This is a genomic window from Kitasatospora sp. NPDC088548 (assembly GCF_044753005.1).
In the GTDB taxonomy this organism is placed as follows: Bacteria; Actinomycetota; Actinomycetes; order Streptomycetales; family Streptomycetaceae; genus Kitasatospora.
In genome coordinates, this window is record NZ_JBIVMI010000009.1 from 33,480 (window position 1) to 89,233 (window position 55,754).

49 protein-coding genes and 2 tRNA genes (1 of these 51 only partly in view) are annotated in these 55,754 nt (G+C 73.8%); 14 read left to right on the plus strand and 37 right to left on the minus strand.

All coding sequences use genetic code 11. The annotated features are described in order from the left end of the window. Positions 1-24 precede the first annotated feature (24 nt). Both ACIP82_RS13930 and ACIP82_RS13935 read left to right on the plus strand, forming a co-directional pair. Positions 25-96, plus strand: a tRNA-Val gene (locus ACIP82_RS13930). Positions 97-137: 41 nt separating this feature from the next. After that, a tRNA-Val gene (locus tag ACIP82_RS13935) sits at positions 138-209 on the plus strand. A 314-nt stretch (positions 210-523) separates the two neighbouring features. On the opposite strand, the gene ACIP82_RS13940 is transcribed toward ACIP82_RS13935, so the two are convergent. Next, on the minus strand, positions 524-718 hold the full coding sequence (locus ACIP82_RS13940; RefSeq protein WP_363611334.1) for a hypothetical protein: 195 nt from the start codon (positions 716-718) through the stop codon (positions 524-526). A gap of 425 nt (positions 719-1,143) precedes the next feature. Here ACIP82_RS13940 and ACIP82_RS13945 point away from each other — a divergent pair, with 425 nt between their 5' ends. Continuing rightward, entirely contained in the window at positions 1,144-3,189 is a 2,046-nt protein-coding gene (locus ACIP82_RS13945) for a serine/threonine-protein kinase (RefSeq protein ID WP_400653575.1), read from the plus strand. A gap of 26 nt (positions 3,190-3,215) precedes the next feature. Here ACIP82_RS13945 and ACIP82_RS13950 read toward each other — a convergent pair whose 3' ends face one another. Continuing rightward, positions 3,216-4,025 carry an RNA methyltransferase gene (locus ACIP82_RS13950; protein WP_363611332.1) on the minus strand — a complete coding sequence of 270 codons (810 nt, stop codon included), beginning with the start codon at positions 4,023-4,025 and terminating at the stop codon, positions 3,216-3,218. Positions 4,026-4,123: 98 nt separating this feature from the next. On the opposite strand from ACIP82_RS13950, the gene ACIP82_RS13955 reads away from it, so the two are divergent. Then, positions 4,124-6,886 (plus strand): SpoIIE family protein phosphatase, encoded by a 2,763-nt coding sequence (locus ACIP82_RS13955; protein WP_400653576.1) that lies wholly within the window; start codon positions 4,124-4,126, stop codon positions 6,884-6,886. Between the two features lie 48 nt (positions 6,887-6,934). Here ACIP82_RS13955 and cobA read toward each other — a convergent pair whose 3' ends face one another. From cobA to ACIP82_RS14040, 17 genes are all read right to left on the minus strand, one after another. Next, on the minus strand, positions 6,935-8,212 hold the full coding sequence (gene cobA, locus ACIP82_RS13960; RefSeq protein ID WP_363611328.1) for a uroporphyrinogen-III C-methyltransferase: 1,278 nt from the start codon (positions 8,210-8,212) through the stop codon (positions 6,935-6,937). Between the two features lie 102 nt (positions 8,213-8,314). After that, positions 8,315-12,061 carry a nicotinate-nucleotide--dimethylbenzimidazole phosphoribosyltransferase gene (gene cobT / locus ACIP82_RS13965; protein WP_400653577.1) on the minus strand — a complete coding sequence of 1,249 codons (3,747 nt, stop codon included), beginning with the start codon at positions 12,059-12,061 and terminating at the stop codon, positions 8,315-8,317. A 485-nt stretch (positions 12,062-12,546) separates the two neighbouring features. Continuing rightward, positions 12,547-13,812 carry a precorrin-6y C5,15-methyltransferase (decarboxylating) subunit CbiE gene (gene cbiE / locus ACIP82_RS13970; RefSeq protein ID WP_363611324.1) on the minus strand — a complete coding sequence of 422 codons (1,266 nt, stop codon included), beginning with the start codon at positions 13,810-13,812 and terminating at the stop codon, positions 12,547-12,549. A 143-nt stretch (positions 13,813-13,955) separates the two neighbouring features. Next, complete coding sequence (locus ACIP82_RS13975; protein WP_400653578.1) at positions 13,956-14,591, minus strand: GNAT family N-acetyltransferase; 636 nt, start codon at positions 14,589-14,591, stop codon at positions 13,956-13,958. Between the two features lie 183 nt (positions 14,592-14,774). Next, entirely contained in the window at positions 14,775-15,605 is an 831-nt protein-coding gene (locus tag ACIP82_RS13980; protein WP_363611320.1) for a MetQ/NlpA family ABC transporter substrate-binding protein, read from the minus strand. 57 nt (positions 15,606-15,662) lie between these two features. Further along, positions 15,663-16,400: a methionine ABC transporter permease gene (locus ACIP82_RS13985; RefSeq protein ID WP_363611318.1), complete on the minus strand. Its 738-nt coding sequence runs from the start codon at positions 16,398-16,400 to the stop codon at positions 15,663-15,665. Continuing rightward, positions 16,397-17,419, minus strand: coding sequence for a methionine ABC transporter ATP-binding protein (locus tag ACIP82_RS13990; protein ID WP_400653579.1), 1,023 nt, complete (start codon positions 17,417-17,419; stop codon positions 16,397-16,399). The genes ACIP82_RS13985 and ACIP82_RS13990 overlap by 4 nt, the downstream gene beginning before the upstream one ends. Before the next feature lie 557 nt (positions 17,420-17,976). Next, positions 17,977-18,480, minus strand: a complete 504-nt coding sequence (locus ACIP82_RS13995; RefSeq protein WP_400653580.1) for a GNAT family N-acetyltransferase — start codon at positions 18,478-18,480, stop codon at positions 17,977-17,979. Positions 18,481-18,975: 495 nt separating this feature from the next. Next, a complete protein-coding gene (locus tag ACIP82_RS14000; RefSeq protein ID WP_363611312.1) occupies positions 18,976-19,233 on the minus strand; it encodes a hypothetical protein in 258 nt (85 codons plus the stop codon). 108 nt (positions 19,234-19,341) lie between these two features. Continuing rightward, the gene (gene argH, locus ACIP82_RS14005; protein ID WP_400653581.1) at positions 19,342-20,781 is read right to left on the minus strand and encodes an argininosuccinate lyase; all 1,440 of its coding nucleotides are present in this window, start codon (positions 20,779-20,781) and stop codon (positions 19,342-19,344) included. Positions 20,782-20,865: 84 nt separating this feature from the next. Continuing rightward, a complete protein-coding gene (locus ACIP82_RS14010; RefSeq protein WP_363611308.1) occupies positions 20,866-22,059 on the minus strand; it encodes an argininosuccinate synthase in 1,194 nt (397 codons plus the stop codon). A gap of 106 nt (positions 22,060-22,165) precedes the next feature. After that, positions 22,166-22,714 carry an arginine repressor gene (locus tag ACIP82_RS14015; RefSeq protein WP_363611306.1) on the minus strand — a complete coding sequence of 183 codons (549 nt, stop codon included), beginning with the start codon at positions 22,712-22,714 and terminating at the stop codon, positions 22,166-22,168. Between the two features lie 17 nt (positions 22,715-22,731). Continuing rightward, positions 22,732-23,940 carry an acetylornithine transaminase gene (locus ACIP82_RS14020; RefSeq protein ID WP_363611304.1) on the minus strand — a complete coding sequence of 403 codons (1,209 nt, stop codon included), beginning with the start codon at positions 23,938-23,940 and terminating at the stop codon, positions 22,732-22,734. Next, a complete protein-coding gene (argB, locus tag ACIP82_RS14025) occupies positions 23,937-24,872 on the minus strand; it encodes an acetylglutamate kinase (protein WP_363611302.1) in 936 nt (311 codons plus the stop codon). Before argB ends, ACIP82_RS14020 begins: the two co-directional genes overlap by 4 nt. 60 nt (positions 24,873-24,932) lie before the next feature. Further along, positions 24,933-26,084 carry a bifunctional glutamate N-acetyltransferase/amino-acid acetyltransferase ArgJ gene (gene argJ, locus ACIP82_RS14030; RefSeq protein ID WP_363611362.1) on the minus strand — a complete coding sequence of 384 codons (1,152 nt, stop codon included), beginning with the start codon at positions 26,082-26,084 and terminating at the stop codon, positions 24,933-24,935. A gap of 14 nt (positions 26,085-26,098) precedes the next feature. Then, the gene (gene argC, locus ACIP82_RS14035) at positions 26,099-27,127 is read right to left on the minus strand and encodes an N-acetyl-gamma-glutamyl-phosphate reductase (protein WP_363611300.1); all 1,029 of its coding nucleotides are present in this window, start codon (positions 27,125-27,127) and stop codon (positions 26,099-26,101) included. A 108-nt stretch (positions 27,128-27,235) separates the two neighbouring features. After that, positions 27,236-28,435: a methyltransferase gene (locus ACIP82_RS14040; RefSeq protein ID WP_363611298.1), complete on the minus strand. Its 1,200-nt coding sequence runs from the start codon at positions 28,433-28,435 to the stop codon at positions 27,236-27,238. An 84-nt stretch (positions 28,436-28,519) separates the two neighbouring features. Here ACIP82_RS14040 and ACIP82_RS14045 point away from each other — a divergent pair, with 84 nt between their 5' ends. Beyond that, positions 28,520-28,921, plus strand: a complete 402-nt coding sequence (locus ACIP82_RS14045; RefSeq protein WP_363611296.1) for a VOC family protein — start codon at positions 28,520-28,522, stop codon at positions 28,919-28,921. A gap of 55 nt (positions 28,922-28,976) precedes the next feature. Next, on the plus strand, positions 28,977-29,351 hold the full coding sequence (locus ACIP82_RS14050) for a S4 domain-containing protein (RefSeq protein WP_363611293.1): 375 nt from the start codon (positions 28,977-28,979) through the stop codon (positions 29,349-29,351). Between the two features lie 60 nt (positions 29,352-29,411). Here the strand turns inward: ACIP82_RS14050 and ACIP82_RS14055 are convergent, their stop codons facing one another. Beyond that, positions 29,412-29,918 carry an FBP domain-containing protein gene (locus ACIP82_RS14055; protein WP_363611291.1) on the minus strand — a complete coding sequence of 169 codons (507 nt, stop codon included), beginning with the start codon at positions 29,916-29,918 and terminating at the stop codon, positions 29,412-29,414. A gap of 320 nt (positions 29,919-30,238) precedes the next feature. Then, positions 30,239-31,123 (minus strand): SAM-dependent methyltransferase, encoded by an 885-nt coding sequence (locus ACIP82_RS14060; protein ID WP_363611289.1) that lies wholly within the window; start codon positions 31,121-31,123, stop codon positions 30,239-30,241. A 266-nt stretch (positions 31,124-31,389) separates the two neighbouring features. On the opposite strand from ACIP82_RS14060, the gene ACIP82_RS14065 reads away from it, so the two are divergent. Then, a complete protein-coding gene (locus ACIP82_RS14065) occupies positions 31,390-32,304 on the plus strand; it encodes a polysaccharide deacetylase family protein (protein ID WP_363611287.1) in 915 nt (304 codons plus the stop codon). Positions 32,305-32,329: 25 nt separating this feature from the next. Here ACIP82_RS14065 and ACIP82_RS14070 read toward each other — a convergent pair whose 3' ends face one another. Further along, the gene (locus tag ACIP82_RS14070) at positions 32,330-33,148 is read right to left on the minus strand and encodes an SDR family oxidoreductase (protein WP_363611285.1); all 819 of its coding nucleotides are present in this window, start codon (positions 33,146-33,148) and stop codon (positions 32,330-32,332) included. A 284-nt stretch (positions 33,149-33,432) separates the two neighbouring features. Here ACIP82_RS14070 and ACIP82_RS14075 point away from each other — a divergent pair, with 284 nt between their 5' ends. The 3 genes from ACIP82_RS14075 (at position 33,433) to ACIP82_RS14085 (ending at position 35,921) form a co-directional block, all read left to right on the plus strand. Further along, a complete protein-coding gene (locus tag ACIP82_RS14075) occupies positions 33,433-34,302 on the plus strand; it encodes a 3-hydroxybutyryl-CoA dehydrogenase (RefSeq protein ID WP_363611283.1) in 870 nt (289 codons plus the stop codon). A gap of 213 nt (positions 34,303-34,515) precedes the next feature. Then, on the plus strand, positions 34,516-35,682 hold the full coding sequence (locus ACIP82_RS14080; protein WP_400653582.1) for a peptidoglycan-binding protein: 1,167 nt from the start codon (positions 34,516-34,518) through the stop codon (positions 35,680-35,682). Positions 35,683-35,696: 14 nt separating this feature from the next. After that, a complete protein-coding gene (locus ACIP82_RS14085; RefSeq protein ID WP_363611279.1) occupies positions 35,697-35,921 on the plus strand; it encodes a holin in 225 nt (74 codons plus the stop codon). A 9-nt stretch (positions 35,922-35,930) separates the two neighbouring features. Here ACIP82_RS14085 and ACIP82_RS14090 read toward each other — a convergent pair whose 3' ends face one another. From ACIP82_RS14090 to infC, 10 genes are all read right to left on the minus strand, one after another. After that, positions 35,931-36,482: an NUDIX hydrolase gene (locus tag ACIP82_RS14090; protein ID WP_363611277.1), complete on the minus strand. Its 552-nt coding sequence runs from the start codon at positions 36,480-36,482 to the stop codon at positions 35,931-35,933. Positions 36,483-36,563: 81 nt separating this feature from the next. Continuing rightward, positions 36,564-36,926: an SET domain-containing protein-lysine N-methyltransferase gene (locus ACIP82_RS14095; RefSeq protein WP_363611275.1), complete on the minus strand. Its 363-nt coding sequence runs from the start codon at positions 36,924-36,926 to the stop codon at positions 36,564-36,566. A gap of 467 nt (positions 36,927-37,393) precedes the next feature. Then, a complete protein-coding gene (locus ACIP82_RS14100; RefSeq protein WP_363611273.1) occupies positions 37,394-38,236 on the minus strand; it encodes a chitosanase in 843 nt (280 codons plus the stop codon). A gap of 505 nt (positions 38,237-38,741) precedes the next feature. Beyond that, positions 38,742-41,243, minus strand: a complete 2,502-nt coding sequence (gene pheT / locus ACIP82_RS14105) for a phenylalanine--tRNA ligase subunit beta (protein ID WP_400653583.1) — start codon at positions 41,241-41,243, stop codon at positions 38,742-38,744. After that, a complete protein-coding gene (gene pheS / locus ACIP82_RS14110; RefSeq protein ID WP_363611269.1) occupies positions 41,243-42,364 on the minus strand; it encodes a phenylalanine--tRNA ligase subunit alpha in 1,122 nt (373 codons plus the stop codon). Before pheS ends, pheT begins: the two co-directional genes overlap by 1 nt. A gap of 292 nt (positions 42,365-42,656) precedes the next feature. Next, positions 42,657-43,760 carry an ATP-binding protein gene (locus ACIP82_RS14115; RefSeq protein ID WP_400653584.1) on the minus strand — a complete coding sequence of 368 codons (1,104 nt, stop codon included), beginning with the start codon at positions 43,758-43,760 and terminating at the stop codon, positions 42,657-42,659. 126 nt (positions 43,761-43,886) lie between these two features. Beyond that, positions 43,887-44,753, minus strand: a complete 867-nt coding sequence (locus tag ACIP82_RS14120) for an RNA methyltransferase (protein WP_363611265.1) — start codon at positions 44,751-44,753, stop codon at positions 43,887-43,889. An 85-nt stretch (positions 44,754-44,838) separates the two neighbouring features. Beyond that, the gene (gene rplT / locus ACIP82_RS14125) at positions 44,839-45,234 is read right to left on the minus strand and encodes a 50S ribosomal protein L20 (protein ID WP_030055649.1); all 396 of its coding nucleotides are present in this window, start codon (positions 45,232-45,234) and stop codon (positions 44,839-44,841) included. A 107-nt stretch (positions 45,235-45,341) separates the two neighbouring features. After that, the gene (gene rpmI, locus ACIP82_RS14130) at positions 45,342-45,536 is read right to left on the minus strand and encodes a 50S ribosomal protein L35 (RefSeq protein ID WP_030055648.1); all 195 of its coding nucleotides are present in this window, start codon (positions 45,534-45,536) and stop codon (positions 45,342-45,344) included. 142 nt (positions 45,537-45,678) lie between these two features. Next, on the minus strand, positions 45,679-46,404 hold the full coding sequence (gene infC / locus ACIP82_RS14135) for a translation initiation factor IF-3 (protein WP_363611360.1): 726 nt from the start codon (positions 46,402-46,404) through the stop codon (positions 45,679-45,681). Positions 46,405-46,880: 476 nt separating this feature from the next. Between infC and ACIP82_RS14140 the strand changes: the two genes are divergently transcribed. Further along, on the plus strand, positions 46,881-47,258 hold the full coding sequence (locus ACIP82_RS14140) for a DUF1844 domain-containing protein (protein WP_363611263.1): 378 nt from the start codon (positions 46,881-46,883) through the stop codon (positions 47,256-47,258). 83 nt (positions 47,259-47,341) lie between these two features. Here ACIP82_RS14140 and ACIP82_RS14145 read toward each other — a convergent pair whose 3' ends face one another. Continuing rightward, positions 47,342-48,085 (minus strand): SseB family protein, encoded by a 744-nt coding sequence (locus ACIP82_RS14145; protein WP_363611261.1) that lies wholly within the window; start codon positions 48,083-48,085, stop codon positions 47,342-47,344. 100 nt (positions 48,086-48,185) lie between these two features. On the opposite strand from ACIP82_RS14145, the gene ACIP82_RS14150 reads away from it, so the two are divergent. The 3 genes from ACIP82_RS14150 (at position 48,186) to ACIP82_RS14160 (ending at position 51,177) form a co-directional block, all read left to right on the plus strand. Further along, entirely contained in the window at positions 48,186-49,433 is a 1,248-nt protein-coding gene (locus ACIP82_RS14150; RefSeq protein ID WP_400653585.1) for an alanine racemase, read from the plus strand. A gap of 81 nt (positions 49,434-49,514) precedes the next feature. Beyond that, positions 49,515-49,958: a hypothetical protein gene (locus ACIP82_RS14155; RefSeq protein WP_400653586.1), complete on the plus strand. Its 444-nt coding sequence runs from the start codon at positions 49,515-49,517 to the stop codon at positions 49,956-49,958. 298 nt (positions 49,959-50,256) lie between these two features. Further along, the gene (locus tag ACIP82_RS14160) at positions 50,257-51,177 is read left to right on the plus strand and encodes a lytic polysaccharide monooxygenase (RefSeq protein WP_400653587.1); all 921 of its coding nucleotides are present in this window, start codon (positions 50,257-50,259) and stop codon (positions 51,175-51,177) included. A 136-nt stretch (positions 51,178-51,313) separates the two neighbouring features. On the opposite strand, the gene ACIP82_RS14165 is transcribed toward ACIP82_RS14160, so the two are convergent. The 4 genes from ACIP82_RS14165 to ACIP82_RS14180 all read right to left on the minus strand — a co-directional run. After that, positions 51,314-52,414 (minus strand): DUF2510 domain-containing protein, encoded by a 1,101-nt coding sequence (locus ACIP82_RS14165; protein ID WP_400653588.1) that lies wholly within the window; start codon positions 52,412-52,414, stop codon positions 51,314-51,316. Positions 52,415-52,525: 111 nt separating this feature from the next. Beyond that, complete coding sequence (locus tag ACIP82_RS14170; RefSeq protein ID WP_400653589.1) at positions 52,526-53,332, minus strand: 3-oxoacyl-ACP reductase; 807 nt, start codon at positions 53,330-53,332, stop codon at positions 52,526-52,528. Between the two features lie 10 nt (positions 53,333-53,342). After that, positions 53,343-54,710, minus strand: coding sequence for an aldehyde dehydrogenase family protein (locus tag ACIP82_RS14175; protein WP_400653590.1), 1,368 nt, complete (start codon positions 54,708-54,710; stop codon positions 53,343-53,345). A gap of 5 nt (positions 54,711-54,715) precedes the next feature. Continuing rightward, positions 54,716-55,754 carry the 3' portion of a glutamine synthetase family protein gene (locus tag ACIP82_RS14180; RefSeq protein ID WP_400653591.1) on the minus strand. It continues 347 nt past the right edge of the window, so the window shows 1,039 of its 1,386 coding nt (coding positions 348-1,386); the start codon falls outside the window, past its right edge; it ends in the stop codon at positions 54,716-54,718.

Below are 55,754 nucleotides of genomic sequence, written 5' to 3' on the forward strand. Positions count from 1 at the left end.
TCTGCTGCAGGACCGCCACACCAGGCGCGATTAGCTCAGCGGGAGAGCACTACCTTGACACGGTAGGGGTCACTGGTTCAATCCCAGTATCGCGCACGTCGGATCCTTCGGGGTCTGCTGCAGGACCGCCACACCAGGCGCGATTAGCTCAGCGGGAGAGCACTACCTTGACACGGTAGGGGTCACTGGTTCAATCCCAGTATCGCGCACAGTAACGGCCGGGGCCGTGATCCGTGAGGATCACGGCCCCGGCCTTTTGTCGTTCCCTTCAGGGCCCGGGGCCTCGGCTCAGGCGCCCCAGGGCATCCGGGGGTTCCGGGCATGCAGAAGAGCCGCGTACGGTCGACCTCACCGACGTCCGTACGCGGCATCTCCGCCTGCCGGGGTGCTCTACGCACCGCTATCGCCCGTCCGCGGTCATCGCGGGCACGGCCTCCCCGGCGGCACCGCTCCCCGTCCCCAGGGGATCGGTGCCCGTTCAGTGGCCGGCTGTGGCAGCCGGCCGGTCTCAGTGACCGATCGGTCAGTGACCGATCAGCTCGGCGACGGCCTGGGCCTGGTTCGCCATCTGCTCCCAGCCGCCGAAGAGCGCGACCAGCAGGACGGCGCAGGGCAGGGCCATGGCCAGGGCGACCGCCGGGTGCCTGGTCTGGTCGGCGGAGCGCTGGGTGAAGGCCGGTCGCCGGCGGCGGGGGGATCCCGTGAGCTGCGCTGCCATGCCCTCACTCCTGATTCGTGCTCTGCTGTACCGGTCGGTCGATGTTGGCGCGGTGGACGGCTTACCTCGGGGGACGAGTGCCCCGTCCACCGCTGAGGACAACGCTATGGCGCGAGGGGGTGGTAGGTCGTCATGCCGTCGTACTGTTCGCCGGGCATCCCGGAGGATGACGCGCGTCCTCCGGGACTACTACCGCAGGGGGAGACGGGCTCGACCGCACCCCCGGGGGAACCCTGAGAGGCGACCCCGAGAAGCGCTCCGCAGGTCTGGTGACCTTGATGTCAGTGCTAGATCGGACAATCGCACCGAGGGTTGAGGTGTTGCGTATCAGCACACCGCAACGGGCAGTCCGTAAGCTGTGCCAGACAGGAACTGACGATGCCCCAACCGACGGGGCCTCATCCACGGGCTGACGGGGAACGAAGATGGCGATGATGCGGCTGAGGCGTGAGGACCCCCGCATCGTCGGGCCGTACCGCCTGCACCGACGGCTGGGAGCCGGCGGGATGGGCGTGGTCTACCTCGGCTCCGACCGCCGCGGCCAGCGGGTCGCCCTCAAGCTCATCCGGGCCGAGCTGGCCGAGGACCTGGAGTTCCGGACCCGCTTCGCCCGCGAGATCTCCGCCGCCTCCAAGATCCGGGGCGGCTGTACGGCGCGGGTGGTGGGCTCGGACATCGAGGCGGACCGCCCCTGGCTGGCCACCGCCTACGTCCCCGGCCCCTCGCTGTACAAGCGGGTCGGCGACGAGGGGCCGCTGAGCTGGCCGGAGGCGGCCAGGATCGGGGCCGCCCTGGCCGACGGGCTGGTCAAGGTGCACGAGGCCGGGGTGGTGCACCGGGATCTCAAACCGTCCAACATCCTGCTCTCGCCCCGGGGGCCGCGGATCATCGACTTCGGCATCGCCTGGTCGCGCGGCGCCAGCACGCTCACCCACGTCGGCACGGCGGTCGGCTCCCCCGGCTTCCTCGCGCCCGAGCAGGTCCGCGGCGCCGCCGTGACACCCGCCACGGACGTCTTCGCGTTCGGGGCGACGCTGGCGTACGCGCTCACCGGGGACACCCCGTTCGGCTCGGGGGCCTCCTCCGAGGTGATGCTGTACCGGGTCGTGCACGAGGAGCCGGACCTGTCGGCCGTACCGCCGCCGCTGGCGCCCCTGATCGGGGCGTGTCTGGCGAAGGAGCCCGCCGAGCGGCCGGGCGCGGCGGCCCTGCACGAGCGGCTGAGCGAACTGGCGGCGCGCGGCACGACCGTGGGTGGCACGGCCTCGGGAGGTCCCGCGCGCCCCGCCGGGCGGCCCGGGGCCCGGCCGGGGCCCGCGGCTCCCGCCGGGGCCACCGTACCGGCGCCCCCCGCCGCCCCACCGCGCGGTGTGCCCGCGCCCGGGCGCTCGCCGGACCCTGCCGCCGCGCGGGCCCGGGCAGGGGCCGTCGGCCGCCCGGTCGGCCAGCCCGCGGCCCATCCGGCCGGGCCGCAGCGGCACCCGCAGGGGCAGCAGGCCACCGCGCCGCTGCCCCGGCCCGAATCGCTCCAGACCACCCGGCCGATGCGCGAACGCCAGCAGACCCCGCCGCCCGTCCGCCCCGCAGGGCCCGGCGGCCCCGGCCCCGCGGCCGCCCGGGAACGCGAGCGGGAGCAGCGGCCCGACCGGCCACGCGGGCGGTCCGGGGACCGGCAGCACACGCCCGTGCCCGGCGGACGGCCCGCCACGTCGCGGCAGCGGCTGCTGCGCCAGCGGCTGGTGGTGTTCGTCACCGTGACGGTGGGGGTGGCGCTGGCCATCGCGGCGGCGCAGGGCTGCGAGAACCGGAGCAACCGGGGCCTCGGCCCGGCGGGCGGCCGGACGGTGAGCACCGCGCCGGTCCAGCCGCCGGGCGCTCCGGTGACGCCTTCGGCGGCCGGGCTGTCGGCGGACGGCGCGACGCCGTTCGCGGCGGCGGCGCACGGCGGCGCGACGGGTGAGGGTGCGCTGGGGCCCGCGCAGGGCGCGGGACCGGTGGTGGACTGGCCGAACCGCGGCTACCCCGATCCGGCGGGCGGCCCCGGGATCGCGCTGCGTGACGGCCGCTCGGTGGGGACGACGGGGCCGCAGGTCGTGCTGAGCGCCGTACTGCCGGCCCGGTACAAGGGCGCGCCGGCGACGCTGGTGGTGCTGCGCCGGGCGGAGGGCTCGGTGCCGGTGGACCTGGTCCAGCTGTTCTCCTTCAACGGGGACACGCCCGTCCCGCTTGCCTCCCGTTCCTCGGCCGCGGATCCGCAGTCGACGGCGACCTGGCGGCTCGACAACGGTGCGCTGGTCCGCGAGGAGCGGGTCACCCAGACCGGTGCGGTCACGTCCACCCGGTACACCGTCCGGGGCGACGGCACCATCGAGGAGTCCTGGCCCGGCGCGGGCGCTTCCGGCGGCACCGGCCTCAGCTCGGTCGCGCCGCCCGCCGCGGCCCCCGCGCCGCCGACCTCTCCGACGGGCTGACGGCACGGACGGGGGCGCCGCCCGGTTCAGGAGGCGGCGGTGACGGCGTAGAAGGCCACGGCCGCGGCGGCGCCCACATTGAGCGAGTCGATGCCGTGGGACATCGGGATGCGGACCGGACGGTCGGCCGCGGCGAGGGCCTGCGGGGTGAGTCCGTCCCCTTCGGCACCGAGCAGCAGGGCGGCCTTGGCGAGGCGGTGCGGGGCCAGGGCGGCGAGGTCGACGGCGGTGTCGGCGGGGGTGAGGGCCAGCAGGTCGAAGCCGGCGGCACGGACCGTCCCCAGGGCGGCCGGCCAGGGCTCCAGCCGGGCGTAGGGGACGGCGAAGACCGCACCCATGGAGACCTTGACCGCGCGCCGGTAGAGCGGGTCGGCGCAGTCGGGCGAGAGCAGGACGGCGTCCATGCCGAGCGCGGCGGCGCTGCGGAAGATCGCGCCCAGGTTGGTGTGGTCGACCAGCCCCTCCAGGACGGCCACCCGGCGGGCACCGGCCAGCAGCGCGGCGGCGTCCGGCAGCGGCTTCCGTTCCATCGAGGCGAGCGCCCCGCGGTGGACGTGGTAACCGGTGACGGCCTCGGCCAGGGCGGGTTCGACGACGTGGACGGGGGCGTCGGCCTCGGCGATGACGTCCGCCATCACGTCCAGCCACTTGGCCGTGAGCAGCATCGACCGCATCCGGTAGCCGGCGGCGAGGGCCCGGCGGATGACCTTCTCGCCCTCGGCGATGAACAGGCCTTCGGCGGGTTCGCGTCGGCGGCGCAGTTCGACGTCGGTCAGGCCGGTGTAGTCGCCGAGGCGCGGGTCGGCAGGGTCGGTGACGGTGCTGGGTTCGGACACCCTGCGATCTTGCCAAGCCCGGGAGGAGAAGACCAAACGGGCGTACGGCCGGACCGGCTGGCCTTGGCCCGACGGCGGCGGGAGTGCGAGGATGGCGTATGGCCCGATTTCCGGGTCGATCATGGGCTCCGTCGGCCTCTGGCACTTCCGGTTCCGCCGTATCCTCCCGTTCCGCCGGTGCCACCGGCTCCGCCGGTGGGGGCCCACACGGTCGGCCAGCACAGCCGTCGGCGGCCCGTTCGCGCTCACCGAAGCGTCGGTCGCTGGCCAGGCAGGTGTTCGCGCTCCAGGTGTTCGTGGTGGTGCTGCTGGTGATCGCCGCGGCGCTGGCGCTGGTCGTGCAGTCGCGCAACAACGCCACGGACGAGGCCCGCAACCGGTCGGTGGCGGTGGCCCAGACCTTCGCCAACTCCCCCGGCGTGGCCGCCGCGCTGGTCGGCCCCGATCCCACGGCCGTCCTGCAACCGTCGGCGGAGGCCGCCCGGACGGCCTCCGACGTGTCCTTCATCGTCGTGCTGAACCTCTCCGGCGTCCGCTACACGCACCCGAACCCGAACCTGATCGGCGGGATGTTCAACGGCACCTTCGAGCCCGCGGTGCACGGGCAGGTGGTCACCGAGAAGGTCAACGACTCGCTCGGACCGCTGATCCAGGCGGTGGTACCGGTCTACGGGCAGAACCACACGGTGGTCGGGCTGGTGTCCGCCGGGATCACGATCGCCAGCGTGAGCAGCGCGAGCGAGCGGCAGCTGCCGCTGGTGCTGGCGGCCGCTGTGGTCACGGTCGGGCTGGCCACCTGCGGGACGGCGCTGATCAGCCGGCGGCTGCGGCGGCAGACGCACGGGCTCGGTCCGGCCGAGATGACCCGGATGTACGAGCACCACGCGGCGGTGCTGCACGCGGTGCGCGAGGGCGTGCTGATCGTCGGCGGTGACGGCCGGCTGCTGCTCTGCAACGACGAGGCGCGCAGGCTGCTGGACCTGCCGCCGGACGCCGAGGGCCGGCCGGTGACCGAGCTGGGGCTGGACCGGGCACCCGAGGAGCTGCTGACCGCGAACCGGCCGGTCAGCGACGAGGTGGTGCTGGCCGGTGAGCGGCTGCTGGCGGTGAACATCCGGCTGACCGACCGCGACGGCGGCCCGCCCGGCTGCGTCGCCACGCTGCGCGACTCGACCGAGCTGCTGGCGCTCTCCGGGCGGGCCGACGTGGCGCAGCAGCGGCTGCGGCTGCTGTACGACGCCGGGGTGGCGGTGGGCAGTTCGCTGGATGTGACGCGGACGGCGGAGGAGCTGGCGCAGGTGGCGGTGCCGCGGTTCGCGGACTTCGTCACGGTGGACCTCGCCGAGCAGGTGCTGGAGGGCGAGGAGCCGCCGCCGGGGCCGGCGCTGGGGCGGATGCGCCGGGCGGCGCTGAGCGGCGTCCGGGACGACGCGCCGTTCTATCCGGTGGGCACGGCGCTGAACGTGGTGCCGTCGGCACCACTGGCGGGAGCGCTGAACAGCGGGCTGCCGGGGGTGGAGCCGCGGCTGGCGGACGCGCACGAGTGGCGGGAGCAGGATCCGGAGCGGTCCGCGCAGGTGCTGGCGTACGGGGTGCACTCGCTGGTCCGGGTGCCGCTGCGGGCGCGCGGGGCTCTGCTGGGGGTGGCGCGGTTCTGGCGGGCGGACCGCACGGAGCCGTTCGAGGAGGACGATCTGGCGCTGGCCGAGGAGCTGGTCGCGCACGCGGCGGTCTGTATCGACAACGCACGCAGGTACACCCGGGAACACGCGATGGCCGTGACCCTGCAGCACAGTCTGCTGCCGCGCACCCTGCCGGACCAGAACGCGCTGGAGATCGCGCACCGGTATCTGCCGGCGCAGGCGGGGGTGGGCGGGGACTGGTTCGACGTGATCCCGCTGCCGGGGGCCCGGGTGGCGCTGGTGGTCGGGGACGTGGTGGGGCACGGGCTGCACGCGGCGGCGACGATGGGCCGGCTGCGGACGGCGATCCACAACTTCTCGACGCTGGACCTGCCGCCGGACGAGCTGCTGGGGCACCTGGACGACCTGGTGAACCGGATCGACCAGGAGGAGTCGGGGACCGGGGCGGCGGTGACCGGCGCGACCTGCCTGTACGCGATCTACGATCCGGTGTCGCGGCGGTGCACGCTGGCCAGCGCGGGGCATCTGCCGCCGGCGCTGGTCGGCCCGGACGGGCGGGTGGACTTCCCCGAGCTGTCGACCGGGCCGCCGCTCGGGCTGGCGTCGATGCCGTTCGAGACCACCCAGCTGGAGGTGGCGGAGGGCAGCCGGCTGGTGCTCTACACCGACGGGCTGGTCGAGGACCGCGAGCGGGACATCGACGTCGGGCTGGAGCTGCTCCGGACGGCGCTGAGCGGGCCGGACCGGACGCCGGAGCAGACCTGCGCGGACGTGCTGCAGACGATGCTGCCGGCGCATCCGCAGGACGACATCGCGCTGCTGGTGGCACGGACCAGGGTGCTGGCGCCCGACCAGGTCGCGGAGTGGGAGGTGCCGTCCGACCCGGCCGCGGTGGGCGAGGTCCGGGCGGCGGTCGCGGAGCGGCTGACCGGGTGGGGGCTGGAGGAGGCGGCGTTCGTCACCGAGCTGATCCTGAGCGAGCTGGTGACCAACGCGATCCGCTACGGGACCGGGCCGATCCGGGTACGCCTGCTCCGCGACCGGGCGCTGATCTGCGAGGTGTCCGACACCAGCAACACCTCGCCGCATCTGAAGTACGCGGCCACCACGGACGAGGGCGGGCGCGGGCTCTTCCTGGTCGCCCAGTTCGCCGACCGCTGGGGCACCCGGTACACGGGGACGGGGAAGGTGATCTGGACGGAGCAGCCGCTGGAGTAGGCGGTGCGCCGGGCGGACGGGGTGTTCGCCCGACGCGCCGTGCCGGTGTCAGAGACGCAGGCCGGGGGCCAGCACGTTGACGACGTCGCCGACGACGATCACGGCGGGGGGCTTGATCCGCTCGGCCTCGACGGTGGCGGCGACGGTGCCGAGGGTCGCGTCCACGCGGCGCTGCGCGGCCGTGGTGCCCTCCTGGACGACGGCGACCGGAGTGTCGGCGGGGCGGCCGCACTCGACCAGCCGGGCGGCGATCTCGCCGATCTTGTCCACCGCCATCAGCAGCACCAGGGTGCCGCTCATCCGCGCGGCGGCCTCCCAGTTGACCAGCGAGCGCGGGTCGGAGGGACCGACGTGGCCCGACATCACCGTGAACTCGTGCGTCATGCCGCGGTGGGTGACCGGCACGCCGACGGCCGCCGGGACACTGATCGAGCTGGAGATCCCCGGGACGACGGTGACCGGCAGCCCGGCCTCGGCGCAGGCGAGCAGCTCCTCGCCGCCGCGCCCGAACACGTACGGGTCGCCGCCCTTGAGCCGGACCACGAACTTGCCCGCCTTGGCGTGCTCGACGAGCGTCCGGTTGATCGCCTCCTGGGCCATGAACCGCCCGTACGGGATCTTGGACGCGTCGATCACCTCGACGTGCTCCGGCAGCTCGGCCAGCAGCTCGCGCGGGGCGAGGCGGTCGGTGACCACCACGTCCGCGGCGGCCAGCAGGCGGCGGCCGCGCACGGTGATCAGATCGGGGTCGCCCGGGCCGCCGCCGACCAGGGCGACGCTCCCCCGGCCTGACGGCCTGGAGGTACCCCCAGCGCCGTGCGAGCGGAACCGGCGGGCGGCCAGCGAGCCGTCCCGCAGGCCGTCCACGATCGAGTCGCGCAGGGCCGCGGAGTGCCGCGGGTCCCCGGTGAGGACGGCGACGGTGACGCCCGCGTCGCGGCCGCTGGCCGGGGTCCAGGCGGTGGCGGCCGACGCGTCGTCGCTGCGGGCGCAGAACACCCGCTCGCGCTCGGCCTCGGCGCTGACCGCGGCGTTGACGGCCGGGTCGGCGGTGGCGACCAGCGCGTACCAGGTGTCGGCGAGATCGCCGTCCTGGTACGGGCGGGCGTGCCAGGTCAGCTCACCGGCGTCGGCCATGGCCTGGACGGCCGGCGTGGTGGTCGGCGACACCAGGTGCAGCTCCGCGCCCGTGGCGATCAGCGCCGGCAACCGCCGCTGAGCGACCTGGCCGCCGCCGACCACGACCACGCGGCGGCCGGCGAGCAGCAGGCCGACCGGGTACGGGGTGCGTCCCTCGGTGCTCGGGTGCGGGTTGGGCGCGGTCATCGGCGGAACTCCTGGATCGGGGACGGACAGGTGGGGGTACGACGGCACCGCCGCGCGTACCGGCCCGGGGGTGCGCCGGTACGCGCGGCGGTGCGGGCGGCGTCAGGCCTTCTCGGTGACCCCGGCGGAGTCGAAGGTGGCTACATCGTGCATCGCCCGGGCCGCGCTCTGCACCAGCGGCAGGGCCAGCAGGGCGCCGGTGCCCTCACCGAGCCGCAGGTCGAGGTCGATCAGCGGGCGCAGACCGAGCTTGGCCAGCGCGGCCTGGTGGCCGGGCTCGGCGGAGCGGTGGCCGGCGATGCAGGCGGCGAGCACCTCGGGGGCGATCGCCTTGGCGACGAGCGCGGCCGAGCCGGCGATGACGCCGTCCAGGACGACCGGGGTGCGCAGCGAGGCGGCGCCGAGCAGGAAGCCCGCGATGGCCGCGTGCTCCAGGCCGCCGACGGCGGCGAGGACACCGATCGGGTCCGCCGGGTCGGGCTCGTGCAGGGCGAGCGCGGCGCGGACGACCTCGACCTTGCGGGCGTGCGTCTCGTCGTCGATGCCGGTGCCGCGGCCGGTGACCTCGGCCGGGTCCAGGCCGGTGAAGACCGAGATCAGGGCGGCGGAGGCGGTGGTGTTGGCGATGCCCATGTCGCCGGTGACCAGCGCCTTGTTCCCGGCGGCGACCAGGTCGCGGGCGGTCTCGATGCCGACCTCGATGGCCTTGAGGGCCTCCTCGCGGCTCATCGCCGGACCCTGGGTCATGTCGTCGGTGCCGGGCCTGACCTTGCGCGGCAGCAGGCCGGTGGTACGGCCCTGCTGGACGGCGTCCGGCAGCTCGGCGGCAACGCCGACGTCCACCACGCAGACCTCGGTGCCGATCTGCTTGGCGAAGGAGTTGATCACCGCTCCCCCGGCCAGGAAGTTGCCGACCATCTGGACGGTGACCTCCTGCGGCCAGGGGCTGACGCCCTGGGCGTGGACGCCGTGGTCACCCGCGAAGATCGCCACGCAGGCGGGCTCGGGGACCGGCGGCGGGCACTTGCGGGAGAGGCCGCTCAGCTGCGCGGAGATGATCTCCAGCATGCCGAGGGAACCGGCCGGCTTGGTCATCCGCTTCTGGCGGTCCCAGGACTCGCCGAGCGCCTTGGCGTCCAGCGGGCGGATGCCCCGCAGGGTCTCGGACAGCAGGCCGTGCGGCTCCTCGCCCGGCAGCGCGCGGTTGCCGTACTGCTCCTCGTGGACGACCCAGGACAGCGGGCGCTTCCTGGCCCAGCCCTGCTGCTGGAGCTCGGGCTCGTCCGGGAAGGCGTCGACGTAGCCGACGCAGAGGTAGGCGACGACCTCCAGGTGCTCGGGCAGGCCGAGCTCCCGGACCATCTCGTCCTCGTCGAAGAAGCTCACCCAGCCGACGCCGAGGCCCTCGGCCCGGGCGGCCAGCCAGAGGTTCTCGACCGCGAGGGCGGCCGAGTACGGCGCCATCTGGGGCTGGGTGTGCCGGCCCAGGGTGTGGCGGCCGCCGCGGGTGCGGTCGGCGGTGACCACGATGTTGACGGGCGTTTCGAGGATGGCCTCGATCTTGATTTCCTTGAACTGCTTGGCCCGGCCCTTGGGGAGCGAGTCCGCGTACGCCTCGCGCTGGCGCTCGGCCAGTTCGTGCATCTTGCGGCGGGTCTTGGCCGAGCGGATCACCACGAAGTCCCACGGCTGGGAGTAGCCGACGCTGGGCGCGGTGTGGGCGGCCTCCAGGACCCGGATCAGCACCTCGTGCGGGATCGGGTCGGGGCGGAAGCCGTTGCGGACGTCGCGGCGCTCGCGGATGACCTGGTGGACGGCCTCGCGGCCGGCCTCGTCGTAGCCGGGGGCGGCCGGGCCGCGGGGCTCGGCGGGCTCCTCGGGAGCGGGCTCCTCGGCGACGGGCTCGGCGGTGACGGGCTCCTCCGCGGCGGGCTCCTCCGCGGCGGGCTCGGCGACCGGGTCGGGTGCGGGGTCCTGCCCGGGGGCGGGGTCCTCGGTGGCGTCCTGCGCGGCGGCGGTGTCCGGTGCGGCGGCGGGCTCGGCCCCAGGGCCGGCCTCGGGCTGGGGCCCGGCCTCGGGGGCCGTCTCGGCGACGGGCTCCTCGGCGGCGTCCTGCGCGACGGCGGGCTCGGCCTCCGCCACGGCCTCGGCCTCGGTTTCGGCGGCGGGCTCGGTCACGGCGGGCTCGGCGGCCGAGGGGACCTCGGCGGTGGCCGGCTCGGCGGGTCCGGCCTCGACCGGGGTGGCCTCCTGCGGCTGCTCGGCCGACGGGGCCACGACGGCCTGCCCGGAGGGCATCTCACCAGTGCCGGCGGCGGTCTCGGCGGCCTGCTGGGTCTCGGCGGCGACCGCCGTCTCCGTGGTCTCGACGGTCTCGCCGGCCTCGACCGCCTCGGGGGCCGGGGCGGCAGGCTGTGCCTCGGTGGCGGTGTCCGCCGGGGCGGCCTGCTCCGGCTCCGTGGCAGCCTGCGCCGACGTGGCGTGTTGTGCCACCTCGGCAGGGTGTGCCACCTCGGCGGCCGGTGCGTCACCCTGCTCGGCGACCGCTATGGGGGCGGGCTGCTGGGCGGCCGTCTCCGCGACCACCGGAGCGGGCTCGACCGCCTCGACCTGCGGGAGGCCGTGCGGGGTGGGGGCGGCGAGGAAGGCGGAGATGCGGCGGGGCTGGCCGGCCGGGGCGGGCTGCTCCTCGGCGGCCACGGCGGGGACGGCCTGCTCGGCGGGCACGGTCGCGGCCCCGGCCTCGGCGGCACCGGGCGCGGGGACCTGCTCGGCGGCGGGGGCCTCGGCGGTGTCCTGCGCGACGGCGGGGGCCTCGGTGACCGGCTCGGTGACCGGTTCGGCGGTCGGCTCGGCGACGGGCTGCGCGGTGGCGTCCGCCACCGGGGCGGCGACGGCGGCCTGCGGGGCCACCGGGGCGGCGGGCTCGGCCTCCGGCACCTGCTGGACGTTCTGAACCGGCACACCCGGCTGCGCCGACCCGGCCGGCGCGGCCTGCGGCGCGAAGCCCTGAGCGGGCACCGCGGCCTGCGGCTCCGGCTGCGGGCCGACCACGACGGGAATGCCGTGCGCGGGCGTCGCCCCCTGCGAGGGGCCGCGGTCGGCGAGCGAGCGGACCGGGACGTGGCCGGTCATCAGCGACGGGTCCGGGATCGGCGGGCCGGCGTGCAGCGGGCGTCGCGGCGCCTGAGCCACCGTCAGCGGCTCCGGTCCCTGCGCCTGGACCGGCGGCTGGCCATGCGGCTGACCCTGTGCCTGGACCGGCTGTCCCTGGGGCTGTCCCTGCGTCTGTGTCTGGGGCTGCGCCTGGACGTACGACTGGGCCTGCGCGTGCAGGGCGGCCGGGTCGGCGGCGCCCAGCAGCGGCGGGTCCAGCGGCGGCCAGGACGGCTCGACCGGAGTGCCGGGCACGGCGGCCCCGGTCTGCTCCTCGGCGCCGTACGCCAGCTGGTCGGCGGGGACGGGCGGCTCGCCCCAGGAGCCCTGCGGACCGGGCATCAGCAGCACATCGTCCTCGTCGTCGAGCGGGTCCGGCTGGTCGGGCTGGTCGAGGAAGTGGAAGGCCGGGCGCGGGGCACCCGGGTCGACGGCCCAGCCCTCGCCGGGCACACCGACGGCCGGAGTGCCGTGGCCGGGCACGCCCTGCGGCAGCCCCTGCCCGTGGACGCCCTGCGGCGGGATCCCGCCCGCCCCCGGCACCGCGGGGTTCGGGACCGCACCGCCGTCCATCGCGACGCCCTGGACGGGTGCGACGGGTACCGCGACGCCCTCCGGGCCGCCGAGCGGGGCGGGCCCGGCGAGCAGGTGCTCCGGCAGTCCCTCGTTCGGGACGTGGCCGCCATCGGTCATGTCAAAGCTCCTTCCAGGCCGCTGCCGCGCCCTTGGCGACGCGATCACCGACCGCAGCGCCCATCCGCACGGGCCGGGCCTGCACCGACCCGCCCCTCAACCACACACGGCCGCCGCGCCGAGGCGCTGCGGCCGAAGTCCTACTTCCGGCGCGCTGCGGCACCCCGGCCCACGCACCACCCACGAGGAGCGGCGCGCCATCTGAAACAACGACAACCCGGGGCAACCGGCACGTCCGCACCGGACCCTACGGCATTCTCCCGGTCCGGCACGCGGCCCGTCGAATTGCCCACACTCCGAGCCACACCGGGTTGCACCACGTCAAAAAGGCGACAAACCGACCGGATCGGGCAGGTCACCGGCCGCCACAGCCGCCCAGGACGCCACACTACCGGCCCGGCGGTGTCACCTCTCGAATCGGTGTCCGGATGCGACCTGGATCACCGCCGGGCGCCTTCGGGACCACGGGCGGCGGCACTTCGCCTTCACACGATCTGCTCACCCCAGAGCAGGAGCACGCCCGGCTCCCCCGCCCCGAACCGCAGCCCGCCACCGCTCCCGTCCGTCCGCAGGGGCGTGGACTGGAGCAGCGCGCCGTCCGCCCGGTAGCCGGCCTCGGCGATGGCCCGGCGGATCTCCTCCGCCTCCGCGAGCGTGCGGGCCACCGCGACGAACCGCTCGGGCCGGCGGGCCAGGACGGCGCGCACCACCTCGGAACCGCCGGATTCGACGACCGCCGCGTCCGGCTCCGGCAGACCGCCGAGCACCTCGGGGCCACGGCCGTGGACGGTCTCCACCTCGACGCCGTAGCGGCGGGCGTTGACGGCCAGCCGGGCGCAGGCCGAACGGTCGGACTCGACCGCGACCACCGCCGCGCCGAAGCGGGCGGCCTCGACGGCGAGGGCTCCGCTGCCCGCGCCCACGGACCAGACCAGGTCGCCGGGGCGCGCGCCCAGCCGGGCCAGCACCAGCGCACGCACCTGCGCGGGGAGCGCCTCCGACGCGCCGGGCTCGTCCTCCGCACGCCCGGCGCCCGCGTAGGCATCGCCGGGGAGTGCCCAGCCGCGGTCCGCGCCGGGGAAGCCGACCGGACGCCCGGCCAGCCAGCCGGCCGCCTCACCGGGCGCGCCCGACTGCGGGCCGCCACTGTGGCCGCCGATGACCAGTACCACGTTCGGGTCGCGCCAGATGTGGTCCGCGACCCGGTCCGAGGTGAGCACCGTGACGTCCTCGTCGGGGGTGCCGAGGGCCTCGCAGACGACGAAGGTCCGGTGCACCCCACGCAGCATCAGCGCGAGTTCGCTGGGCCCGGCGCCCGGGGCGGTGAGGACCGCCACCTTCGGGTTGGCCCGGCAGATGTTGGCGGCGCGGCGCAGTCGTCCGCCGTGGGCGCTGACCACCTGGGCGTCCTCCCAGGGCATGCCGGCCCGGGCGAAGGCGACGGCCACCGAGGAGACGGCGGGCAGCACTTCGAGTTCGAGGCCGTACTCGGGCCGGCGCAGGGTGCGGACGACGCCGAAGAAGCCCGGGTCGCCCTCGGCGACGACGACGGCGGCGCCGCGGTGCTCGGCGATCCTGCGGGCGGCCAGCTGGACGCTGCCGAGGGCCAGCCGTTCGGCGGCGGGTGGCACCGGGAGGGCGTTGAGTTGGTAGGGTGCGCCGGCCACCAGGGTCGCCGCGGCGAGGGCCGCGCCGGCGGCCTCGGTCAGCGGTGTGCCGTCCCACCCGATGACCGTGATCCGGTCAGCCATCTGCGGCTGTTCTCCCTCGCCTTGGTACGCCGACATCCCGCGCCCGTGTACGGCGCCGGAGCAGAGGCTACCGGGTGTGATCCCCTCGGCGCCGACATCTCGTACACATGTCCGCCACCGGTCGCGTCCGGTGGACGGGGCGGTCAGTCGCGGAGCACGTAGTGGTGGTCGCCGGGCCAGACCGTGGCGTCGGCGGGCTCGGTCTCCATGTCCTCGGGGAGCAGGCTCCACAGGATGAGGTCGCTGCGGCTCTCCCCTCCGGCCCGGAGCCCGTCGCCGCGCACTATCCAGGCGCTGCGCAGGACGCCCTCGCTGATGCCGCCGATCTTCTGGGCGACCTGCTGGGCGGCGGTGTTCCCGGCGGCGGTGCGCATCTCCAGGCGCAGGAAACCGCGGTCCTCGAAGAGCCACTGGGCGACGCCGAGGACGGCCTCCGGCGCGTAGCCCTCGCCGCGGCCCCAGGGCGCGGTGACATAGGTGATCTCGGTGGAGCGCAGCCGCCAGTCGGTGTTGCGCAGTTCGACCAGGCCGACCAGGCGCTGGGTGAGGTGCTCGGCGACGGCGAAGACGATGCCGCGGCCGGCGGCCCGGTGCCCGGGCGCGAGGGTACGGGCGAGCGTGGCGGCGTACTCCTCGGTGAAGGGGTGCGGCAGGTCCGTCCAGGCCAGGACGAGTTCGTCGGCCATCATGGCGGCCAGGCCGGGGGCGTCGTCCTCCGCAAGGGGGCGCAGCAGCAGCCGTTCGGTGCTGATGGCGGTCTCGGGGAAGCTCGCTGCCATGCCGTCTCTCCTCGCCGGGTCCTGGACACACCGTACGCCTCGCCGGTACCCGGGTGTCACGCGGTGCACGGCTCGCACGACGGTACGTCAGAACTCGGCCTGTCAGGGTGTCACTCCCGCATACTGCCCGACCGGGCCCCCGCCGAGGTGTGGCGGGGGCCCGGTCGAACGGTGCGCGACGGATCAGAAGGCGGGGATGACCGAGCCGTTGAAGGTGTCGTCGATGTACTTCTTCACCTCGGGCGAGTGGAGCAGCTCGGCGAGCTTCTTGACCCGCGGGTCGTTCTCCTTGCCCTTCTTGACGGCGAGGATGTTGGCGTAGGGGTTGCCCTCGGCCTTCTCCAGGACCACCGCGTCGGTGGCGGGCTTCAGGCCGGCGTCGATCGCGTAGTTGCCGTTGATGACGGCCGCGTCGAGGTCGCCGATGGAGCGGGGCAGCTGGGCGGCCTCCAGCTCCTTCCACTTGAGGTTCTTCGGGTTGCCGGTGACGTCGGCCGGGGTCGCGGCGGTGCCCGCGCCCTCCTTGAGCGTGATCAGCTTGTTGTCGGCGAGCAGTTTGAGCGCGCGGCCCTCGTTGGTGGCGTCGTTGGGCAGGCCGATGGTGGCGCCGTCGGCGATGTCGCCGATGGACTTGACCTTCTTCGAGTACACGCCCAGCGGCTCCAGGTGCACCGGCTCGACGGAGACGATGTCGGTGCCGTGCTTCTTGTTGAAGTCCTCCAGGTACGGCAGGTGCTGGAAGTAGTTGGCATCGGCCGAGCCGTCCTGCACCGCGGTGTTGGGGGTCACGTAGTCGGTGACCTCCTTGATGTTGAGCTTGAGGCCCGCCTTCTCCGCCAGGTTGTCCTTGACGAACTTCAGGATCTGGGAGTGCGGCGTGGGGCTGGCGGCGACGGTGAGGGCCGCGTTCGGGTCGGAGGACCCGGACGACGAGCCGGAGCTGCCGCAGGCGGCGAGCGAGAGGGCGATGCCGGCGGTGGCGAGGACGCTGGTGAACTTCAGGGCGTTGCGCACGAAAAGTGCCTTTCTGCGTGATACGGGGAGCCGCGTCCGGAGTCGGACGGCGGGAAGTCAGGGGGCGACGAGGTCCTCGTCGGGGGTGGCCGCCGGGGTCGCGCCGCCGCGGAGCAGCCGGGTGCGGCCGCCGCCGCGGCCGCGGTTGGCGAGCCGGCGGACGGCGTAGTCGCCGAGCAGCTGGATGGCGGTGACGATGATCGCCAGCTCCGCGACGATGACCCACATGAAGGTGGTCTCGAAGCGCAGGTAGCCATAGGTGATGGCGAGGTTGCCGAGGCCGCCGCCGCCGACGGTGCCGGCCATCGCCGAGTAGCTGATCAGCGTGATGACCGTGGTGGTCAGCGAGGCGGTCAGGCTGGGCAGGGCCTCCGGGATCAGCGTCTTGCGGACGATGGTCCAGGTGCTGCCGCCCATGGCCCGGACGGCCTCGACCAGGCCGCCGTCCACCTCGCGCACCGAGGTCTCGACCAGGCGGGCGAAGAACGGGATGGCGCCGATGGTGAGCGGCACGGTGGCGGCCTGCCAGCCGAGGGAGGTGCCGGCGATCAGCTTGGTGAAGGAGAACAGCGCGACCATCAGTACCAGGAAGGGCAGCGAACGGGCGATGTTGACGACCGTGCCGATCACCCGGTTGAGGAAGACGCTCTCCAGCGCGCCGCCCTTGGCGGTGAGCACCAGCAGGACGCCGAGCGGCAGTCCGAACAGCACGCTGCCGACGGTGGAGACGGCGACCATCTGGAAGGTCTCCCAGGTGGCGGGCCACAGCAGTTCCTGCATCTGGTCCCAGGTCATGCCACCGCTCCGTTCACGTCGAGCACGTCCACCTGAAGGCCCTGCTCGCGCAGGTAGCCGATCGGCACCACGTTGTCCTGGTGGCCGCCGGGGAGTTCGACCCGCATCCGCCCGACCATGCGGCCGGCGATGGTCTCGACGGCGGCGCCGAGGATGTTGACGTCGATCTGGTAGGTGCGGGCGAGCTGCGAGACGAAGGGCTCGGCCGAGGTTTCACCCTGGAAGGTGATCTCCAGGACGGTCCCGCCGGGGTGGCCGGAGCCGAACTCGCTGAGCGGGAAGAGCTCGCGGGCGAGCTCGGAGCCCGGCTTGGCGAGCAGGTCGGTGAGCTCGCCGGACTCGACCACCCGGCCGCCGCGCATCAGGGCGGCGGAGTCGCAGACGGACTTGATGACGTCCATCTCGTGGGTGATCAGCAGGACGGTGAGGCCGAGCTGCTGGTTGAGGTCGCGCAGCAGCTTGAGGATGGAGCGGGTGGTCTCGGGGTCGAGCGCGGAGGTGGCCTCGTCGGAGAGCAGCACCTTGGGGTCGCCGGCGAGGGCGCGGGCGATGCCGACGCGCTGCTTCTGGCCGCCGGAGAGCTGGCCGGGGTAGCTGCGGGCCTTGTCGGCGAGGCCGACCAGGTCGAGCAGTTCGGAGGCCTTGCGGCGGCGCTCGGTGCGGTCCAGTCCGATGATCTCCAGCGGGAGTTCGACGTTCTGCTGGACGGTACGGGAGGCGAGCAGGTTGAAGTGCTGGAAGACCATGCCGATGCGGCGGCGGGCCTCGCGCAGCTCCCGGCCGGCCCGGTTCTCGCCGCCGGACAGCGCGGTGAGCTCGACGCCGTCCACGGTCACCGTGCCGGAGCTGGGGCGCTCCAGCATGTTGACGCAGCGGATGAGGGTGGACTTGCCGGCACCGCTGGTGCCGACGACTCCGTAGACCTCGCCGGGGCGGACGTGCAGGTCGACGCCGGCAAGGGCGGTCACCTCGCGGCCGCGGGAGCGGTAGACCTTGGTGAGGTCCGTGGTGGTGATCACAGCTGCTTCCGTGGGTCGGGGGCGGGCGGCGGACGGCGACCGGACCGGGTTTCGGGTCGGTGGCGTGGCCGGCGCTGCGCCAGGGGGATCCGGACCTGCCACCCCTTGATCGTGGCCGCTGGGCGACCGGGCCGCGCGACGGCGTGGCCCTTACGAGTCATCGGGGACGACCACCGCCCGTGGGTGGGCAGGCGGAGGGAGAGGGTGCGGCAGGCGGGGCGCGCTCACACGGACGGGAGCGGGCGGGGTCTCGCTTCGGGGCGCGAGGAGGGGGGTGCTCCCAGCCGGAGGCTGGGAGGGAACAGTGGCCCTCAGCGGTGACACATTCGACGACACATGGCACGCTCACCTGCCGGCAGAGTGCCGGTGGGGGTCCATTTCGTCGTCGCAGTCATGTGAGCCAGTAAATCAGATGGGCCGGTTTCGTCCCAATTATTTGGATCCGCTGTCCGCAATACGGACAGGAAACGCCGCTACCAGGGACGATACGGCTCGGCGCCGCCACCGAAAGGCTCGAATGGTGGCGGCGCCGACCGGGTGGGGCCGGGTGGCGGGGCTCAGGCGGTGGCGGCGAGCGGCGCCTCGGCGGACTTCTCCAGGTGGACCAGGCTGATCCGGCCGTCGGTCTGCTCGACGGCGGTCTGCCGGTAGCCCTGGCGGGCATAGAGGCGCAGGTTCCCGAGACTGCGGTGGCCGGTCACCAGCCGGTAGGACGTCACCGGGCGGCCGTCCTCGGCGAGGCGGCGCTCCAGCGCCTCCAGCAGGCGCCCGCCGAGGCCGTGCCGCTGCATCCGCGGGTGGACGACCAGGCGCTCTATCCGGCCGACGCCGTCGGGGCCGATCCGGCCGCGCACCGTGCCCACCACCTCGCCGCCGAGCCGGGCGACCAGGAAGTGCTGCTCGGTCAGCTCGTCGCGCAGGCTCTCCAGGGTCTGCGTCAACGGCTCGATGGCCCAGTCGCCGTACAACTCGGCCTCGCTCTGGTAGCCGAGGTACTGGAGCTTGAGGATCTGCTCCGCGTCCTCGGCGTCCGCCGCCGAGATGATCACGCTCATGCCCATGTGCTGGGGCCTCCCCAATGTCGTGCCCGGCGCGCGAACGTGAGGGTGCCGCACCGGATGTCCTGCCGGAGATGGACCGGCCGGGGATCCGCCCTGGCCGGGGGTGGCGCACGAACGTACCAGCCGCACGGCCCGGTGGGGCCCACGTCGCCGACGGCGCGCTCACGCTCAGTATCCAAGTGATCGCGCCGTCGTCAAGAGCTACGTTCGCCAGCGCTCTACCCGCGTGTCAGCTTCCCTCAACCTTCCGGCCGCCCGACGTGGCGAGGGTCACGTCGGGCGGCCGGGCGGGGGCGGCGGGCGAAAGGGGCGGTGAGGGCCGTGCGCCCAAGGGGCCGGCCGGGGCGGAGGACGTCCGGCGTGGTGGGTGCGCCCCGGACGGCGGAGAGGTCGGCGGCCGGCCGGCGCGGGGGCGGGAGGGGTGCCCGACGTGGCGAGGGTCACGTCCGAACGGGGGGCGCGCGGTGACTGGGTGTGTCGGAGCACGGGCCGGCCTCAGCCATGACGCTCGCCGTGCAGGAGCACGCGCAGGCAGGCGAGGCAGCGGGAGCGGGTGGGGCCGATGGAGCCGCGCGGCATGCCGAGGCGGACGGAGAGCTCGTGGTAGGTCGGCGGCGGGTCCTCGGCGAGGGCCGCGACCAGCCGGGGACAGCGGCCGGGCAGGGCGGCCACCGCCTCGCGGACGAGACGGCGCCGGAGCTCGGCGAACACCTCGTCCTCGGCGGAGGGGACGGAGGGAACGTTGGTGCGCATACCGTGCATGACCGGGTCCGGGCGGGGGCGGTCACGGTCGGGCGGGCGTGCTCGCGCGGAAGGGGCGTGACGGTCGGCCCGTCACGCCCCTTCCGCCTGGCTCACCTGTCAGCCCTGGACCCACTCCTGCTGGAGCGCGAGGTCCGCCTTCACCTCGGCCAGCTGGACGGCGACGGCCGAGGGGGCGGTACCGCCGCGCCCGTTCCGCGAGGCGATCGCGCCGTGGACGCTGAGCACCGAGCGCACCTCGGGCGTCAGGTGCCCGGAGATCGCGGCGAACTGCTCGTCCGTCAGGTCGGACAGCTCGATGCCCTGGGACTCGCAGACCTTGACGCAGGCGCCGGCCACCTCGTGCGCGACCCGGAACGGCACGCCCTGCTTGACCAGCCACTCGGCGATGTCGGTGGCGAGCGAGAAGCCGGCCGGGGCCAGCTCCTCCAGCCGCTCCCGGTGCACGGTGAGGGTGGCCATCATGCCGGTGAAGGCCGGCAGCAGCACCTCAAGGGTGTCGCAGGAGTCGAAGACCGGCTCCTTGTCCTCCTGGAGGTCCCGGTTGTAGGCGAGCGGCAGCGCCTTCAGCGTCGCCAGCAGGCCGGTCAGGTTGCCGATCAGGCGGCCGGACTTGCCCCGGGCCAGCTCGGCGATGTCCGGGTTCTTCTTCTGCGGCATGATCGAGGAGCCGGTGGAGAAGGCGTCGTGCAGCGTGATGAAGCCGAACTCCTTGGTGTTCCAGATGATCACCTCCTCCGCGATCCGGGAGAGGTTGATCCCGATCATCGCGGTCACGAAGGCGAACTCGGCGACGAAGTCGCGGGAGGCCGTGCCGTCGATGGAGTTGCCGACCGAACCGCCCTCGAAGCCGAGGTCGGCGGCGACGGCCTCCGGGTCCAGGCCGAGCGAGGAGCCGGCCAGCGCCCCGGAGCCGTACGGGGAGACGGCGGTCCGGGCGTCCCACTGGCGCAGCCGCTCGGCGTCCCGGCCGAGGGCCTGCACGTGCGCGAGGACATGGTGGGCGAAGAGGACCGGCTGGGCGTGCTGGAGGTGGGTGCGGCCCGGCATGGCGGTGTCGGGGTGGGCCTCGGCCAGGCCGACCAGGGCGTGCTGGAGGTCGAGGACCAGCCCGCCGATGATCTTCGCGTGGTCCCGCAGGTACATCCGGAACAGCGTGGCGATCTGGTCGTTGCGCGAGCGGCCGGCCCGGAGCTTGCCGCCGAGTTCGGCGCCGAGCCGCTCCAGCAGGCCCCGCTCCAGCGCGGTGTGCACGTCCTCGTCGGCGACGGTCCCGGTGAAGGTGCCCGCCTCGACGTCGGCGAGCAGCCGGTCGAGCCCCTCCAGCATGCCGGCCAGCTCGTCGGCGCTCAGCAGCCCGGCCTTGTGCAGGACCCGGGCGTGCGCCTTGGAGCCGGCGATGTCGTACGGCGCCAGCCGCCAGTCGAAGTGCACCGAGGCCGAGAGCCTGGCCAGCGCCTCGGACGGGCCGTCCGCGAAGCGCGCGCCCCAGAGGCGCAGCTCAGGACCGGTACTGGCGGCGTTCTGGTCGGCAGGCATCGCGCGGGCTCCTTACAAGCTGAGGGGTGTCGGGGGTGGGCCCCGGCCGTGGGGTGGGACGGCCGGGGCCCGGGAGGGAGTGGATCAGGCGAGGTCGCGCCGCGCGGCGATCTTCGAGGAGAGGCCGAAGATCTCGATGAAGCCCTTGGACATCGACTGGTCGAAGGTGTCACCGGTGTCGTAGGTGGCGAGGTTGAAGTCGTACAGCGACTGGTCCGACTTCCGGCCGTTGACGACGGCCCGGCCGCCGTGCAGGACCAGCCGGATCTCACCGGAGACGTGCTGGTTGGCCTCGTTGACGAAGCCGTCCAGGGCGCGCTTGAGCGGGGAGAACCAGAGGCCGTCGTAGACCAGCTCGGCCCAGCGCTGCTCCACCTGCCGCTTGTAGCGGGCGAGTTCGCGCTCGACGGTGACGTTCTCCAGCGCCTGGTGGGCGGTGATCAGGGCGATCGCGCCGGGAGCCTCGTAGATCTCCCGGGACTTGATGCCGACCAGCCGGTCCTCGACCATGTCGAGCCGGCCGACACCCTGGGCACCGGCCCGCTTGTTGAGCTCCTCGATGGCCTGCAGGACGGTGACCTTGCGGCCGTCGATGGCGACCGGGACGCCGGCGTCGAAGGTGATGACCACCTCGTCGGCCTCGCGCTGGGTGGCCGGGTTCTGGGTGTACTCGTAGACGTCCTCGATCGGGGCGTTCCAGATGTCCTCCAGGAAGCCGGTCTCGACGGCGCGCCCGAAGACGTTCTGGTCGATCGAGTACGGGGACTTCTTGGTGGTGGCGATCGGCAGGCCCTTGGCCTCGGCGAAGGCGATCGCCTTGTCCCGGGTCATCGCGTAGTCGCGGACCGGGGCGATGCACTTCAGGCCGGGGGCCAGGGAGTTGATGCCGACCTCGAACCGGACCTGGTCGTTGCCCTTGCCGGTGCAGCCGTGGGCCACGGTGGTGGCACCGTGCTTCTGCGCGGCGGCGACCAGGTGCTTGACGATGACCGGCCGGGAGAGGGCGGACACCAGCGGGTACTGGCCCTGGTAGAGGGCGTTGGCCTTGACGGCCGGCAGGCAGTACTCGTCGGCGAACTCGTCGCGGGCGTCCGCGACCTCGGCCTCGACGGCACCGCAGTCCAGCGCGCGCTGGCGGATGACGTCCAGGTCCTCGCCGCCCTGGCCGACGTCGACGGCGACGGCGATGACCTCGGCGCCCGTCTCCTCGGCGATCCAGCCGATGCAGACGGACGTGTCCAGACCGCCCGAGTAGGCGAGTACGACGCGCTCGGTCACGGCTTTCTCCTTCACAACTGTGCGAACAGGTTTACGGCGATAGGCATAAGTATGCACTACACCGTATGAAATTCAAAACCCATCGCCGCATCCCGGTGAGCGGGGGTTACTGGGCCTTGGCCTGGGCGAGTTGCATCAGGTGGTCGGCCAGGGCCTGCCCGCCGGCCGGGTCGCGGCTGATCAGCAGGACGGTGTCGTCGCCGGCGATGGTGCCGATGATCTCGAAGACCTCGGCCTGGTCGATCGCCGAGGCCAGGAACTGCGCGGCGCCCGGCGGGGTGCGCAGCACCACGAGGTTGCCGGAGGCGGTGGCGGAGACCATGAGTTCGCCGGCCAGCCGGGCCATCCGGCCCTCGCTGGCCGACTCGCCCATCGGCGCGCGCGGCGTGCGGTCGCCGCCCTCGGCCGGGACGGCGTAGATGAGCGCGCCGTCCCGGTTGCGGATCTTGACCGCGCCCAGCTCGTCCAGGTCCCGGGAGAGGGTGGCCTGGGTGACCACCAGTCCGTCGTCGGCGAGCAGCTTGGCGAGCTGGCTCTGCGAGCGCACGGGCTGGCGGGTGAGCAGATCCACGATCCGCCGGTGGCGCGCGGTGCGGGTCTGCGGGACCTGCGGCGTCGGCCCGGCGGAGGACTGGCCGGAGTTGGGTACGGTCATGTGATTATTCTCCCGGACTACGCTCGGCTCGCACCGGCCGGGGCGCTCTCGCGCACCGTCCGGAGGATGCCCGGCAGCGCGGCGAGGAAGGCGTCCGCCTCCTGCTCGGTGAGCACCAGCGGGGGCGCCAGCCGGACGGCGTCCGGAACGGCGGCGTTGACCAGGAAACCCGCCTCCTGGGCGGCGGCCTGGACCCTCGCGGACACCGGCTCGGTGAGCACGATGCCCAGCAGCAGGCCGGCGCCGCGGACATGCGAGACCAGCGGGTCGCCGATCGCCTCGACGCCCCGGCGCAGCCGCTCGCCGAGCGCGCGGACGTGCGCCAGCAGCCCCTCGGACTCGATGGTGTCGAGCACCGCGAGGGCGGCGGCCGCGACCACCGGGTTACCGCCGAAGGTGGTGCCGTGCTGGCCCGGGGTGAGCAGGTCGGCGGCCTCGCCGAAGGCGAGCACGGCGCCGATCGGCAGCCCGCCGCCGAGCGCCTTGGCGAGGGTGACGACATCCGGCTCGACGCCCTCGAAGGCCTGGTGGGCGAACCAGTACCCGGTCCGGCCGATGCCGGTCTGGATCTCGTCCAGGACCAGCAGGGTGCCGGTGGCGCGGGTGATCTCGCGGGCCGCCTTCAGGTAACCGTCGGGCAGCGGGATCGCGCCGTTCTCGCCCTGGACGGGCTCCAGGAAGACGGCGGCGGTCCCGGTGGTGACGGCGGCCCGCAGGGCCTCGATGTCACCGAACGGCACATGGGTCACCTCGCCGGGGAGCGGGAGGAAGGGCTCCTGCTTGGCGGGCTGGCCGGTGAGCGCGAGGGCGCCCATGGTCCGGCCGTGGAAGCCGCCCTGGAGGGCGACGACATGGGTGCGGCCGGTCCGGCGGCTGATCTTGAAGGCGGCCTCGTTGGCCTCGGCGCCGGAGTTGCAGAAGAACACCCGGCCCGCGCGGCCGTCCAGCCGGAGCAGCCGCTCGGCCAGTGCGATCGTCGGTTCGGCCATGAAGAGGTTGGAGACGTGCCCGAGGGTGGAGATCTGCCGGGTGACGGCCTCGACGACGGCCGGGTGGGCGGTGCCGAGGGCGTTGACCGCGATGCCGCCGAGCAGGTCGGTGTAGACGTTGCCGTCGGCGTCCCAGAGCCTGGCGCCCTCGCCCCGGACCAGCGGGATGCGGGGGGTGCCGTAGTTGTCGGTGAAGGCGTGCCGCCACCGCTCGGTCAGCGCGCTGTTGTCGGTCATGCCAGTCCCCCGGTCACGGTCGCCTCGTCGTCGTCCGGCACGACCATCGTGCCGATGCCCTCGTCGGTGAAGATCTCCAGCAGCAGGCTGTGCTGCACCCGGCCGTCCAGCACGCGGGCGGTGCCCACGCCGGAACGGACGGCGCGCAGGCAGCCCTCCATCTTGGGGAGCATGCCGCTGGCCAGCTCGGGCAGCAGGCCCTCCAGCTCGCTCGCGCTGAGCTGGCTGATCACGTCGTCGGAGATCGGCCAGTCCGCGTACAGGCCCTCGACGTCGGTGAGGACGACGAGCATCTCGGCACCGAGCGCCACCGCCAGGGCGGAGGCGGCGGTGTCGGCGTTGATGTTGTAGACGTGGCCGTCGGCGCCGCGGGCGATCGAGGAGATCACCGGGATGCGGCCGTCGGCGATCAGCGCCTTCACCGCGCCGGCCTCGATGTTGACGATCTCGCCGACCAGGCCGATGTCGACCTGCTCGCCGTCGACGACGGCGTAGCGCTTGACGGCGGTCATGGTGTGGGCGTCCTCGCCCGTCATGCCGACCGCGAACGGGCCGTGGCTGTTGAGCAGCCCGACGAGTTCGCGCTGGACCTGGCCGGCCAGCACCATCCGGACCACGTCCATGGTCTCGGGGGTGGTGACCCGCAGGCCGTTGGTGAAGGAGGACTCCAGGCCCAGCTTGTTCAGCTGCGCGCTGATCTGCGGGCCGCCGCCGTGCACCACGACGGGGTGCAGGCCGGCGTAGCGCAGGAAGACCACGTCCTGCGCGAACGCGGCCTTGAGGCTCTCGTCCACCATGGCGTTGCCGCCGAACTTGATCACGATGGTCTTGCCGTGGAAGCGCTCCAGCCACGGCAGCGCCTCGATCAGCGTTATGGCCTTGGGCAACGCGGTGTTGTTGCGGGCCTGTTCGCCCTTGGGTGCGATCTGCACGGTTCCGGTGTCCCTCGTGGGCTCGGTGTCGGTTGGCGTGGCCGTCGGACGGCGCGCCGGTCAGGTGGAGTAGGCGCTGTTCTCGTGCACGTAGTCGGCGGTGAGGTCGTTGGTCCACACGGTCGCGGCGGCCTCGCCGGCGTTCAGGTTCGCGGTGATGACGACCTCGCGGCCGGCCATGTCGACGAGGTCCCGGTCCTCCCCCACGCTGCCGTTCCGGCAGACCCAGACGCCGTTGATGGCGACGTCCAGCCGGTCCGGGTCGAAGGTGGCGGCGGTGGTGCCGATCGCGGCCAGGACGCGGCCCCAGTTGGGGTCCTCGCCGTGGATGGCGCACTTGAGCAGGTTGTTGCGGCTGATGGTGCGGGCGACCTCGACGGCCTCGTCCTCGGTGGCGGCGCCGGTGATGTCGATCCGGATGTCCTTGCCGGCGCCCTCGGCGTCGCCGATCAGCTGGCGGGCGAGGTCGGCGCAGACGGTGCGGACGGCCTCGTCGAACGCGGCCTGGTCCGGGGTGGTGCCGGAGGCGCCGGAGGCGAGCAGCAGCACGGTGTCGTTGGTGGACATGCAGCCGTCGGAGTCGATCCGGTCGAAGGTGGTGCGGGTCGCGGCGCGCAGCGAGGCGTCCAGGGCGGCCGGGTCGAGGGCGGCGTCGGTGGTGAGGACGACCAGCATGGTGGCGAGGCCCGGGGCGAGCATGCCGGCGCCCTTGGCCATGCCGCCGACGGTCCAGCCGTCCTTCGTCACCTGGGCGGTCTTGTGCACGGTGTCGGTGGTCTTGATGGCGACCGCGGCGGCCTCGCCACCGGTCGCGCTGAGCTCCCGGGCGGCGAGGGCGACGCCGGGCAGCAGGATGTCCATCGGGAGCCGCAGGCCGATCAGGCCGGTGGAGGCGACGGCGACCTCGCCGGCCGAGAGCTCGAGCTCCTCGGCGACCTTCTCGGCGGTGGCGTGGGTGTCCTGGAAGCCGAGCGGGCCGGTGCACGCGTTGGCCCCACCGGAGTTGAGGACGACGGCGGAGACCTGGCCGCCCTTGAGGACCTGCTCGGACCAGAGCACGGGCGCGGCCTTGACCCGGTTGGAGGTGAAGACGCCGGCGGCGGCGAGCGAGGGGCCGTCGTTGACGACGAGGGCGAGGTCGGGGGTGCCGGAGGCCTTGATACCGGCGGTGACACCGGCGGCGCGGAAACCCTTGGCGGCCGTCACTCCCAGGTTCGGCTGGTCGGTCACGGTGCGACTCCGTTCAGGGGAAGGCCCAGCTCCTCGGGCAGGCCGAGGGCGATGTTCATGCTCTGCACCGCGCCGCCTGCGGTGCCCTTGACCAGGTTGTCGATCGCGCTGATCGCGATGATCCGCCCGGCGGTCTCGTCCAGGGTGACCTGGACCAGGGCGGCGTTGGAGCCGTAGACACTGCTGGTCTGCGGCCACTGCCCGGCGGGCAGCAGGTGGACGAACGGCTCGTCGGCGAACGCCTCGGCGTAGGCGGCGCGCAGGCTCTCGGCCGTCACCCCGGGCCTGGCCTTGGCCGAGCAGGTGGCGAGGATGCCGCGCGGCATCGGGACGAGGGTGGGGGTGAAGGAGACGGTGACCGGCTCGCCCGCGACCGGGCTGAGGTTCTGGGACATCTCCGGGGTGTGCCGGTGGCCGCCGCCGACGCCGTAGGGGCTGACGTTGCCCATGACCTCGCTGCCGAGCAGGCTGGTCTTGGCGGCCTTGCCGGCGCCGGAGGTGCCGGAGGCGGCGACGATCACGGCCTCGGGCTCGGCGAGCCCGGCGGCGTACGCCGGGAAGAGCGCGAGCGTGACGGCGGTCGGGTAGCAGCCGGGGACGGCGATGCGGTTGCTGCCCTTGAGCGCGGCGCGGTGACCGGGCAGCTCGGGCAGCCCGTACGGCCAGGTGCCGGCGTGCGCGGAGCCGTAGAACTGCTCCCAGTCGGCGGCGGCCTTGAGCCGGAAGTCGGCTCCGCAGTCCACGACCAGCACGTTTCCGCCGAGGGCCTCGGCGACGGCGGCGGACTGGCCGTGCGGCAGCGCCAGGAACACCACGTCGTGGTCGGCCAGCACCTCGGGGGTGGTGGGCTCCAGGATCCGGTCGGCGAGCGGCAGCAGGTGCGGCTGCAGCGCGCCGAGCCTGGTGCCCGCGTTCGAGCCGCCCGTCAGCGCCCCGATCTCCACCTCCGGGTGGCCCAGCAGCAGGCGCAGCACCTCACCGCCCGCGTATCCGCTCGCACCGGCAACGGCGACTCGCAATGCCATGGCGTTCCCTCCTTAGTCGTGGCATGAATATACGCAGTGCGGAACATTCATGCAAGGAGTTCGCGAGCGGCCTCCCGGCGGCGGAGCCCGCCGCCGCCGGCGTCGCGGTCAGCGCCGGACGGCCCGCAGGACGACGAACTTGGGATTTCCGGCGACGAGTTGGCAGTTGCCGAAGAGCCGGCGGAGCTTGAGGTGGTACCCCAGGTGGCGATTGCCGACCACCCAGAGTTCACCGCCCGGACGCAGGGCTCGGCGGGCGCCGGTGAACATCCGCCAGGCGGTGGCGTCGGTGGTGGCCTGGTGGGAGTGGAACGGCGGGTTGTTGAGCACGAGGTCCACCGAACCGGCCGCGACCGCCTCGGCCGCGAGGGCGTCCGCGGTGAGGAACTCGGCCGGGGCGTCCGGGCCGAGATTGGCCCGGAAGGTCGCCTCGGCGGAGGCCACGGCCTGGTCGGACTCGTCGACGAAGACCAGCTCGGCGCCCGGGCCGGCGAGGGCGGCGGCCGTGCCGACCACACCGTTGCCGCAGCCGAGGTCCACCACCCGGTCGCCGGGGGCGGCCGTCGGCAGGTGGCCCAGGAAGAAGCGGGTGCCGATGTCCAGGCGCTCGGCGCAGAAGGTGCCGGCGTGGTTGACCACGGTGCGGCCGGACGCGATACCGATGTCACCGGGCAGGGCGTAGCTGTGCGGCCACGGGCTGGGCCCGGGGTCGAGCGCCGGGTCGGGGGTGCAGAAGATCAGCCGGGCCTTGCGGACCGCGAGCGAGGTGCGGGTCGGGCCGAGGATTCGCTCGAAGAGCTGGAGGGTGGAGGTGTGGATCTCGGTGACCATGCCGGCGCCGATCACCACGGTGCCGGGGTGGACGGCCGGGGCCAGCCGGTGCAGCTGGTCCTCCAGCAGCGCGAGGCTCTTGGGGACACGGACCAGCAGGACGTCGACGCGCTCCGGCGGGGTGTCCCGGGTGGAGAGCAGCCGGGCGGCGCCGGGGGCGGTGCCGGCCCGGGCGAGGTTCTCCAGGGTGGCCCGCCGGCCGAGGTGGGAGTCGCCGATCTGCACCGGGCGGTGGGCGGCGAGCGCGGTGGTGAGGGCGCCCCAGCGGTCGCCGAGAACCACGACCGTCCGGCCGGTGAGGTCGGTCGCCACGCCCTGCGCGCTGTCCGTCTCGCCGGCGAGATGGCGCAGCAGGTACTCGTCGGCCGCGTCCCAGGCCCGCAACAGCTCGCGCGGGTCCGCCGGGAAGCGGGTGAGGTCGAAGGTGCCCCAGGACGTGGTGAAGGGCGTGGCGGCGGGCGTGCTGAGGCGGTTCATCGTGAGCTCAGGCTAGCCGACGGCCGGGCGGGGGCCGTCCGGGCGGCCGATACTGGGAGAGCCCGATCGGAAGGGGCAGCGGCCATGGACTGGAAGCTCGAAGTGGTGGTGGTCCCGGTGTCGGACGTGGACCGCGCGAAGCTGTTCTACGAGGAGCAGGGCGGCTTCACGGTCGACCATGACACCCGGATCCGTGACGGGGTGCGGGTCGTCCAGCTCACGCCGCCGGGTTCGGGGTGCTCGATCGTGGTGGGGGTCGGCCTCACGGAGGCGCCACCGGGCTCCATGAAGGGGCTGCAACTGGTGGTGCCGGACGTCGCCAGGGCGCACGCCGAGCTGGTCGCGCGGGGCGTGGAGGTCAGCCCGGTCCAGCACTTCGCGGACGGCGAGCGGGTGGACGGGCACGGCGGGGACTGGAACTCGTTCGTCTTCTTCAACGACCCGGACGGCAACGGCTGGGCCGTCCAGGAGTCGCCACGGCGGTGAGCCACGGCGGTGAGCGGGCTCGGGGCCCGGGCGGGCACGGCGTTAGGGTCTGGACATGGTCGAAGACGAGGGAAGCGTCCGGGTGGACAGCTGGATCTGGTCGGTACGGCTCACCAGGACGCGGGCGCTGGCCGCGGCGGCGTGCCGGGCCGGGCATGTCCGGGTGAACGGGGAGCGGGCCAAGCCGGCGCAGGCGCTGAAGGCCGGGGACGAGGTGCGGGTGCGCCAGGAGGGGTACGAGCGGGTCGTCGTGGTGAGGAAGCTGGTCCGCAAGCGGGTCGGGGCCGGGGTCGCGGCCGAGTGCCTGGTGGACAACAGCCCGCCGCGGCCGCCCCGGGAGCTGGCCGTGGCGGCCGGCGAGCGGGACCGGGGGGCCGGGCGGCCCACCAAGCGGGACCGGCGCGAGCTGGACCAGCTGCGCCGGGGGTAGCGGGCGGCCCGGCCGCCGGCCGTCGGTATCGGCGGCCGCCGGCAGCCGCAGGAGGCCGGGTCAGGCGAGGGTGTCGGTGAGGACCTGGGCGACGAAGGCGTCCAGGTTGGCCACCGTACGGGCGATCTGCTCCTCCCGCGACAGCGACTCGGTGGGCCGGCTGACCAGCGGGGACGTCTTCAGCCCGCGCACGTACAGCGAGCAGGCCAGATCGGCGCAGATGTAGGTGCCGACCGTGTTCCCCTCGCGCCCGGAGACGCCCGCCCGGCGGGCGGTGAGGAGTGCGACGCCGGAGCCCGCGTGGGCGGAGACGCAGAGCGAGCAGACGTTGCTCTTGCTCAGGCTGCGGCGGATCGAGGGCACCCGCAGCGTGATGCCGACCGGCCCGCCGTCGCGCTCGGCGACCAGATAGCCGCGATCGGGCGCGCCCTGGTCCCGCCAGCCGAGGAAGTCCAGGTCCTCCCAGGGCAGTTCGGCCAGGCCCCGGGGCAGGTTGAGCCGACGGGCCTCGCCCTTGGAGCAGTTGACGAAGGAACCGCGGATCTCGTTCTCGCTCAGGGGTCTCATGCCCCGGAAGCTAGCACCGGCCCAGGCGGCGCGTCGCGCCATTTTCCACCGGTGGGCCCGGCTTCGCCCCGTTACCGGACGGGGGTGCGCGGCCTGCACGGCCAGTCGGCGCCCGGCGTCGTCGCCGAGCCGGGTGAGCAGGTCGTCCAACGCCAGGAAGACCTCCCGCGGTTCACGCCCGGCGGCGTCGGGCAGGGGCGGGAGGGCCGCGGTCACGCCGCGGGGTAACTCGAACGGATGATGGTCTGTCAGTGGCGGAGGTTATGTTCCGGTGGCCGGATCCGGCGCCGGGAGGGGAGGCGCCGGATCCGGTGCCGGGGTCAGCGCTTGAAGGCGACGGCCGCGTAGCCGGAAACGTCCTGCCAGCCCTCGGGCAGTTCCGCGGTCGGCACATGGCCGGCCTCGGGGCGCCAGAGCGGGAGCTGGACCAGGCCGGGGCCGGCGAACTCGAAGTCGCCGAAGAACGGCTCGATGGCGGCGCGCGGGCGCAGCACCAGCGGGGCGCTGGCGCTCCGGTAGATCCGGGTGCCCTCGGCGGCGCTCTCCCGGGAGGCGAAGTCGGGGGTGCCGTGGGAGAGGATCAGCGCGCTGCCGGGGGCGAGCGCGTCGCGCAGGGTGCGGACGATCTCCCGGGCGCCGTCCTCGTCCCGGATGAAGTGCAGTACCGCGACCAGCATCAGGGCCACCGGCCGGTCGAGGTCCACGGCCTGGCGCAGGCCGGGGTGGTCCAGGATCGCGGCCGGGTCCCGCAGGTCGGCCTCGATGACGGAGGTGTGCCCGGCGGGGTGGCCGGCCAGCAGGGCGCGGGCGTGGGTGGCCACGATCGGGTCGTTGTCGACGTACACCACGCGGGCGTCCGGGGCGACCCGCTGGGCCACCTCGTTGGTGGAGCCGACGGCGGGGATACCGGTGCCGATGTCGACGAACTGGCGGATGCCCCGGCCGGCCGCGAACTCCACGGCGCGGCCGAGGAACTCGCGGTTGGTACGGGCCAGCAGCGGCAGCGCCGGATAGGCGGCGACAGCGGCCTCGGCGGCCTTGCGGTCGGCCTCGAAGTTGTCCTTGCCACCGAGGTAGTAGTCGTACATCCGGGCCGTGTGCGGCACGCCCGTGTCCAGCTCGGTCGGTGGCTCCCAGTCGTCCCGCTTCGCCCAGTGCCAGTCCGTGCCGGCCCGCGTGGCCGCCGCAACGGTGTCCTCGTGCATCCTGTTCCCGCCCCCTGTACTCACTGCCGGAATGCGTCCCGTCGCGCGTCCGAACACCGCGATCGGGCACCGAATTTCGCGGTCGGCCCGGCATGCCGCGACGTACCACGCGGTGCGCGGTGATCGTATCCGACGACACGCCGCGGAAACAGCGCGAGTTCGGGTTTCCGCACGCCCTCCGGGACGAAGCGTGCGCACGTCAACGGCGGTCGGCGGCCGTTTCCCCGAATCGCCGGAACGCGGCGCCGTCCCTATGCTGACTGCCGATGACTGTCGACCGCCGCACCGTACTGCGGACCACCGCCCGACTGGCCGCCCTCACCGCCGCCGGCGGGCTGCTCGCGGCTTGCGGCAGCGGCGACCCCCGCCGCGCCGACCCGGGGGCGCTCGCCGTGCACCCCGGCACCGTCGACCCGGAGGGCGGCGATCCGACCGCGGTCGACCCCGCGTGGGTGGACGGCGAGGGCCCGGCCTCGCCCGCCCCCGCGCCCACCCCCTCACCGGATCCGCAGCCCGACCCGACGATGGCCGCCACCACGGCGCCGCCCGTCCCCCCGGTGCTGCCGCCGCTGGCGCCCGGCACCCCCGTGGAGGTCGTGTACGGGCCGCGCACCGGCAAGAACGTCGCGCTCACCGTCCACGGCAGCGGCGACCCGAAGCTGGCCCTCGCCCTGCTGGACGCCGCCGAGCAGCGCGGTGCCAGGCTGACCGTGATGGCCGTCGGCAGCTGGCTCGACCAGCAGCCGCAGATGGCCCGGCGCATCCTGGACGCCGGCCACGAACTCGGCAACCACACCCAGAACCACCAGAACATCTCCGCGATGACACCCGAGCAGGCGCGTGCCGAGATCGCCCAGTGCGCGGAGCGGCTGCAGCGGCTCACCGGCTCGATCGGCCGCTGGTTCCGCCCGTCGGCGACCCAGTACGCCACCCCGATGGTGCGCGAGCAGGCCAGGGCCGTCGGGTACGAGCACGTGCTCTCCTTCGACGTCGACCCGCGCGACTACAGCGACCCGAGCGCCGCCTCGCTCCAGCGCCGGGTGCTCTCCTCGGTGAAGGGCGGCTCGGTGGTCGCCCTGCACATGGGCCACCAGTGCACCGTGGACGCGCTGCCCGGGATCCTGGACGGCCTCGCCAAGGCCGGCCTCAGACCGGTGACGGCCAGTCAGCTCTGCGCGTAGGGCCAGGGCGCGCGGCGGGCCGGTGTCACGCCAGGGGGTCATCGGGCCCGTACGGGCGCAGCCGGAGGGTGCGGGCGTCCGCCTCGCGGATCTCGTCGGCGCGGTGGACCAGTTCCTCCAGATCGTCCCGGCCGGCGTGGACGAAACGGCCGTGCAGGGCGTCGAAGCGGCCGCGGGCGGCGTCGACGGTGACGGCGACCATGTACGGGATGCTGCCCCAGGTCTTGGTGTCCCGGAACATCGGCATGCCCGCGGTCATGTCGGTGGCGACCGCGCCGGGGCTGATGTCGAGGACCACCACCTGGTGCTCGGCGAGCGAGTCCGCCATGTTGTCGGAGAGCTGGAGCAGCGCGCCCTTGGAGGTGGCGTAGGCGGTGTAGTGGCCGTCGGGGCGCAGCGCGAAGCCGGAGTTGAGGTTGATGACGCGGCCGCCGCGGCGCTGGACCATACCGGGCAGGACGCAGCGCAGCAGGTTGTAGGGGCCGCGCAGATTGGTCTCGACGACCTGCCACCACTGGTTGGCGTCGGTCTCCCAGATCGGGACCTCGGAGGGGTCGACCTGGCCGGCGTTGTTGATCAGCAGGTCGATCGGGCCGAGGTCGCGTTCGACGATGCGCACGGCCTCGCGGACGGAGCCGGGACGGGTGACGTCGGCGGTGACGGCGACCCCGCGGGCGCCGTGCCGGGCGCACTCCTTGAGGGTCTCGGTGAGGGTCTCGTGGGTGCGGCCGACCAGGCCGACGGCCATGCCTTCGGCGGCCAGGCCGATGGCGATCTCCCGGCCGATGCCCCGGCCGGCACCGGTGACCAGAGCGACCTGTCCTGCGAGTGATCCCGTCGACATCCCGTGCTCCCTTCACGTCCCCGCGCCCGCCCCACCAGGACCGGCGTCGCGTCTGCGGCATTCTGTCCGGCCGCGGGCGTGCCGGAACCCGGGCGCACGGACGGCGGGAGCGGGCCCACCCGTTCGGAGGAGCCGGGGAGGGAATGCCCTACCGGCCGGTACGGAGTAGTAACGTCGTCAGGACGGTGCACCGGTCCACACACACCGGCGCCCACCCGCTGAACAGCAGCTTGCATGGGACACCTGTCGCTGGGCCACCCCCAGCACCACCGAAGGGCAACTGAGTGAGTGACATCGCGCGCGTCGGAGTGATCGGCTGCGGCCTGATGGGGTCGGGCATCGCGGAGGTCTTCGCCCGGGCCGGGCTGGACGTCCTGGTATCGGAGGCCAGTGGCGAGGCACTGGAGTTCGGCCGCACCCGGCTGACCAACTCCCTGGAGACGGCGGTCAAGCGCGGCAAGCTGGCCCCCGAACTGCGGGACGAGGCGCTGGCCCGGCTGACCTTCACCACCGACCTGGCCGACTTCGCCGACCGTGACCTGGTGGTCGAGGCGGTCGCCGAGCGCGAGGACATCAAGGTCCAGATCTTCCAGAAGCTGGACCAGGTGGTCGAGCGCCGGGACGCCATCCTCGCCTCCAACACCTCGTCGATCCCGATCGTGAAGCTGGCCGCCGCCACCTCGCGGCCGGAGCAGGTGATCGGTCTGCACTTCTTCAACCCGGCGCCGGTGCAGAAGCTGGTCGAGGTGATCCCGACGCTGACCACCTCGGGCGGCACCACCGAGCGGGTCGAGGCGTTCGCCTCCCAGGTCCTCGGCAAGGAGCCGATCCGCGCCCGCGACCGGGCCGGCTTCGTGGTGAACGCGCTGCTGGTGCCCTACCTGCTGTCGGCGGTACGGATGTTCGAGTCGGGCGTGGCGACCGCCTCCGACATCGACAAGGGCATGGAGGCCGGCTGCGCCCACCCGATGGGCCCGCTGCGGCTGTGCGACCTGATCGGCCTGGACACCATCGTGTCGATCGCCGAGTCGATGTACGACGAGTACAAGGAGCCGCTGTACGCCGCTCCCCCGCTGCTCTCCCGGATGGTCGACGCGGGCCTGCTGGGCCGCAAGTCCGGCCGCGGCTTCTACGACTACACCGCGAGCGCCTGACCCCCGGCCCGGCCGGACCGTCCTGGTACGGCCGGGCCTTCCGCCCCTCCGGCCCCGTCTCCCCCACCAGCCCCCGCGCCGTCGGCCGGGGGTTTTTGCCTGCCCCAAACCACTGAAGCCCGAGGCCTGTTGTGCCGATAAGAAGCGTATCCACCCGTCCCGACCCGCCACCGAACCCTCCCGTTCGGGGCCCGCGCATGCCTGGAGGCCCGCATGCCCGATCTGTGGATACCCGGAGCCGAGGTCCATGACGTCGGCGATCACGCGCCGACCGACCAGCAGTACCCGCCCAAGGCGATCGCCCACATCACGTGGGACCGCGACGCCACCGCCGCCGCGCCGCAGGACTGGTGCGACTTCGACTCCCTGGTCGGCTACTTCACCGGCAGCGGCGCCGGCGAGGCGCCGCACATCGTCTGGGACCCGTTCAGCGGGCGGATCGCCCAGCTGTTCCCGGCCGACTCCCGCTCGAAGAGCCTCGTCGACGCGCCGGGCGGCACCCGTACCAACCGGGCGGGGCGGGTGGTGATCCAGATCGAGGCGGTGTTCTTCCCGTACTGCCGCTACAACGGCCAGGTGTACGCCCGGCTGACGGACACCCCGTGCGCCGGCTGGGACCGGCTGCACGCCTGGATCAGCGGCTGGGGCGTCCCGGACGTCTGGCCGATGGGCAGGCCGGTCGACTTCACCGCCCACCGCGACGAGGGCGTGTGGGAGACCCGGGGCGGCTGGTACGGCCACAGCCAGGTCCCGGAGAACGACCACACCGACCCGGGTTCGTGGCCCGACTTCACCCCCGGATCGCCGCCCTCGCCGCCGGCCCCCGGGCAGACCCCCGCCCGGTACCAGGTGACGATCAACGGCCTGCCGTACGGCTACGGCGCGCACGGCGACCAGGTGACCGAGGTCGGCCGGGCGCTCGTGGCCGCGGGCTTCGGCAGCCACTACCAGCAGGGCCCCGGCCCCGACTGGACGGACGCGGACACCCTCAACTACCAGGACTACCAGCGCAGTCTCGGCTTCAGCGGGTCGGACGCGGACGGCGTCCCCGGCGAGACCAGCCTCCGCCGGCTGCTCGGCACCCTGCCCGGCGGCACCGTCTCGCTGTCGCACGTCGTCGCGGCGGCGCAAACGGACCCCGGCGCCGAACAGGGCCACCGGACGTACGGCGCCGACGTCCTGATCGTCGAGCAGGCACTGGCCGACGAGGGCCTGCTCGACGGCCAGTGGGTGGACGGCTCGTTCGGCACCAGGACCGTGACGGCGTACTCCCGCTGGCAGCGGCGGCTGGGCTACTCCGGTACCGCCGCGGACGGCATCCCCGGCCGCGACTCCCTCCAGCGCCTGGGCGCCGCCCACGGCTTCACCGTCACCGACTGATCAAGGAGATCAGCATGCGCACGTTCCTCCTCGACCTCACCGAACGCACGGTCGCCACCTACCTCGCGGCCCTGCTCGGCCTGCTGCTGGCCGACCGCGTCGACCTGACGAGCGTCGGCACGCTGCGGGCGGCGGCGGTGGCCGCCCTGCCGGCCGCGCTGACCGTCCTCAAGGGCGGCATCGGCACCTTCGTCGGTGACCCGAACAGCGCCGCGATACTCCCCCGCGATCGCGGGTGACGGCCGCCCCTACCGCCTGGCAGCGGCCAGGCGGTAGGGGCCGAGGTAGTAGGTCAGGGCGGCCAGGGAGGCGCCGTCGTTGACCTTGCCGCCGGTCAGGAGGTCGAGGACGTCGGCCTCCGGGACCCACTCCACCCTGGTCGCCTCGCTGATGTCCTGGGGTGCCCCGACCCGGGTGCAGCCGGTGACGTGGAAGGAGTGGAACCGCATGGTGGAGATGCCGGACAGGGCGTCGTACGCGAGCAGGGGGTCGACCCGGCCGGGGCGCCAGCCGGTCTCCTCCTCGACCTCGCGGGCGACCGCGTCGGCCGGCTCCTCCCCGGGCTCGGCCCAGCCGGCGGGCACCTCCCAGCCCCACCGGCCGGTGATGAAGCGGTGCCGGTAGAGCAGGAGGAAGCGGCCCCGCTCGTCGGTGACGACCGCGGTGGTCGAGGCCCGGGGCATGGCGACGACGTGGTGGTCGACGCGGCCCACGCCGGGGATGTCGACGTCGTCGAGCCAGACCTCCACCCACGGCGATCCGTAGACCTGCCGCCGGCCGTAGCTCTTCCACTCCGACACCCTGGTCCTCCTCACGCGCGTGCGGGCTGGCGCCCCGACTCTCTCACGCGCGCGGCCGGCCTCCCCGGGCCCCCGGGGCCGTCACTGGGGGAACCACAGCTTCTCGGTGCCGCCCTCGGTGTAGTCGACGGTGATCTCGTACCCGGCCGGGATGTCGCGGGCGGCCACGATCTCGACGATGCCCGCGCCGAAGTCCTTGCGGTACCGCGCCCGGGGTTCGGCGGCGTGGTTGTACAGGCTGCCGAAGCCCAGGGCGATCGCGGCGGCACCGTCCTGCCAGGGGAAGCAGTAGTGGTGGAGGTGGGTCCGGTCGATCAGGTGGCGCTCGGCGGCCGGGACGACCAGCACGGGGCACCGTTCGACGGTCTCCCCCGCACGGTATCCGCGGGTGGCGAAGACCCCCCGGTCGTGGATGTGCGAGGTGTGGATTTCCAGCCCGTCCATGCCCATACGAAACCCCCGGTTCGGTGTCTGGCGGCGCGGTGGAGGCCGCCGGGTTCGCCGGGCGTCCCGGGTCGCCCCGCTCCAGCGGCGGCGCCGCACGGTGCCGCCGCACGGCAGGCGGGCGGACCACCGCCCGGGCCGCCGGCGGCGCTCCCGGCCGCGGGCAGTGAAGCGTCCACCCGGCGCCTCCTCCTGCCGCGCTGCCGCGGCCTCGCCCCGTTCTACCCCGGCGCCCGGGCTCCTGGAAACGACGGAACCGGCCAAGCGGGACCTCGACCGGAACGGTCGGTCCCGCCGTGCCGCTCCGCCGCGCCCGGGGGCCCGCGGTCACCGGAGGCACGGGGCGCGGTCCGGGGCGGTGGAGTCGGTGCGGACGGCCCGCCGCGCTCCCGCCGCCGGGCGATTCGCCGCCGACGGCCGTGCGGGAGGCCGGATCTCCGGTCCCCCGCAGCCTTGATGACGGTACGTCAGCTGTTGATGGCGTAGCTGTCGCCGTAGACCTTCCACTTGAGCGGCGGGTTGAGGTCGAAGTTCTTGGCGTTGAGGAAGACCAGCTGCTCGGTGTCGACGCGGGTGGTGTCCGAGTGCGCCTCCTCGGTCTTCATGGCGGCCCGGCGGGCGTCCAGGAAGGCCTTGAGGTAGGTGGCCTCGTCGCCGCCCTGGGCGGGGGTCCTGGCCTTCTTCAGGGCGGCCTTGCGGATGCCGCCGAAGCTGGTCGGGTCGGAGCCGTCGCCGTGCATGACGATGGCGTCGTAGTAGGCGAACTGGCCGAGGGCGCGCAGACCGTCCGCCTTGGCCTGCTTGACGGCGGGGTTGAAGTAGACGCGGTCCCGCTCGTCGTTCTGCGCCTGCTGGAAGACGGAGTCCTTGGCGGCCGTGGCCCAGTCCTTCTCGAAGGCGGCGCCGAGGCCGGAGTGCGAGTCGCTGCCGTTGACCTTGCGCAGCGCGGGCAGGTACTTGGCGAGGACGTTGCCGGACTTGAGGTCGGTGTAGTGCTGCACCAGGTCGAGCATGTCGCCGGTGCCGGAACAGAACCCGATGATGCCGGCGGTGTAGCCGCGGCCGTCGCCGATGTCCTCGATGTACTTGTACTGGGCCTTCCAGTCCAGCGAGGAGTTCTCGGCGCTGGACACCAGCTGCATCGCGATGTCCTTCTTGTGCGGGTCGTCCAGGCCTATGCCCTTGACCTGGACGGCGGCGGCGCCCGCCGGGGCGGCGTGGGCGGCCCCGGCGGCCGCGACCGTGGCCGGTGCGGCCACCAGCAGGGCGGCGAGGGCCATGCGTACGATGCGGTGCTGCTGACGGTGCATCTCGCGCTCCGGTTCCGTGAGGAGCGGGCAAGGGGGTGCGCCCGCTCGCGGGGAGTTAGGAAACTTTCCTAACCAAGAGATAGCGTCAGCCGCCGCACGCCCGCAAGGGCTTTGACCGAACCTCTTCAAAAAGCCGGGCCCGCTCACACCGCCCGGCGCCGCACCCACCGCACCGCGGCCGCGCAGGCCGCCACCCCCGCCGCCGCCGTCCAGCCGAACGCGACGAACTGGAACGGCCAGGGGCGGGGGGGGGGGGGGGGGGGGGGGGGGCGGGGGGGGGGGGGGGGGGGGGGGGGGTGGGGGGGGGCGGGCGCCCCCCCCCCCCCCCTTCCGCCTGGCTCACCTGTCAGCCCTGGACCCACTCCTGCTGGAGCGCGAGGTNNNNGCGTGCCGCCCCCCCCCCCCCCCCCCCCCCCCCCCCCCCCCCCCCCCCCCCCCCCCCCCCCGCCGGGCCGGGGCCCCCCGGGGGGCGGGGGCGGGGGGGGGGCCCCTGGGGCCGGGCGGGTCAGGCGCCGCGCAGCACCGCGCCGGTGCGGGCGACGGCCTCGGCGACGGCCGCCTCGCGGGCGGCGCTCGCCTCGTCGGCGGTCAGCGTGCGGTCCGTGGCGCGGAAGCGCAGCGCGTACGCCAGCGACTTCTTCCCCTCGCCGACCTGCTCGCCGGTGAAGACGTCGAACAGTCGGATGGCCTCCAGCAGTTCACCCGCGCCGGAGCGCAGCGCGGCCTCCACCTCGGCGGCCGGGACGGCGGCGTCGACGATCAGCGCCACGTCCTGGGTGGCCACCGGGAACCCGGAGACGACCGGGCCCGAGACCCGCTCGGCGCCGTCGGCGGTGAGCAGGTCGAGGTCGATCTCCATCGCGCTGGTGCGGGCCGGCAGGCCGAGCGCCTTGACCACGCGCGGGTGCAGCTCACCGGCGTGGCCGACCACCCGGTCGGTGCCGGCGACCAGCAGCTCGGCGCAGCGGCCCGGGTGCCACGGGGCCAGCTGGCCCTGGCGCACGGTCAGCTCGACGCCGGCCGCGCGGGCCACCGTGCGGCCCGCCTCGACGGCGTCCGCCCAGCCCGCCGGCGCGCCCTTGCCCCACCAGCCGGAGGGCAGCCGCTCACCGGTCAGCGCGACGGCGATCCGGCGCGGCTGGTCCGGCAGGGCGGCGTCGAGCGCGGCCAGTTCCTCGTCGCTCGGACGGCGGTCCACGGCCGGGCGCGGCGCGACGGACAGCTCGTCCTTGGGCAGGAAGACCGTCCCGGTCTCGAAGACCGCCAGATCGGTGTTGCCGCGGCCGACGTTGCGGCGCAGCGCTCCGAGCAGGCCCGGCAGCAGCGTGGTGCGCAGCTCCGGCTCCTCGTCGTTGAGCGGGTTGACCAGCTTCACCGTACGGCGGCGCCGGTCCTCCGGCTCCAGGCCGAGCGCCTCGAAGGCGGCCTGGCCGAGGAACGGGTAGGTGTTGACCTCGACGTAGCCGGCACCGGCCAGCGCGACCCCGGTCCGGCGGTGGATGCGCTGGGCCTCGGTCAGGCCCGAGCCCGGCGGCACGGTGGGCATCCGCGAGGGCACGTTGTCGTAGCCCTCCAGGCGGATGACCTCCTCCGCGAGGTCGTACGGGTCGGTGAGGTCGGGCCGCCAGGTCGGCGGGGTGACCTCCAGGATGTCGGCGCCCGCGACCGAGCAGCCGATCTCCTGCAGACGCCGGGTGACGGTCTCGCGACCGTACCCGGTGCCGGCGACCCGGTCGGGCAGGTCGGCGGCGATGGTGATGGTGCGGACCGGGTGCGGGGCCGCGATGTCGGTGACCCCGGCCTCGGCGGTGCCGCCGGCGATCAGCACCAGCAGGTCCACGGCGCGCTGCGCGGCGGCGCGGGCGGCCTCCGGGTCCACGCCGCGCTCGAAGCGCTTGGACGCCTCGGACGGCAGCTTGTGCCGCTTGGCGCCGCGGGCGATGGCGACCGGGTCGAAGTGCGCCGCCTCGATGATCACCTCGGTGGTGCCCGGGCCTGCGGCCGGGTCGAGGATCTCGGTGGAGGCGCCACCCATGACACCGGCCAGGCCGATCGGGCCGCTGTTGTCGCAGATCAGCAGGTCCTCGGCGGAGAGCTTGCGCTCGACGCCGTCGAGGGTGGTGAGGGTCTCGCCCTCCTCGGCCCGGCGGACCAGGATCGGCCCGTCCACCCGCTGCTTGTCGTACGCGTGCAGCGGCTGGCCGACCTCCAGCATCACGTAGTTGGTGATGTCCACGGCCAGCGAGATCGGGCGGATGCCGGACTTCTGCAGGCGGCGCTGGAGCCAGATCGGGGACTTGGCGGCCGGGTCGAGGCCGACCACCGTGCGGGCCACGAAACGGTCACAGCCGGCCGGGTCGGCGACCTTGACCAGGTAGCCGTAGGAGTTGGCGGGCGGCACGTCGAGCAGCGCCGGGTCGGCCAGCGGCAGCCCGTACGCGGCGGCGGCCTCGCGGGCGACGCCGCGCATGGAGAGGCAGTAGCCGCGGTCCGGGGTGACGGCGATGTCCAGCACCTCGTCGACGAGCTGGAGCAGCTCGATCGCGTCGGTGCCGGGCTCGTACTCGGGCGGGAGCACGATGATGCCGTTGTGGTCGTCGCCCATGCCCAGCTCGCGGGCGGAGCAGATCATGCCGGCCGAGGTCTGGCCGTAGGTCTTGCGGGCGGCGATCGGGAACGGGCCGGGCAGCACGGCGCCCGGGAGCACGACCACGACCTTGTCGCCGACGGCGAAGTTGGTCGCGCCGCAGACGATCTCCTGCGGCTCACCGGTGCCGTTGGCGTCACCGACGTTGACGAAGCAGTGCCGGATCGGCTTCTTGAAGCCGGACAGCTCCTCGATCGAGAGCACCTGGCCGACCACCAGCGGGCCCTTGAGGTCGGTGCCGATCTGCTCGACGGTCTCGACCTCGAGGCCGGCGCGGACCAGGCGCTCCGCCACGTCGCGGCCGGTCTCGCCGGCCGGCAGGTCCACGTACTCGCGCAGCCAGGAAAGCGGGACGCGCATCAGATCTCCATCCCGAACGGGAGGGTGAAGCGGATGTCACCCTCGACCATGTCGCGCATGTCGGCGACGTTGTGACGGTTCATCAGGATTCGCTCCAGGCCCAGGCCGAAGGCGAACCCGCTGTAGCGGTTCGGGTCGACACCGCAGGCGACCAGCACCCGCGGGTTGACCACGCCGCAGCCGCCGAGCTCGATCCAGCCCTCGGAGGAGCAGGTGCGGCAGGGCCGGTCCGGGTCGCCGACGCTCTCGCCGCGGCAGACGAAGCACTGCAGGTCGATCTCGGCGCTCGGCTCGGTGAACGGGAAGTACGAGGGGCGCCAGCGCAGCTCCAGGCCGTCGCCGATCAGCGTGGACACCAGCTGCTCGATGGTGCCCTTGAGGTCGGCGAAGGTGATGCCCTCGTCCACGGCCAGGCCCTCGACCTGCCGGAAGACCGGGGTGTGGGTGGCGTCCAGCTCGTCCGTCCGGTAGACCCGGCCGGGGCAGATCACGTAGACCGGCGGCTCGCGGTCGAGCAGGGTGCGGGCCTGGACCGGGGAGGTCTGGGTGCGCAGCACCACGCCGGAGTCGGCGGAGCCGTCCGGGGCCTGGACGAAGAAGGTGTCCTGCATCGAGCGGGCCGGGTGGTCCGGACCCAGGTTGAGGGCGTCGAAGTTCAGCCACTCGGCCTCGACCTCGGGGCCCTCGGCGACCTGGTAACCCATCGCGACGAAGGTGTCCTCGATGCGCTCGGCCATCGTGGTCAGCGGGTGGCGGGCGCCGCGCGGGGTGCGGTCGTAGGGCAGCGTGACGTCCACCGCCTCCTCGACCAGCACGCGGGCGTCGCGCTCCGCCTCCAGCTCGGCCTGCCGCTTGGCGAGGGCCTGGTTGACGGCGCCCCTGGCCTGGCCGATCAGCTTGCCTGCGGCGGCCTTGGCGTGCGGCGGGAGCGCACCGATCTCGCGGTTGGCGAGGGAGAGCGCGGAGCGGTCGCCGGTGTGGGCGACCTTGGCCTGCTTCAGCTCGTCCAGGGTGGTGGCGGCGGCGAAGGCCGCGACGGCCTCGTCCCGGGCCTGCTCCACCGCCTCGGGCTTGAGGGCCTCGACCTCGACCGGGTCGTACGACTTGTTGGGTGCCGACATCTCTATCTTTCCCGTGCTCCTGCTCGTCCGTGCTCAGGTAAGGGTGGACTCGCGCCCTCCCGGCCCGCCAGGGGACGGGAGGGGCCCAGTGCGCTACGCCCGGCGGGGCCGGGGCGCGGGCAGCCGATCTCCGTACGGGGAGGAGGGTTGTCCGCGGCACAACCGCGCAGGGCGTCCCACAAACGCCAAAGGTCGAGTGTAGTCGCAGCGCGTAGCGCAACCGCCGTGAAGCCCGTCCGGGGGCCGATCCAGAGCCTGCTCCGCCGCTGCGGCCGAGGCGGCCGGTGGGCGGTCAGAGCATGAAATCGGGCACGCCGGCGGGCAGGATAAATCGGAACCGGGCGCCGCCGCCGGGCGCGCGGTCGACGCGGATCGAGCCGCCGTGGGCCTCCACGATGCCCTTCACGATGTAGAGGCCCAGGCCCGTGCCGCCGCGCTTGGAGCCGCGCCAGAAGCGGGTGAAGACGCGGGGCATCGACTCCTCGGGGATGCCGCTGCCTTCGTCGCTCACGGTGATCGCGGTGCCTTCCAGGGTGCGGGGCGGGGTGCCGGGGCGCTCCCAGATGTGCGCCTCGACGACCTCCTTGGCCGGTGCCACCTCGATCGTGACAGTTCCCTCACCGTGCCGCACCGCATTTTCCAGCAGGTTGGCCAGCACCTGGTCGACCTTGTCGGGGTCGGCCCAGAGCACGGTGAGCGACTCGTGGATCCGGATGTCGAAGCGGTCCTCGGGGATGCCGGTCGCGACCTTGCGCTCGACGTGGCGGCGGACGGCGGCGGCCAGGTCCACCACCTGCTTGCGCAGCTCCAGCCGGCCCGCGTCGATCCGGGAGATGTCCAGCAGCTCGGCGATCAGCCGGGTGACCCGGTCGGCGTCCGCGTCGACGGTCTCCAGCATCAGCCGCTTCTGCCCGTCGGTGAACCGCTCCCACTTGGCCAGCAGGGTCGCGGTGAAGCCCTTGACGCTGGTGAGCGGGGAGCGCAGCTCGTGCGCGACGGTGGCGATCAGCTCGGCGTGACTGCGCTCGGTCCGCCGCCGCGCCTCCGTGCCCCGCAGGGCGATCACCAGCCGCTCCAGCGGCCCCTGCGGGCGGGCGCGGACGTACCGGGCGGAGACCAGTACCTCACGGCCGCCGGGCAGCAGCAGGTTGCGCTCCGGCTGGCTGGTGCGGATCGCCAGGCCGCCGTACGGATCGGTCAGCTGCCACCAGCGGCGGCCGTCCAGGTCCTCCAGCGGGAGCGCCTCCTCCAGCGGGCTGCCGAGCGCCAGCTCCGGGGGGATGCCGGTCAGCCGGGCGGCGGCGCGGTTGAAACAGACCACCCGGCCCAGGACGTCCGCGACCACCAGACCGTCCGGCAGGTCGTCCGGGTCGAGCTCTGGCCCGCTGCCGACCATGGGTGTCCTCCCCGATTACCCACCGTGTCTTTCCCCCCACCGAGGCAGACCCTAGCGTCTCGCGGCCCCCCGCAGTAGGGCCCGCGGCGTCGCGATCACGACTTCCGGGGGCTCGCGGGGCGTGCCCTACGCCTGCGCGCGACACCCGCCGGGCGAGCGCTGCGCCCGGGCCGAGGCGTAGAGGCAGACGGCGGCGGCGGTGGCCAGGTTGAGGCTCTCGGCGTGCCCGTGGATCGGCACCCGCACCACCTCGTCGGTGAGCGCGCGGGTCTCCTCCGGAAGCCCCCAGGCCTCGTTGCCGAACACCCATGCGCCGGGCGCGCCCAGGGTGCCCTCGTCCAGTTCCTGATCCAGGTCGCGCTCCCCCGCGCCGTCCGCGGCGAGCACCCTGACGCCGGCCTCGCGCAGCCGGCCGACCGCCTCCTCGACCGGCACGCCGACGGCGACCGGGAGGTGGAACAGGCTGCCGACCGAGGCCCGGACGGCCTTCGGGTTGTACAGGTCCACCGAGGCGTCGGTGAGCACCACGGCGTCCGCGCCGGCCGCGTCGGCGGTGCGCAGCACGGTGCCGGCGTTGCCGGGGTCACGGACGTGGGCGAGGACGGCGACCAGCCGGGGGCGGGCCCTGAGCACCTCGTCGAACGGGGTGTCGATGAAGCGGCAGAGCGCCACGATGCCCTGCGGCGTCACGGTGTCGCAGATCTCCGCGATCACCTCGTCGGTGGCGGTGAGCACCGGCAGGCCCTCGGCCTCGGCGGCGGCGACGATGCCGGCGTGCCGCTCGGCGGCCTCCAGGGTGGCGTACACCTCGACCACGGCGTGGTCGGACGAGCCCGGCAGCCTCCCGAACGCGACCGCCTCGCGGACGGCCTGCGGGCCCTCGGCCAGGAAGCGGCGGTCCTTGCTCCGCTGGTTGCGCTTGGCGAGCCGGCGGGCGGCGACGACGCGGGGCGAGCGCAGGGAGGTGAGCAGGGGGGTGTCGGTGCTCTGCATGGTCTCGTCTCTGTGGCGGAGGAAAGCAAAACCGGACCCGCAGGGAGAGCCTGCGGGTCCGGTCAGCTCAACTGATCCAGGAAGATCAGGCGGCGTCGGCGGCGGCCTTCGGGGCGTTGACGTCGGCCGGCAGCGCCTTCTGGGCCACCTCGACGAGCGAGGCGAACGCGCCCGGGTCGTTGACGGCGAGGTCGGCCAGCATCTTGCGGTCGATCTCGACGCTGGCGGCCTTCAGGCCCTGCACGAAGCGGTTGTAGGTGATGCCGTTGGCACGGGCCGCAGCGTTGATGCGCTGGATCCACAGCTGACGGAAGTCGCCCTTGCGCTTCTTGCGGTCGTTGAAGTTGTAGACCAGCGAGTGGGTGACCTGCTCCTTGGCCTTGCGGTACAGGCGCGAACGCTGGCCACGGTAGCCGCTGGCGCGCTCCAGGATGACCCGGCGCTTCTTGTGGGCGTTGACTGCCCGCTTGACGCGTGCCACTTGATTACTCCTTGGGTTGGACCACGGACTACTTCACGTGGTCCGTCATTCGAATGGGTCGGGAAGGATCAGCTGCCCCGCTCGGCTCGCGCCGGGCGGGAGGGCGATCACTTGCCGAGAAGCTTCTTGATCTTCTTGGCGTCAGCGGGGGCCAGCTCGACGGTCCCGGCCAGCTTGCGGGTCAGCGTCGAGGGCTTGTGCTCCAGGAGGTGGCGGCGGCCGGCGCGCTCGCGCAGCACCTTGCCAGAGCCACTGATCTTGAAGCGCTTGCTGGCGCCACTGTGCGTCTTCTGCTTCGGCATTTCGCCGTATCTCCTCGTCGGTCCGCCCACGCCCGCGCGGATTGCGCCGCGCGGGCGTGAACTGGATGGATCTGCGGTGACCGGGCGGGACGCCCCGTCACCTCTGGTGGCCGGTCTCCCGGGCCGCCCTGGCCGTTACGGCTCAGGCGTCCTGGGAGGCCTCGGCCGGCTGCTCGACCTCGGCGGCGTCCTCGACGTCGGCCTCGTCGGCGTCCGCCTCCGCCTCGGCCGCGGCGTTCTCGGCCTCGAGCGCCGCGTCGTCGGCCGCGGCGTCGTCGTCGGAGCCGACGGTGCGGCCCTGACGCTCGGCCTTGCGGGCGTCCGCGAGCGCGCGGGCCTCGGCCATCGCCTCGGTCTTCTTCTTGTGCGGGCCAAGAACCATGATCATGTTTCGGCCGTCCTGCTTGGCCGAGGACTCCACGAAGCCCAGGTCCTGGACGTCGTTCGCCAGCCGCTGCAGCAGTCGGAAGCCCAGCTCGGGGCGGGACTGCTCACGACCGCGGAACATGATCGTGATCTTGACCTTGTCGCCCTGCTTGAGGAACCGGACGACGTGACCCTTCTTGGTGTCATAGTCGTGCGGGTCGATCTTCGGCCGGAGCTTCATCTCCTTGATGACCGTGTGCGCCTGGTTCTTGCGCGCCTCACGGGCCTTCATGGCCGACTCGTACTTGAACTTGCCGTAGTCCATGAGCTTGCACACCGGCGGCCGGGCGGTCGCCGCGACCTCGACCAGGTCGAGGTCGTACTCCTGCGCGAGCTCCAGCGCCTTGGCAAGCGGCACGATGCCGACCTGCTCGCCGCTGGGACCGACGAGTCGCACCTCGGGGACGCGAATCCGGTCGTTGATGCGGGGCTCGGTGCTGATGGGGCCTCCTCGGTTGCACCTTCTGCGATGCGGCCGTCGGACGGCGGTCGCACGTAGTGGACTCGACCACTGGGCGGGGCTTCATTCGTGCTGCGCTGCCTGACTTGCTGCTAGGCACTGCATGCACCGCGACACGAAAAAAGCCCCGCTCGGTACAAGCGGGGCTCCACACAACCGGGGGCGGTGCCCGGTGAGGGGCACTGCGGGCGACTCGGCGCCTGGGCGCCCGTCGCGGACCGGACCCGTCGACGGTGAAGCCGATCAGGTGGGAGACTTTCGGGATTGCCCCTCGGGGCCTCCTGGGTGGAGCCTCCACTTGCTGGCCCGGCGTCCTGAGGACTCCTGGCCGGTCAGTCTCGAAGCTTACCGTGCCGCCCGGTCGAACGCCATTCCGCCCCTTCGCGCGCCCCCTTGTACGCTCCCTGTGTATCTACACCGGCACGGTATCTACACCGGCACGACGGAACGAGCCACCCTTGAGCAGCGAGCCCACCAAGAACCCCGCCGCGGACGACGACGCGATCGGCTTCGACGACCTCACCCGGGACATCGCCGAGGTCCCGGCCGTCGAGGTGATCACCACCGTCGCGGTGCACCTGATGAGCGCCGCCGCCGTCAAGTGCGGCCTGGCCGAGGGCGGCGAGGCGGACAAGGACCTCGACGAGGCGCGCAAGCTGATCACCGCGCTGGCCGGGCTGGTCACCGCCGGCGCCCCCGAGATCAGCAACTTCCACGCCGCGCCGCTGCGGGACGGCCTGAAGTCGCTCCAGCTGGCCTTCCGCGAGGCCTCCCTCGTCCCGGACGCGCCGGGCGCGGGCCCGGGCGAGAAGTTCACCGGGCCGGTCTACGCCTGAGCCCTCCCGCTCCGAACACGAAGGTGCCCCCTCGGTTTCGAGGGGGCACCTTCGTGTTCGGAGCGGGAGGCGCGGGGTGCGCGCTACCGCCGGTAGAGCGGTTCGCCGGGCAGTTGCGCGTCCGTCGGCAGCACGGCCAGGCTCAGGCCCCGGTCGAGCCGCACCCGCAGCACCGGGTCGGCCGCGACGGCCTGCCCGACCCGCTGCGCGGCCTCCTGCACGGACGGCTGGTCCAGGGCCGGGTCCAGCACCACCGCGAGCAGCCCGTCCCCGTCCTCGTACGGCGCCAGCAGACCGCTCACCACCTGCGGCTCGGCCGCCAGCAGCGCCCGGACGGCCTCCCGCACCTCGGGGTCGCGCACCGGCGGCAGGTAGGGGCGGTTCTCCGCCAGCGCGCGCAGCCGGGCACCGCTCAGCCGGTACGTGACCGGGCCGGCCGGGTCGATCAGCAGGGTGTCGGCCCGCTCGGAGAAGGCCACCATCGCGGCCTGCGGCGCGGCGACCGGAGCCGGGCGGGCGTCGGCGCGCCAGCGGGCCAGGGTCTCCAGCGAGGTGAAGGCCGGCAGGGCCCGGCGGCCGTCGGCGGCCTCGATCACCGGGACGGCCATGTCGCTGGTCTTCTCGCGCTTGAGCCCGTTCTCGTCCAGCTCCACCTCACCGAGGATGGCGACGATCGGGACCATCAGCCGGGTCGGCGTCAGCGCCGCGAGCAGCTCCGGTTCGGCCGTGTCGCCCTGCGACCAGCGCGCGAGCGCCTCGACGAGCGCCGGGTCGGCGGTGCCGTCGTCTCCGGCGAATCCTGGGTTCGGGATGTTCTTGCGGTCCACGCGGCCGACCCTATGCCACCTCACACCCGCGGCCCGCGGAGGTCGGCGGGCGCCGTCGCACCCCTACCCACCGGTAGGAGGGGTGTGGCAGTCTGCGCGCATGGCCACGCCCGATGTCGCTGCCGCCCCCGCCGTCCCCGCCACCGTCCCGGCCGGCTCGCCGAGTGCCGACCGGGCCCGGTACGACCGGGCCACCGCCCATCTGGACGGGCCGGTGGCCGTCGTCGACCTCGCGGCCTTCGACGCCAACGCCGCCGACCTGGTGCGCCGGGCCGCCGGGAAGCCGGTCCGGGTGGCCAGCAAGTCGGTGCGCTGCCGGGCCCTGCTGGAGCGGGTGCTGGCGATGGACGGCTTCGCCGGGGTGATGAGCTTCACCCTCGCCGAGTCGCTCTGGCTGGCCCGCTCGGGCCTGCGCGACATCCTGCTCGCCTACCCCTCCGCCGACCGGGCCGGTTTCGCCGAACTGACCGCCGACCCCGGGCCGGCCGCCGCCGTCACCGTCCTGCTGGACGACCCGGCCCAGCTCGACCTGATCGACGCCGCCCGGGCCGGCGACGCCGAGGTGCGGGTCTGCCTGGAGCTGGACACCGCGCTGCACCTGCTCGGCGGGCGGATCCGGGTCGGCGCCCGGCGCTCGCCGCTGCGCACGCCCGAGGACCTGGCCGCGTTCGCCGAACTCGTCCAGCTCCGCCCGGGATTCCGGGTGGTGGGGCTGATGGCGTACGAGGGGCACGTCGCCGGGGTGGGCGACCGGGTGCCCGGGCGGCCGGTGCGCTCGCGGCTGATCCGGCTGATGCAGTCCGCGGCCCGGGCCGAGCTGGCCGAGCGGCGCGCGGCGGCGGTCCGACGGCTGCGGCAGGTCGCGGAACTGGAGTTCGTCAACGGCGGCGGTACCGGCAGCGTGGAGTCGACCGCGGCGGAGCCGGCGGTCACCGAGGTGGCGGCCGGCTCCGGACTGTACCAACCACGGCTGTTCGACAACTACCGCTCGTTCCACGGCAGGCCGGCCGCGCTGTTCGGCCAGCCGGTGGTGCGCCGGCCCGGCGTCGGCGTGGTGACGGTGCTCGGCGGCGGCTACCCGGCCTCCGGCGCGGCCGGCCCGGACCGCTCGCCGGTGCCCTGGCTTCCGCCGGGGCTGCGCTACGACCCGATGGAGGGCGCCGGCGAGGTGCAGACCCCACTGCTCGGTGCGGCCGCCGACGACCTGCTGATCGGAGACCGGGTCTGGTTCCGGCACGCCAAGGCGGGTGAGCTCTGCGAGCGCTTCGCCGAGCTGCACCTGATCGAGGGCGACCGGGTGGTGCGCACCGCCCCGACCTACCGGGGCGAGCGGAAAACCTTCCTCTGAACGGTCCGGGCCGGCGCGCCGGTCGGGCGGGTGCTCTACCGTGGTATAAGCGGGAACCGCAAGCGACCAGAGGGGGCAGCTGTGGAGGCCGAGATCGTGCAGCAGCTGGTGACGTCGGGTGCCACGACGGTGGTCGGACTGATGGCCACCGAGGCCTGGACGCAGGTGCGTTCGCGTCTCGCGACGCTGCTGGGGCGGGGCCGGGACGTCGCGGAGGTGAGCGCCGAGCTGGAGGTGATCCGGGGCGAGGTGGTCGAGGCGGACGGCGACGACGAGGTGCTCGCCGACCACGCCGCCGAGCTTCGCGGCCGGCTCCGCCGGATGATCCGCCAGAACCCGGAGGCGGCGGCCGAACTCCGGTCGATCCTGGACGAGTTCGCGCCCGCCACCCGGCCCGGCGAGGGCGCCGCGGTGCACAACGTGATCAGCGGCGGGACGGTGCACGACGGCACCGTGGTCCAGGCGCACACGGTGAACGGACTGGCCATCGGCCAGGTACCGGGCGGCCACCGGCCGCGGCACTGAGCCGGGGGCGCCCCGGGGATATCCCGGGCCGCCGGGGGCCGTTCAGGCCCGACACCTTTTCCGAGCCTTAAGAAGGCCCGATGGAACGGCTAACTTCGCCGACCTGTCGGGCCTTTGCGCCGCTCGTACGACTACAGTCCGTCAAAAAGTGCGACACAACGGGCTATTGCCAGTTGGTCTAGTCCAATCATACGCTCAGCCGGGGGTCGGCGCGCCGGGCCGACGGCCCCCGGGCAGACGTGCCCGTTCGTTCCCCCCACAACCTCGGCCCGGAACACGGTCAAGGAGTCCCCACCCCATGTCCATCAAGCGAAGTGCCCTGTCCGTCGGCGTCATCGGCGCCGCATTCCTCGCCGTGGCGGCATCCACCGCCGGCACCGCCAGCGCCCACGGCACCATGACCAACCCGGTCAGCCGCGTCGCGGCCTGCTACGCCGAAGGCCCGGAGACCCCCAAGTCCCAGGTCTGCAAGGACCTCGTCGCGATGAGCGGCACCCAGCCGCTGTACGACTGGAACGAGGTCAACATCGCCAACGCGAACGGCAACCACCAGGCGCTGATCCCGGACGGCAAGCTCTGCTCGGCCAACCGCGACAAGTACAAGGCGCTCGACATGCCGCGGACCGACTGGCCCGCCACCCCCGTGCACGCGGGCAGCTTCGACTTCAAGTTCCGCGTCACCGCGGCCCACGTCGGCACCCAGACGGTCTACATCACCAAGCCGGGCTACGACCCGACCAAGCCGCTGAAGTGGTCCGACCTGGACCCGACCCCGGTCGCCCAGGTGCCGGTCACCCGCAACCCCACCGACGGCTACTACAACTACACCGGCACGCTGCCGCAGCGCACCGGCCGTCAGCTGCTCTACATGGTGTGGCAGCGCAGCGACAGCCCGGAGGCGTTCTACAGCTGCTCCGACATCGACTTCGGCCAGCCCGCCGCGGCCGGCCAGGCCGTCTCGGCACTGTCCGCGCAGGCTCCGGCCGCGCCGAGCGAGCAGCAGATCGCCGCGGACGCGCCCAAGTCCACCGTCGCCCACCACGGGCACGGCGGCGACCAGAACGAGCCGGCCGGCGCGGTGGTTCCGACCTCCAGCGCCGCCGTCGGCAGCTCGCCCACCGGTCCGCTGCTGCTGAGCGGTGCCGCCGCGATCAGCGTCGGCTGGGCCGGCATGGTGCTCCGGCGCCGTCGCATCGAGGCTGTTCGACGCGACTTCTGACCGCCGGAGGCCGGGGTCGGACCGCCCGCCAACCCCCGGACGGTCCGGCCCCCGCCAGCCCGTAGGCAGACCCGAACGACGGCGGCCCACCCGGATCCTTCCGGGTGGGCCGCCGTGCGTGAGCTGAGCGGTGCGGTCAGGTGGTGGCGGTGCCGCCGTCGGGGCCGGCACCACCGCCGGGGAAGGCGGGGATCTTGCCGCTGTAGTCGGCGATGCCCTTGACGATGGTGTCCATCACGGAGATGTCGGGCGCCTTGGCGGCGATGTCGAAGCCCAGGTGGACGGAGACCAGCGACTTGCCGTCGGCGGACGGGAAGACCACGGTCTGGACGTAGCCGTCGTTGCCCTTGGCCGCGTCGACCTTCCAGCGGACCAGGTAGCCGTCGCGGCCGTCGACCTTGACCGCCTCGGACTTCAGCTCCTCGTGGGAGTTGATGTCGTTGTAGGAGTCCTTGGCCGCCTTCTCGATGTCCGCCTTGGCCGCCGCCTGGACGTCGGTGCCGCCGCCGGAGATCTGGCCGGTGTTGGCCCCGCCGAGCGAGCAGCTGCCGCCGCCCTCGCAGGTGTAGGAGCCGACGCTGAGCGCGGCGAAGCCGTCGGTGGTGGTGCCGCCCTCCCAGCCGGAGGGGACGGGCAGGGTGATCCGGTTCACCAGGTCGGGGGCGATCCCGCTGCCGGACAGCGGGCCGCCCTTGCCGTTCCCGTTCCCGTTGCCCTTGCCGTTGCTGCCGCCTCCGTTGCTGCCACCGCCGTTGCCGTTGCCTCCGTTGCCGGGCTGGCCGTCCCCGGGGCCGTTCCCGCCGTACGGCGGGGCCTGCCGAGCGGTGCGGTGGGGCGCCCGGTCGCCGTGCCCGTCCATCGCCAGGTAGGTGACCCCGGACCCGACGCCCAGTCCGAGCACCGCCGCCACGGTGGCCGCGACCACGAGCTTGGAGGGCTTGCGCCGGGGCCTGGGCGCGGGCGGCACCGCGGCGCCGTAGGCGGCGCCGAAGGGGGGCGGCCCGGGATGGCGGACCGTCGGCCCGCTCTCCAGCACCTCCCCCTCCAGCACCCGGGTCTCGGCGGTCGCGTCCGGCCCCGGAGCGTCCGCCACCGGGGGTACCGGGGCCGGCGCGTCCGAGGGTGCGGGCCGGGTACTGGCCGTCCAGCCCTTGCCGTCCCACCAGCGCTGCGGTCTCGGGTCGCTGGTGGTGTCCTTCGGGTCCGGGTACCACCCGGCGGGAATCTGCTCACTCACGACAGAGAATCTAAAGGCACGCGGATAAACGCGATATCAGCGGGACCGCGAATTCCGGGGTTTTTCGATGAGATTACGGTGAGAACCCGCCGGGCGGCCCCGCGCCGCCGCCTACAGCGGGGTGACGTACGCCCCCGCGATCCCGCCGTCGACCAGGAACTCGCTCGCCGTGATGAAGGAGGAGTCGTCGCTCGCCAGAAAGGCGACGGCGGCCGCGATCTCCTCGGCCCGGGCGAACCGGCCGAGCGGGATGTGCACCAGCCGGCGGGCCGCCCGCTCCGGGTCCTTGGCGAACAGCTCCCGCAGCAGCGGGGTGTCCACCGGCCCCGGCGAGAGCGCGTTCACCCGGATCCCCTCGCGGGCGAACTGCACCCCCAGCTCCCGGGACATCGCCAGCACCCCGCCCTTGGAGGCGGTGTAGGAGATCTGCGAGGTGGCCGCGCCCATCCGGGCCACGAAGCTGGCGGTGTTGATGATCGAGCCGCGCCCGTGCCGGCGCATGTACGGCAGCGCGGCCTTGCAGCACAGGTAGACGGAGGTGAGGTTGACCTCCTGCACCCGCCGCCAGGCCTCCAGGCCGGTGGTCAGGATGGAGTCGTCCTCCGGCGGCGAGATCCCCACGTTGTTGAACGCCACGTCCACGCCGCCGTACGTCTCGTAGGCCTGGTCGAACAGCGCCTCGACCATGTACGGGTCGGTGACGTCGGTGTGCACGAAGAGGCCGCCGACCTCCTGGGCGGCCGCCTTGCCGCTGCTCTCGTCGATGTCGGCGCAGACCACCTTGGCGCCCTCGGCGGCGAGCCGGCGGGCGGCGGCCAGACCGATGCCGCTGCCCGCGCCGGTGATCACGGCGGTGCGGCCGACCAGGCGCCGGCAGACCGGCGCGTCCTTCCCGGTGGTGGCAGGCTTCTCGGTCATGGCTGGTCCCCTACTCCTCGCTCCGGATGAAGACGTTCTTGGTCTCGGTGAAGTGGGCCAGCGCGTCCGGCCCCAGCTCCCGGCCCACGCCGGACTCGCCGAAGCCCCCGAACGGCGTCCAGTACCGCACCGAGGAATGGGAGTTGACCGAGAGGTTGCCCGCCGCGACGCCCCGGGCCAGGCGCAGCGCCCGGCCGAGGTCCCTGGTCCAGATGGAGCCGGAGAGGCCGTAGCGGGTGGCGTTGGCGAGCCGCAGGGCGTCCGCCTCGCCGTCGAAGGGCAGGACGACGGCGACCGGGCCGAAGATCTCCTCGGTGACGGCGGGCACGTCCGGGTCGGTGGGCGCGAGGACCGTCGGCGGGTACCAGAACCCGGGGCCGTCGGGCACCCGGCCGCGGGCGAGCACCGGCAGGTCGGGGGTGACGTAGGAGGCGACCCGGCGGACCTGGGCGGCGGAGATCAGCGGCCCGAGCCGGGTGTCCGGGTCGGCCGGGTCCCCGGTGCGGACGGCCTCGACGGCGGGCAGCAGCAGGGCGAGGAAGTCGTCGAGGGCCTCGCGCTGGACCAGGATCCGGCTGCGGGCGCAGCAGTCCTGGCCGCTGTTGTCGAGGAAGGACATCGGGTCGGCGGCGCGGGCGAGATCGGCGTCGGCGAAGACGATGTTGGGGCTCTTGCCGCCGAGTTCGAGGGTGACCCGCTTGGCGCGGGCGGCGCACCGGGCGGCGACCTCCTTGCCGACCACGGTCGAGCCGGTGAAGACGATCCCGCGGACGGCCGGGTGGTCGACCAGGGCCCGCCCGGTGACGGGGCCGGCGCCGGGGACGACCTGGAACAGGCCTTCGGGAAGCCCGGCGGCCAGGGCGAGTTCGGCCAGCCGCAGGGCGGTGAGCGGGGTGGCCTCGGCGGGCTTGAGCAGGACGGCGTTGCCTGCGGCGAGGGCGGGCGCGAAGCCCCAGGCGGCGATCGGCATCGGGAAGTTCCACGGGGCGATCACGCCGACCACGCCGACCGGCTCGTGGAAGGTGACGTTCAGGCCGCCCGCCACCGGGATCTGCCGGCCGGTCAGCCGTTCCACTCCCCCGGCCGCGTACTCCAGCAGGTCGCGGACGTTGCCGGCCTCCCAGCGGGCGTTGCCGAGGGTGTGGCCGGCCTCGCGCACCTCCAGGGCGGCGAGTTCGGGGATGTGCACCTCGACCTGGTCGGCGAAGCGGCGCAGCAGCCGGGCGCGTTCGCCCGGGGCGAGGGCGGCCCAGCCCTGCTGGGCCTTGAGGGCGCGCTGGACGGCGGCGTCGAGCTGCTCGGGGGTGGTGTCGGGGACGGTGGCGAGCGGCTCGCCGGTGGCGGGGTTGAGGACGGTGCTGGCGGTGGGCTCGGGCATGGTGCTCACATCCGCTCGAAGGATCGGTAGCGCTCCCAGTCGGTGACGGCGCCGTCGTAGGCGGCCTGTTCGACCCGGGCCATGTGGAGGTAGTGCTCGACCACGTCGTCGCCGAACGCGGCGCGGGCGAGTTCGCTCTCCGCCCAGAGGCCGGCGGCCTCGCGCAGCGAGCCGGGCACCCGGGCGTACTCGTCGGCGGCGTAGGCGTTGCCGAGGCAGGGGGCGGGCAGGTCGAGCTTCTGCCGAAGGCCGTGCAGCCCGGCGGCGATCATTCCGGCCACGGCGAGATACGGGTTGACGTCGCCGCCGGGGACGCGGTTCTCCATCCGCAGGCCGGGGCCGCGGCCGACGACGCGGTAGGCGCAGGTGCGGTTGTCCCGGCCCCAGGCGACGGCGGTCGGGGCGAAGGAGCCGGGCCGGTAGCGCTTGTAGGAGTTGATGTTGGGCGCGTAGAGCAGGCCGAACTCGCGCAGCGCGGTGAGCTGTCCGGCGAGGAAGTGCCGCATGGTGTCGGTCATCCGCCCGTCGCGGCCGGCGAAGGCCGGGGCGCCGTCGGCGTCGCGCAGGGAGAGGTGGATGTGGCAGCTGTTGCCCTCGCGCTCGTCGTACTTCGCCATGAAGGTGAGCGCGCAGCCCTGTTGGGCGGCGATCTCCTTGGCTCCGGTCTTGTAGACGCTGTGCTGGTCGCAGGTGGTGAGGGCGTCGGCGTAGCGGAAGGCGATCTCGTGCTGGCCGAGGTTGCACTCGCCCTTGGCGGACTCGACGACGAGCCCGGCGCCGGCCATCTCGTTGCGGATCCGGGCGAGCAGCGGCTCGACCCGGGCGGTGCCGAGCAGTGAGTAGTCGACGTTGTACTGGTTGGCCGGGGTGAGGCCGCGGTAGCCGCCGAGCCAGGCCTGTTCGTAGGTGTCGCGGAAGACCAGGAACTCCAGCTCGGTGCCGATGTCGGCGGCGAGTCCGTGCTCGGCGAGGCGCTCGATCTGGCGGCGGAGCAGCTGGCGGGGCGCGGCGGCGACGGGGTGGCCGCCGTGCCGGGCGAGGTCG

Excerpts from the sequence above, each read along its gene's own strand:
- ACIP82_RS13975 (WP_400653578.1), bottom strand. The coding sequence starts at position 14,591 with ATGGCAGCGAGCTTCCCCGAGACCGCCATCAGCACCGAACGGCTGCTG.
- ACIP82_RS14085 (WP_363611279.1), top strand. The coding sequence starts at position 35,697 with ATGCGCACGTTCCTCCTCGACCTCACCGAACGCACGGTCGCCACCTAC.
- ACIP82_RS14150 (WP_400653585.1), top strand. The coding sequence starts at position 48,186 with ATGGCCACGCCCGATGTCGCTGCCGCCCCCGCCGTCCCCGCCACCGTC.
- ACIP82_RS13995 (WP_400653580.1), bottom strand. The coding sequence starts at position 18,480 with ATGGGCATGAGCGTGATCATCTCGGCGGCGGACGCCGAGGACGCGGAG.
- ACIP82_RS14120 (WP_363611265.1), bottom strand. The coding sequence starts at position 44,753 with ATGCAGAGCACCGACACCCCCCTGCTCACCTCCCTGCGCTCGCCCCGC.
- ACIP82_RS14095 (WP_363611275.1), bottom strand. The coding sequence starts at position 36,926 with ATGGACGGGCTGGAAATCCACACCTCGCACATCCACGACCGGGGGGTC.
- ACIP82_RS14100 (WP_363611273.1), bottom strand. The coding sequence starts at position 38,236 with ATGCACCGTCAGCAGCACCGCATCGTACGCATGGCCCTCGCCGCCCTG.
- argH (WP_400653581.1), bottom strand. The coding sequence starts at position 20,781 with ATGCCTGCCGACCAGAACGCCGCCAGTACCGGTCCTGAGCTGCGCCTC.
- ACIP82_RS14040 (WP_363611298.1), bottom strand. The coding sequence starts at position 28,435 with ATGAACCGCCTCAGCACGCCCGCCGCCACGCCCTTCACCACGTCCTGG.
- cbiE (WP_363611324.1), bottom strand. The coding sequence starts at position 13,812 with ATGGCTGACCGGATCACGGTCATCGGGTGGGACGGCACACCGCTGACC.
- ACIP82_RS14065 (WP_363611287.1), top strand. The coding sequence starts at position 31,390 with ATGACTGTCGACCGCCGCACCGTACTGCGGACCACCGCCCGACTGGCC.
- ACIP82_RS14060 (WP_363611289.1), bottom strand. The coding sequence starts at position 31,123 with ATGCACGAGGACACCGTTGCGGCGGCCACGCGGGCCGGCACGGACTGG.
- ACIP82_RS14015 (WP_363611306.1), bottom strand. The coding sequence starts at position 22,714 with ATGACCGTACCCAACTCCGGCCAGTCCTCCGCCGGGCCGACGCCGCAG.
- ACIP82_RS14055 (WP_363611291.1), bottom strand. The coding sequence starts at position 29,918 with ATGAGACCCCTGAGCGAGAACGAGATCCGCGGTTCCTTCGTCAACTGC.
- ACIP82_RS14175 (WP_400653590.1), bottom strand. The coding sequence starts at position 54,710 with ATGCCCGAGCCCACCGCCAGCACCGTCCTCAACCCCGCCACCGGCGAG.
- ACIP82_RS14170 (WP_400653589.1), bottom strand. The coding sequence starts at position 53,332 with ATGACCGAGAAGCCTGCCACCACCGGGAAGGACGCGCCGGTCTGCCGG.
- ACIP82_RS14045 (WP_363611296.1), top strand. The coding sequence starts at position 28,520 with ATGGACTGGAAGCTCGAAGTGGTGGTGGTCCCGGTGTCGGACGTGGAC.
- ACIP82_RS14080 (WP_400653582.1), top strand. The coding sequence starts at position 34,516 with ATGCCCGATCTGTGGATACCCGGAGCCGAGGTCCATGACGTCGGCGAT.
- ACIP82_RS14160 (WP_400653587.1), top strand. The coding sequence starts at position 50,257 with ATGTCCATCAAGCGAAGTGCCCTGTCCGTCGGCGTCATCGGCGCCGCA.
- rpmI (WP_030055648.1), bottom strand. The coding sequence starts at position 45,536 with ATGCCGAAGCAGAAGACGCACAGTGGCGCCAGCAAGCGCTTCAAGATC.
- ACIP82_RS14000 (WP_363611312.1), bottom strand. The coding sequence starts at position 19,233 with ATGCGCACCAACGTTCCCTCCGTCCCCTCCGCCGAGGACGAGGTGTTC.
- pheS (WP_363611269.1), bottom strand. The coding sequence starts at position 42,364 with ATGTCGGCACCCAACAAGTCGTACGACCCGGTCGAGGTCGAGGCCCTC.
- pheT (WP_400653583.1), bottom strand. The coding sequence starts at position 41,243 with ATGCGCGTCCCGCTTTCCTGGCTGCGCGAGTACGTGGACCTGCCGGCC.
- ACIP82_RS13985 (WP_363611318.1), bottom strand. The coding sequence starts at position 16,400 with ATGACCTGGGACCAGATGCAGGAACTGCTGTGGCCCGCCACCTGGGAG.
- ACIP82_RS13955 (WP_400653576.1), top strand. The coding sequence starts at position 4,124 with ATGGCCCGATTTCCGGGTCGATCATGGGCTCCGTCGGCCTCTGGCACT.
- cobT (WP_400653577.1), bottom strand. The coding sequence starts at position 12,061 with ATGACCGATGGCGGCCACGTCCCGAACGAGGGACTGCCGGAGCACCTG.
- ACIP82_RS13940 (WP_363611334.1), bottom strand. The coding sequence starts at position 718 with ATGGCAGCGCAGCTCACGGGATCCCCCCGCCGCCGGCGACCGGCCTTC.
- ACIP82_RS14070 (WP_363611285.1), bottom strand. The coding sequence starts at position 33,148 with ATGTCGACGGGATCACTCGCAGGACAGGTCGCTCTGGTCACCGGTGCC.
- ACIP82_RS13945 (WP_400653575.1), top strand. The coding sequence starts at position 1,144 with ATGGCGATGATGCGGCTGAGGCGTGAGGACCCCCGCATCGTCGGGCCG.
- ACIP82_RS14020 (WP_363611304.1), bottom strand. The coding sequence starts at position 23,940 with ATGACCGACAACAGCGCGCTGACCGAGCGGTGGCGGCACGCCTTCACC.
- ACIP82_RS14115 (WP_400653584.1), bottom strand. The coding sequence starts at position 43,760 with ATGGTCGGCAGCGGGCCAGAGCTCGACCCGGACGACCTGCCGGACGGT.
- ACIP82_RS14050 (WP_363611293.1), top strand. The coding sequence starts at position 28,977 with ATGGTCGAAGACGAGGGAAGCGTCCGGGTGGACAGCTGGATCTGGTCG.
- argC (WP_363611300.1), bottom strand. The coding sequence starts at position 27,127 with ATGGCATTGCGAGTCGCCGTTGCCGGTGCGAGCGGATACGCGGGCGGT.
- cobA (WP_363611328.1), bottom strand. The coding sequence starts at position 8,212 with ATGACCGCGCCCAACCCGCACCCGAGCACCGAGGGACGCACCCCGTAC.